This is a genomic window from Streptosporangium sp. NPDC050148 (assembly GCF_055586505.1).
In genome coordinates this window covers 1-55,914 of the sequence record NZ_JBVJIA010000001.1, presented here as the reverse complement: position 1 = coordinate 55,914, position 55,914 = coordinate 1, and the positions used below count along the sequence as shown (strand labels likewise).

The following is a 55,914-nucleotide window of genomic DNA, read 5'->3' as shown; positions in this document are numbered from 1 at the left end:
ACTCCAGCGCGGCCCGGGTGGCACCGTTGCATCCGGGGCCCCAGCAGTAGGTCACCACGGTCGCGCCCGCGGGGACCACGGAGTCGCCGTGCTCGGCGATCAGCGCGGTGGGCAGGTGGACGGCACCCGGGATGTGGCCCTGTTCCCAGCTCTCCGTGCTGCGCGAGTCGACGACGACCAGGTCGGTGACGCCCGCGGCCAGGTCCGCGGCCACGTCGGCCGCGTCGGTCTCGAACGCCAGCCGGGCGGCGAAGTGCGCCAGCGCGGCGCGGTTGTCGGCGGCCGGCACCGCGGTGACGGCCGAGGGGGAGGCGGCGGGGGAAACGGCGGGCGCGGCGGTGACGGCCCCGGCCGGGGCGGAGGGGGAAGCGGTGACGGACATCGGCGACCTTTCATGGTGTCTGGTTCGTGCGGTGTCGCCCAGGCGGCCCGGAAGGACCCGTCCGGCGACGTTTCCGGGTGGTTCCTCTCGACGACGTCCCTCGACGACGTTCTCGGCGATGCTTCTCGGCGGCGCCGGCGATGGCGCCGACGCGCTCGACGACACTCCCGACGGCGATCTCGACAGCGATCTCGACGGGCGTCTGACGGTCCGGCGGCGTGCGACGCGGGTGCTCGGTCGGAGGACCCGGTGTCCCCGATCCGGGGCGTCATCCGCCGGATGAGGCAATGGTGCCGTGAGAGCGGCCTGCCCGAACAGTGGCGTGAATGCCCGTTACCGTTAATATTTCGCCATGCTGCTTCCACCGCCCACCCGGCGGCGCGTGCGCCCCGGTGTCTCCGTCCTCGCCTTCGACGGCATGAGCCCGTTCGAGCTGGGCTGCGTGGTCGAGGTGTTCGGCATCCCCCGCCCGGAACTGCGCGTGCCCTGGTACGACCTGGCGGTCTGCGCCGAGAGCCCCGCCGACCTGCGGGTCGTGGGCGGATTCACCATGCGGGTGGAGCACGGTCTCGACGTACTGGCCGAGGCCGGCACCGTGATCGTCCCCGGGGTGGCGGACGTCCGGGACGAGGTGTCCCCGCGGGTGGTCGCGGCCCTGCGCCGGGCCCACGAGCGGGGCGCGCGCGTCGTGTCGATCTGCTCGGGAGCGTTCGCGCTGGCCGCCGCCGGGCTGCTGGACGACAGGGAGGCGACGACGCACTGGAGGTACGCCGGTCTGCTCCAGCAGAGGTTCCCCCGGGTGAGGGTGGACCCGGACGTGCTCTACGTCGACGGTGAGGACGTGCTGACCAGCGCGGGCAGCGCGGCCGGGCTGGACCTGCTGATCCACCTGGTCCGCAAGGACCACGGGCCGGGCGTGGCCAACGAGGTCGCCCGCAGGCTCGTCATCCCTCCGCACCGGGAGGGCGGGCAGGCCCAGTTCATCCAGGCCGCGGTCGCACCGGTACGCGAGGGCGCCGCCGTGACGGCCGCGATGGCCTGGGCGCTGGACCACCTCGCCGAGCCCATCACGATCGCCGTCCTCGCGGAGGTGGCGCGCGTGTCACAGCGCACGTTCATCAGGCATTTCAAGCGGCAGACCGGGACGAGCCCGCTGCGCTGGGTCATCTCCCAGCGGGTCGCGGCCAGCCTGACGCTGTTGGAGTCCACCTCCGCGCCCGTGGAGGAGATCGCCTCCGCCGTGGGCTTCGACAGCCCGGCGACCTTTCGTCACCATTTCACCCGGGCGATGCGCACCTCCCCCTCGGCCTACCGGAGAGCGTTCCGCACGCCGGCCGAGCCCGCCGCCTCGAACCGGGAAATCACCACTCCCATCCGATGACGACACCAATGAACCTAATTCCGGTTTGCGGGAAATTAATGCACTTAGCGACATCATTAAAACAATGAGCCCATTGTAATTTATGTAGCGATTCATGTTTTCGTACGGCAAAGCGAGGTGCACCGTTCACCTAGTGTCGTCACCGGATTCGAGCAGCACTTCTCGCACTGTTCACCGAACGCCTCAAGAATGGCCGCGTCGCGTTTTCTATGAATACAGGCGGGAGAGAGAAGGCACGTGTCTACTTTCATGCAACGGACCTTTGCGGGCGGCGCGCTCGCCGGGGCCGTCCTTCTTCTGCACTCCCCTGTTCCAGTTTCGGCCGATTCGCAGCTTCTCGCCTCGGCCCAGGCCCGCCATGGCGGAATCAGCTCCACCAAGAGCACTACGGACCCGTGCCTTCTGCAGCTCACCGCCGTTTGTACGAATCTTGTCCCGGTGGCTCCGGTGGTTCGCGTCACCGGCGCGACTCCGGTGGTGCGCGTCACCGGCGCGGCTCCGGTAGTCCGCGTCAGCGATGTCGTGGCCACCGGAACGATCATTCACAAGGCGGCGCGCCCGACCGCGACCGACGGGAACTACATCCTGCTGTGCAGGTGGCTCGGTCTGCCGAGCTTCCTGTGCAAGCTTCCGGACGGGCTCCGCGGGCCCGCCGGTCCGAGGGGACCCGCCGGTCCTGCCGGACCTGAAGGACCCGCAGGCCCCGAGGGTCCCGCAGGACCCGCGGGTGCTGACGGTCTTCCCGGTCCCGAGGGTCCCGCAGGGCCTCCCGGGCCCGCGGGAGCCGACGGCCTCCCGGGCCCGGCAGGAGCCGACGGTCTCCCCGGACCGGAGGGCCCCGCCGGACCTCCCGGACCGGCAGGTGCTGACGGTCTTCCCGGCCCCGAGGGTCCCGCCGGACCTCCCGGACCCGCGGGAGCCGATGGCCTTCCCGGACCGGAGGGACCCGCAGGGCCTCCCGGACCCGAAGGACCCGCGGGACCGGCCGGAGCCGACGGCCTCCCGGGCCCGGCAGGTGCTGACGGTCTCCCCGGACCGGAGGGTCCTGCCGGGCCTCCCGGACCCGCGGGAGCCGACGGCCTCATCGGACCCGCCGGTCTTCCCGGACCGGAGGGACCCGCGGGGCCTCCCGGACCGGCAGGTGCTGACGGTCTTCCCGGACCGGAGGGTCCCGCCGGACCTCCCGGACCGGCAGGAGCAGACGGCCTCCCCGGCCCCGCCGGAGCCGACGGCCTTCCCGGCCCCGAGGGTCCCGCAGGGCCTCCCGGACCCGAAGGACCCACAGGACCGGCAGGCGCGGACGGCTTCCCCGGACCGGAGGGACCCGAGGGACCGGAAGGCCCCGCCGGGCCTGAAGGACCGGCCGGACCTGAAGGACCCGCCGGACCTGAAGGACCCGCCGGACCAGAAGGACCCGCGGGACCGGCTGGAGCCGGGACCGTCAGCGGTCCGGTCGACACCGTCCGCGTGACTCCCATCCAGGTCGTCGCGACTCCGGTGTACGGCACCTCGGTCATCGGCGTCCCGGTCCTGGGCGCCTCCATGGGGATCGGTAGCTCCATGGGGATCGGTGCCATGGGGATCTGCACCCCGGTGAAGATCTGCTGAGGTTCTTCCGGAACTTCATGGAAGCAGGCCGATCGGCGCGTCACGAGCCGAGGGATCGTTCCGGGGTCCTCCATCGCCGGAGAACCCCGGAACGATCGGGCAGGCGAGTGACGGCCGGGTGAAAGCGGAGAGGTGCGGGGCATCGTCGCCCCGCACCTCTCCCTTTGCTCTCCGCCCCGTGTCGTCAGGGCTCGTTCCTCTTCGCGCCCCCGCCCCGCCTCCGCCTCCGCCTCCGAAGATCCGGACGAAGATCGAGCCCGGCGATCCGTCCCGGGGACCGCCCCGGAACGGCACGCCCCCCTTTCCCCTTCGGTCCACCCCTTTTCGCCTTACGCCCTCACCTCACGAAACGTCGTCGCCCCGCACGGCACACCGTCCCGCGAAATCCACCGCTTCACGCATCGGCTTCACGAACCGACGGCGCCGGGTGGGAGAAGCGGAAACCCGCGATGGTCGTACCGATATGTCCCCTGGACAGGACCGCATTTTCCTACAACATTGGTGGGGTATCGGTTCCGGCCTCGAGTCAGGAGTTCACCGTGCCGCTCATCCAACCCGACCCCACCTTCTATCCCTCCGCCCGCGAGGCCATGCTGGCGCCTCGGGAGGGACTGGCCTACGTCGCCCTGTTGGACACGACCGGCGAGGAACGGCCCGACGGGCTCGCCACGATCGACCTCTCCGACGGTTCGATCGTCGATGTGCACGACATGTCCGTCCCCGGTGACGAACTCCATCACTTCGGGTGGAACGTGTGCAGCGCGGCCCTGTGCCCGTACGCGCCGCACCCGCACGTGGAAAGGCGTTACCTGGTCCTTCCGGGGCTCCGGTCCAGCAGGATCTACGTCTTCGACGTCAAGGACGACCCCCGGCGTCCCAAGCTCGTCAAGACGATCGAGCCGGAGACGATCTTCAAGAAGACCGGTTACAGCCGCCCCCACACCGTGCACTGCGGCACCGACGCCATCTACGTCAGCGCGCTCGGCAACGTGGACGGCGACGCGCCCGGCGGGGTTTTCACGCTCGACCACGACACCTTCGAACCGCAGGGCCGCTGGGAGGCCGACCGCGGGCCGCAACGGCTGCACTACGACTTCTGGTGGCACCTGGGAAACGACACCATGATCACCAGCGAGTGGGCCACCCCCAACCAGATCGAGCCCGGTCCGTCGCTGGAGCTGCTCACCGGCCGCGGGTACGGCCACCGGCTGCACGTGTGGGACCTGACCAGGCGCAGGCACCTCCAGGAGATCGACCTGGGCGACCGCCACCAGATGGCGCTGGAGTTGCGGCCCGCGCACGACCCGACCAGGACCTACGGGTTCGTCAACACGGTGGTCGACGTCGAGGACCTGTCCTCCAACATCTTCACCTGGTACCTGGAGGACGGTGTCTGGAAGGCCCGCAAGACGATCACGATCCCGGCCGAACCCGCCGACCCCGAGCTGCTGCCGGAGCCGCTCAAGCAGTTCGGCGCGGTACCGCCGCTGGTCAGCGACATCTCACTGACCCTCGACGACCGCATCCTGCTCGTCTCGGCCTGGGGCACCGGGGAGCTCAGGGCGTACGACGTCTCCGCCCCGTTCGCCCCCCGGCAGACCGGTTCGGTCAGGATCGGCGGGATCGTCGGGCGCGACGCCCACCCGGCCGCCCCGGACCGGGCACTGAACGGGGGCCCGCAGATGGTCGAGGCCAGCAGGGACGGACGGCGGGTCTATTTCACCAACTCGCTCTACCGCTCCTGGGACGACGTCTTCTACCCCGACGGCATCTCCGGCTGGATGGCGAAGGTGGACGTCGCCGACGACGGCGCGCTCACCCTCGACCCGGCCTTCTTCACCGACTTCGCCGCGGACGGCCGTCGCGCGCACCAGATCCGCCTGCAGGGCGGCGACTCCTCCTCCGACTCCTACTGCTTCCCCTGACCCTCACCACGTCCTCCCCCCGCCCCGGGTCCCGCTGTCCCGTCCCTCCCCGTCCCTCCCCGTCCCCGAGTCCCGTCCGCTCCCGGCCGCATCCGAGCCCGTCACCGGTCCCGGCCGTCTTCCCGTCCCTGTGAGGCGCGTCCGATGGATCTGACCCCCCTGCTCGTCGTGGCCGGGCTCGGCGCCTTCCACGGCCTGAACCCGGCCATGGGATGGCTCTTCGCGGTCGCGCTCGGCCTGCAGGAGCGCTCGCGCGCGGGCGTGCTGCGCGCGCTCCCGCCCATCGTGCTCGGTCACGCCGCCTCGGTGCTGGTCACGCTGGGACTGGTGTCGGCCGCGCGGCTCGCCGCCCCGCCGAAGGCGGTCTCGTACGGCGTGGCGGCCCTGGTGTGCGGTTTCGGCGTCTGGCGGCTGCTGAGGCGGCATCATCCCCGCCGGGTGGGCATGAAGGTGACCGGCCCGCAGCTCGCCGGGTGGTCGTTCCTGATGGCCACCGCCCACGGCGCGGGCCTGATGGTGCTCCCGGTCACCCTGGGCGCGGGGACCGGGCACGAGGGACACGGGGTCCACGGGGGCCACGGCGAGCACGGTGCCGCCGCGCTGGTCTCGCAGAGCCTGCTGGCGACAGGGGTGCACACGGTGGCGATGCTGGTCACGACCACCGTCCTGGCCCTGCTCGTCTACGAGCGGCTGGGGGTGGCGGTGCTGCGCAGGGCGTGGTTCAACCTCGATCTCGCCTGGGCCGTCGCCCTCATCGGCGCGGGCGCCTTCGCCGCGTTCGGCTGACGTCCCCGGCCAGGTGAACCCCCCGGACACCGGCGACGTCTCCGGCCACGTGAACCCGGACACCGGCGACGTCTCCGGCCAGGTGAACCACCGGGCCGCCATCGACCTCACCGGACACGCGAACCACCCGGCCGCCGCATACGTCGCCGGACGCGTGAACCACCCGGCCGCCGCATACGTTGCACAGGCATGCGCCGACTGTTACCCGCACTGCTGGCCGTCGCCGCCCTCTCGGCATGCGCCATGTCCAAGCCCAGCCTGATCACCGCGAAGGGGGTGAAGCGGCTGGTCCCCACGAACCCCCCGGTCGCGGAGACCGTACGCGGCCTGACGGCCTTCGGGCACTCGCTGCTCACGACCGCCGCGTCCGGAAGGCCCAACGTCGTCCTGTCGCCCCTGAGCATCGCCCACGCGTTCGGCATGGCGAGGGCCGGGGCCGTCGGAGCCACCGCCGACGAGCTCGACAGGGTCTTCGGCTTCCCCTCCGAGGGGCCGCACATCTCGCTCAACGCACTCACCCGGCAGATCGTCACGACCGACGACCCGCCCCCCGTCCCCGACCCGGACGAGGAACGGGACGCCCAGGACGGCACGCCACGTCCCCCGGTCGTAGGCATCGCCGACGGGCTGTTCGTCCAGGAGGGGCTGAGCGTCAAGCCGGACTTCCTGCGCACGCTCGCCGAGCAGTACGGCACGGGCGCGCACCAGGTGGACTTCACCGGGGACGCCACCGGGGTCATCGACGCCTGGGCCGAGGAACGGACGGCCGGGCGGATCACGAAGGTGTTCGACCGGCTGGACCCGCGGACCAAGCTGGTCATCGCGAATGCGCTCTACCTCAAGGCCGACTGGGCGACGCCGTTCACCGACCCGCCCGAGGAGAACGCCGCCTTCACCCGCGCGGACGGGACGACCGTGCGCGTCACCCTGATGCGCCGCGACGGCGCCGTCCCGTACGTGGCGGGATCGGGCTGGCAGGCCGTGGAGCTGCGTTACGCCGGCGACGAGCTGGCCATGTGGGTCCTCGTGCCGGCCGCGGGCACCACCCCCGCGAGCCTGCTCTCCCCCGCGGTGCTGGCCGAGGTGGCCTCCGGCCTCCGGGAACGGCCCGTACGGCTGGCCATGCCGCGCTGGGACCTCTCCACCACCATGGAGCTCGCGGAGCCGCTCGGGGCGCTGGGGCTGCGCGGGTCCGACTACTCCGGGATCGTCGACGGCGCCACGCTCTCCCAGGCGGTCCATCGCGCCACCGTCACGGTGGACGAGTGGGGGACCGAGGCCGCCGCCGTCACCGGTCTCGCCTTCCCGGTGATGGCACCGGCCCCGCCCGACGTCGAGGTCCGCGCCGACCGTCCGTTCGCGTTCGCGATCGTGCACCGGCCGACGCTGACCCCGCTCTTCCTCGGCCAGGTCGGTGACCCGTCCGCCCGGGAGTGACCCGTCCGGGAGTGAGGCGGCCGTCGAACCGAGGCGGCCGCCCCGGAGTGACGCGGTCCCGCCCGGCTCAGCCGGAGAAGGTCAGCAGGCCCGCGTCCACCACGGCCCGGCCGAAGACGCGGGCCTGCTCGGCCAGGCGGGCCAGTTCCTCGCCGGAGAGCACGGCGTAGGCGGGCAGCGCCAGCTCGTCGGTACGGTCCTCGATCCGCTGCCGGAGCGCCCTGCCCTCGTCGGTGAGCTCCTCGCCGTCCATCAGGCCGCGCTCGCGCAGCCCCTCGGCGGCGGCCTCCCACTCCTCCTCGGGCCACTCGCGGCTGAACTTGAGGAAGATCGTGGGCATCTGGCCCGTCGCGCCGTGCAGGACCAGCGCGTCCAGCGGGCCGACGCCCTCGGTCAGCAGGGCCGCCACGTGGGCGTCCCCGCGGAACTCGCGCAGCAGCGTCTGGGCGTGCCAGAGCTTCAGCAGCGGCTCGGACGGCCATGGCAGCGTCGCGTGCGCGGCGAACAGCGGGCGTCCCTGGGGATGGTCGCAGGCCCGCCGCGCCGCGCGGGCGGCCAGCTCCGCGGTCTCGTCCAGGGTGTCGATCTCGTGGATCCCGGCCCGGCGCAGTGCCGCGTCCGCGGCCTCCAGGCGGGCGTCGAGGATCTTCTCCGGGGTCGTCACCTGCCAGACGGCCGGGATGTGGCGCCGGACGAGCCCGGGGTGGAAGTTGTAGAAGGTCGCGATGACCAGCTCGGCGGAGGCGGTGCCGAAGGCCGCCGACCGGGAGGCGAAGTAACCGGCGCGCCCCTCCACGCCGAGCGCGGCGTAGCGCTCGGTGGCCTCGGGAACGAAGTAGATCATCCCGTGCAGGGGCTCCAGGCGCCGCCAGGCTTGACGGGCGAGCTGGACGTCGGTCATCTCATGCCTCCGGGCGATGGGCGGAACGGGTCGTCGTGCCCGGCCGGGGCCCGGGCCGTCCAGCCCGCGCCGGACGAGGCCGACGACCTCGTCCCGCGCCCGCGGGTACATCCCCGTTGACCGACCGGCCGGTATCAAGGAACCTATTCCTACCCGTCGGTAGCCGTCAACGAGGTCGCACCACGAAGACCCCCCAGCCGAGATGGCGCCTTCCGTACTCGACGTGCGTGCGCCGGCAGCACTCCAGGAAGTCGCGCACCCCCTCGACGTCGGGGTCGCCGGGGTTGTCGCGGAGCCAGTCGCTCAGCGTCCACCACTGGCTCGCCACGTAGCGGTCCCAGCTGTCCCCGTCGGCGAGGACCATCTCCAGCACCTCGACCCCGGCGGCCTCGAACCTGTCGATCGTGCCCGCCAGCGAGGTGAAGTCCTCGGGGCCGAAGCCGAACGCCTCGTAGGCGCCCTCCGGCGGCTCGGAGTCCCAGTACGGCTCGCCGACGAGCAGGATCCCGCCCGCGCGCAGTGCGGGGAGCATCAGCTCGACCGTGCCGGCCAGGCCGTTCCCGATCCAGGTCGCCCCCAGGCAGGAGACGACGTCGAACGCGCCGGGCTCGGCCCGGTAGGCCGCGGCGTCGCCCTTCTCCAGGCGCACCCGGCCGGCCACCCCGAGTTCCCCGGCCCTGGCGCGCCCGGCGGCGAGGAAGACGTCGCTGATGTCGACCCCGACCCCCTCGATCCCGTACGCGAGGGACCACTGGCAGAGCATCTCCGCCTTGCCGCAGCACAGGTCGAGCAGGCGGTGCCCCGGCCGGAGCCGGGCGATCTCCCCCAGCAGCGCCAGCTTGTCGTGGGTGAACGGGTTGAGGATGCGGTGCCCGTCCTCGGCGATCTCGTGAAAGCGCAGTGACATGACCGCCATGCTTTCCCCGCACGCGACCGCGGGACAACCGGTTATCCGCGGGTCACCGCCGGTCCCGCCCGGGGAGGGTCAGGTCCGGGTGCCACCAGGTCGCTCAGGCGGCGGAGGTCCTCCTGGTACTTGCGCCTGAGCGCGCGGCGCAGCAGGGGCGCGCGCAGGCGGTGCAGACCGGAGAGCCCGACCCTGAGCCGCAGGGTCACCCGGCACCGGTCCTCGGCCAGCGGCACGACCGACCTCTCTCCCTCGGCGTCGATCCCCGAGGTCATCCGCCAGGCGAACTCCGTGCCCGGGACCACCCGGGTCACCTGGCCGCCGGTGCGGTAGGCGCGGCCGTGGAAGCTGATGACCTCGTCGGTGGTGGTACCCGGCACGACCGGGCCCGGGGGGTCCGGCGCCATGGTGGTCACGCCCGCGCGCCAGCGGGGGTCCTGGCCGAAGTCGGCGATGATGCGCCATATCTCGGCCGCGGGGTGCGCTATGTCGACCGACACGTGAAACTCGATCACAGCTCGTACACGATCCCCGTCAGGCGCTCCGACCCGGTGCGGCGCCGTCGCCGGACGGCGCCGTCTCGCCGGAGGGCGGCGGACCGGACCCGCCGGGGACGGCCTCGGATCCCGCCCGTCCCCGACGGGCCGCAGTGGTCACCGCCCCGCGCGCCGGGGACGCCGGCGTCCGTCCAGCGACCACCGGTCATCGGCCCGTTCGCTTCCATCACGCGAAAATATCGACAAACCATACCGAATGCGTATTTGTTATGAATATTAATGAAAAGAGGGGATCTGCCTGCGCGGCCGGGCGCCCGGGAACCCCCGGAACGCGGCCGTCACACGCGCCGGATCCGCACGCTCCTCGCGTCCCGCCAGGGCCGATCGCTCAGGGGCGCGCGGCGTCGGCGGGCTCGCCGGTGCCCGTCGTGGCGTCCGGGTTCTCCGAGGCGTCCGTGGTCGCGGGGACACGGATCGTGATGCCGGCCGGTACCACCTTGGCCTTGAGCTCGGTGACGGTGCCCTTGGCGCCGCCGTCCAGCTCGTAGGTCATGGGAGCGCCGAGCTTGGCCGTTATCTTGCGCGCCCGGGTCATCCGGACGAACGGCGAGTCGTCGGACCTGCCGGTCGTCATCCGGCCGAGCACCCGTGCCCACTGGATCGGCCCCTTGGCGGTCGTCACACCGACCTCCAGCCACCCGTCGTCGGGGCGCGCGTCGTCGAACGCCTCGATCCCGCCGGTGATGGTGCCGACGTTGCCGAGCAGCAGGCAGCTCGCCTCGCCCTCGAACCACGGCACCCCGTCGATCCGGACGTCCATCTGCACGAGCTCGCCACGGATGTGGCGCAGGCCCGTCCAGACGTAGGCGGCGCGCCCCAGGCGGTCCTTGAGACCCCGGTCCGCGTCCTTGATCATCGCCGCGTCGAACCCGACCCCGGCCATCACCGCGAAGTGCTCGCCGTTGACCTTCCCCAGGTCGAGCTTGCGGCTCTCACCGTGAAAGGCGATGTGCACGGCCTTGGGGAGGTCCTCCGGAATGCCGAGGTTCTGCGCGAAGAGGTTGGCCGTCCCCGCGGGCAGGATGCCGATCGTCACGCCGGACTCCGCGAGCGCGTCCACACAGCGCTGCACCATGCCGTCGCCGCCCCACACCAAAACCAGGTCGGCACCCTCCTTGAGGGCCTTGCGCGCCTGCTTCGGGGCCTTCTTGCTCTTGGGCACCTCGTACCAGAGCAGCTCGCCGACACCCTCGTCGGCGAGCAGCCTGCGCAACTCGTCCAGCCCTCCGCCGAACGTCTTGCGCTGATGGGCGACCACCGCGACCGTGCCGACCTTCTGCTTCCGGGGGACCATCTGACCTCCTGTAGCACCACGTCGGATACGTTCTCGGCTGCCCTCACCCCCCGGCGGCAAACATCGCCTCAGCCGGCCGGGCCCGCCAGGAGCCGCCTGAGCATGTCCCGCAGGAGCAGGCGGTCGTCTCCGGAGAGCGCGAACAGGGAGATCGCCTGCGCGTGGCCACGCGACCACAGGACGTCCCTCCTGCGCGTGCCCTCCTCGGTGAGCACCAGGAGTTTGACCCGGCGGTCGGAGGGGTCGGGCCGGCGGGTGACCAGGCCGCGACGTTCCAGGCCGTCGACGATGCCGGTCACGTTCGACGCCTCACAGGACAGCCAGTCGGCCAGCTCGCGCATCGGGACCGGGTCCCGCAGACGGGCCAGCGCCAGCGCCTGGGCGGGGGGAAGGTCCAGCTCCGCCGCGGTCGCGTTGAACTGCGCGCGCAGGCGTCCCGCGACCTGGCCGACCAGCTCGGTCAGCTCGGCCACGACGGGATCGGCATCGGCGCTCATGCCCCGATCGTACCTTCCCCTTCAGCAGGTTGATTGTTGACATCCTTAACCTCTTGGCGGTGCGCGCGCCGATGGGTTCACTTCCCCGGAGTCCCCGGGCGCGGATTTCGAGTCGTCCCGGGGTGGGATACCGAAGTCCCTGAACGACCTCCCGGCCCGCGGCCGGTCCGGGCTCCCGCGCACTCTCCCTGGGGGGCACGTCCTCTGCGCGAAGCCCTCGCGGGCGATCCGCCCGGCGATCCGCTCGACGGCCACGACGGCCACGACGGCCACGACGGCCACGACGGCCGGGAAACGACGAGATCCCGTCCGATCGAGGTGATCGGACGGGATCTCGTGAACTGCCTTCGGGCCGCTGCGAGAACGGCTCGACGTGGAGCTATGGGGATTCGAACCCCAGACCTCCTCCATGCCATGGAGGCGCGCTACCAGCTGCGCCATAGCCCCTTGCGACGCAGATGAAATCCTAACCGATCGCCGGCACCTCTCGCGCCAGCATTCCGGAGACCAGGGCGATGGCGGCGGACCCGACGGCGCTCGCGGTGATGACGGCGAAGGAGATCACGTACGCGCTCCGGGACGGGACGGAGGTCCCGGCGATGGTGATCGAGGTGAGCAGGGCCGAGGTCGCGGCGCCCGAGACGCTGCCGCCGATGGAGCGGACCAGGGAGTTGATCCCGCTGGCGATGCCGCTCTCGTGCATCGGCACGTGCTGGACGGCGAGCGCCCCCAGCGCGGCGTAGGCGATGCCCAGGCCCAGGCCCTGCACCGCGTTGGAACCGATCAGGTGGGGCACCGAGTCGTTGAAGAGGGTGAACCAGCCGAATCCGACCGCGCACAGGCTCGCGCCGAGGGCCAGGGAGTAGGCGGGGCCGAGCCGGCCGGACAGGCGGCCGGCCATGAAGGAGGCGAGCAGCATGGTCACGGTGCTGGGCAGCGCGTAGATGCCGACGTCCAGGACGGAGCCGCCGAACCCGTACCCGGCGGAGGAGGGCGTCTGGATGAAGCTGGAGATCAGCGTGAACGAGCCGAACATGGCGAAGCCCAGGAGCAGCGAGGCCAGGTTCGCGGGCAGCGAGCGCGGGCCGACGAGCAGGTGGAGACGGACCATCGGGGCACGGAGGCGCAGCTGGCTGTAGACCCACACGGCGCAGACGGCGACCGCGCCGGCGAACAGCCCCAGGACGGTCCCCGAGCCCCAACCCCAGTCGTTGCCCTTGGAGACGGCCAGCAGCAGGCAGACCAGCCAGACCGACAGCAGGGCCGCGCCGACGAGATCGGGACGGCCGCCGGTGCCTCCCCCGGTGTCGTGGGCGCTCAGCGCGATGAGGACGATCGCGGCCACGGCGAGACCGGCGGTGATCCAGAAGACCGGATGGTGGCTGGGGGTGCGGTCGGCGATCAGGCCGGTGACGATCATGCCGAGGCTGCCGCCGACGCCCATGGTGGCGCTGACCACCCCGATGGCCGTCATGACCCTGGCGGCCGGGAAACTGTCCTTAATCATGCCGATGGCCAGCGGGATCAGCGCGGCGGACGCGCCCTGCAGGGCCCGCCCGGCGATCAGCACGGGCAGGGAGGCCGACAGCGCGCAGATCACCGACCCCAGTACGAGCAGGCCCACGGTGAACAGGATCATCCTCTTCTTGCCGTACATGTCGCCCAGGCGCGAGAGCAGCGGCGTGGCGACCGCCGCGGCCAGCAGCGAGGCGGTGAAGACCCAGGTCACCTCGGCGACCGAGACGCCGAAGGTGGTCATCAGCCTGGGCAGCAGCGGGATGACCACGGTCTGCTGGACCGAGACGACCATCCCGGCAGCCGAGAGCGCCACCAGGGTCAGCCAGAGATGTCTCCCCTGCCGCGCGGTGTCCGGTTCGGCGAGGGTCGTTCCGGTCACTGCGCGCTCCTTCGCTGCCGACGTCCGTCCTGAAATGGTAGAGCGTTGCGGTAAACAGCCGTTTACCCGGGTCGTGTCACGTCCGGGCGCCGTGATACGTCTATGTCGCCATGAGCGTTGAGCGTTTCGAGGAGCACCGAGACCTGCTGACCGGGGTCTCCTACCGGATCCTGGGCAGCCTGACCGACGCCGAGGACGTCGTCCAGGAGGCGTGGCTGCGCTGGTCGGAGGTGGACGCCTCCCTGGTGGAGAACGACCGGGCCTACCTCGTCAGGGTGGTGACGCGCCTGGCGATCGACCGGTTGCGCCGGCTCAAGGCCAGGCGGGAGTCCTACGTGGGGTCGTGGCTGCCGGAGCTGGTGGTGACCTCGGACGTGGCCGAGCACGTGGAGCTGGCCGGCTCGGTGGAGCTGGCGCTGCTCGTGGTGCTGGAGACCCTCTCCCCGCTGGAGCGGGCGGTGTTCGTGCTGCGCGAGGCGTTCGGCCTGTCGTACGCGGAGATCGGCGAGGTGATCGGCCGCGGCGAGGCCGCGACCCGGCAGCTCGCCCGGCGCGGCAGGGAGCACGTCCGGGAGGGCAGGCCCAGGTTCGAGGTGGATCACCGGTTGCGGCGCAGGCTCACCGAGCGGTTCGCCCAGGCGGCGATGGGCGGTGACCTGGGGGCGCTGGCCTCGATGTTCGCCGAGGACGCGTCGCTGGTCAGCGACGGCGGCGGCAAGGCCAAGGCCCCGCTCCGGGTCATCACGGGCGCGGGCAGGGTGCTGCGCTTCCTGACCGCGATCGCCACCGAGGAGGGGGCGCGGAGGTTCCTGGAGAGCGTGGGCGCCGAACCCGGCGACGGTTTCGACATGGGGATCGCCGACGTCAACGGCGCGCCGGCCCTGCTGGCGCGGGTGGGCGGGCGTCCGGCCGCGGTGTTCTCCCTGGACGTCGCGGACGGCCTGATCCAGACCGTCTTCCTGGTGGCCAACCCGGACAAGCTCGCCCGGCTGTGACGTCCCGCCCCGGCGCGCCGGGCCACGCGGCCGGGACCGGGGACGGGAACGGGGGTGACGGCGGGATGCGGTGTCACGAACGCACCCTCCCGGTGCGTCCTGGGGGCATGACACGACAGACACGAGAGATCAGCATCGTGGGCGGGGGCCTGGCCGGGCTCACCGCCGCCATCGCGTGCGCCGAGGCGGGCGCGCGGGTCACCCTCCACGAGGCCCACCGGAAGCTGGGCGGCCGGGCCCGCAGCACCGACGGCCCGTACGTCGCCAACGACGGCACCCACGTCTTCTACTCCGACGGCGCGCCGTGGAACTGGCTGGTGGCCAGGGGCCTGGTCCAGCCGTACACCAGGCTCCCCCTCCGCGCGCTGGCCAGGTCCAGGTTCCGGCACGGCGGCCGGCTCGGCGGGCCCCCGCTGTCGCTGGTGAAGGCCCTGGCCAGGCGGCGCCTGCGGGCCCCGGTCGACGAGGACTTCGCCACCTGGGCCGGCCGGCACTTCGGGCAGGAGGGCATGCGCGCCGCCGCCGGGCTGGTCGGCGTGATCACCTACGACGGGGACCCCGGGCGGCTGTCCGCGGCGTTCGTCTGGGAGCGGGTGCTGCGGGCCGCCGCGCCGAAGCCCCCGGCACCGCGCTACGTCACCGGCGGCTGGGGACGGGTGGTCGACCGGATGGCCATCCACGCGCGCGGCCTGGGCGTGCGGATCGAGACCGGTTCACGGATGGACGCCCTGCCCGAGGACACCCCGGTGATCGTGGCGACCTCGCTGGACGCAGCCAGGGCCCTGCTCGGGGACGGGTCGCTGCGCTGGGAGAGCGGCCGGGCCGTCCTGCTCGACCTCGGCCTGCGCGCGAGCGCCGACGACCTCTTCCTGGTCTCCGACCTGGACGAGGGCGGCTTCCTGGAGCGGTACAGCCTGCCCGACCCCTCGCTCGCCCCGGCGGGCCACTCCCTCTGCCAGCTCCAGATGCCCCTGCGGGAGGGCGAGGGCAAGGACGGGGCGATCGCACGCGCGGAGCGGGTGGCCGACCTGGGGCTGCCCGGGTGGCGGGAGCGGACGACCTGGCGGTGGGAGGCCGTCTGCAACGGCCGCACCGGCGCCCTGGACCTGCCGGGGACGAGCTGGCGGGACCGGCCGGCGATCGACCGGGGGGACGGCGTCTGGCTGGCGGGCGACTCGGTGGCCGCCCCGGGCATGCTCAGCGAGGTCTCCTCGAACAGCGCGCTGGCCGCCGCCGCCTCGGCGCTGCGGGCGGTGGGCCGGGAACCGGCGGGCGACGTGCCTCAGCCCGTCCCGGGCCGGGGGCGGCGCGCGTAGGCGCGGGCCGCGCGGGCACGGTCGCCGCAACGGGTCGAGCACCAGTGGCGGCGGCCGTACCGCAGCAGGTAGCGGTTGCAGGGGGTGGAGGCGCAGGCGATGAGGCGTTCGGCGTCGGGACCGGTGAGCAGGTCCGCGGCGTCGGCGGCGAGGACCGCGAGGGCGTGCTCGACGATCCGGGTGAGGGGGTGACAGGGGGCGCGGTAGAGGCCTCGGGCGGGGTCCCAGTGCAGCAGGGAGGCGGCGGGGGCCCGGGTGAGCGCTTCGTTGACGGCGGTGAGGGCCGCGGCCGGCACGGGCAGCCCGCCGGCACACGCGGCGAACAGCGCCCTGATCTGGTCGCGCAGCGACCGCAGCTGTCCCGCGCACAGCTCCTGCAGCCCGATCTCGGCCGGGGCGAGGTCGCGTTCGGCGAGCCAGCGGCCGACGGCGTCGGGGGTGTCGAGGAGATCGACGCACCGCCCGCCGGGCAGGGCGATGACGGTGTTGGCCACGTCGAGGGCGAGATGCCGCTCGGCTCCCGGAGCGGGAGGCAGGACGGGCGTGGCGGTCACGGTCTCCTTCATACCTCTCATGGTACGGATTGCATTCATCCGTGAGAAGCGGTTACCGTTCCTCACGGATAAGCCCCTTCTCATCCGTGAGGTGTTTTGTCATGACCGCTACCGGCACGACCGACCAGCAGGTTCCCGTCCGCGTCTTCGGCGGGCCGACCGCCCTCATCGAGTACGGCGGCCTGAGATTCCTCACCGACCCGACCTTCGACCCTCCCGGCGACTACCCCGGGGCCGGTCGCCCGCTGCTGACCAAGACCGCGCCTCCCGCGATCACCCCGGCGGACCTGGGCCCCGTCGACGTGGTCCTGCTCTCCCACGACGAGCACCCCGACAACCTCGACGACTCCGGACGGGCCCTGCTGGACGGCGTCCCGGTCACCCTCACCACCCCGAGCGGCGCCGGCCGCCTCGGCGGTGACGCCCGGGGCCTCGCACCGTGGGCCTCCGCCGAGCTGCGCCGCCCCGACGGCGGCACCGTGACCGTGACGGGCGCGCCCGCCCTGCACGGCCCCGAGGGGGCCGAGGCGGTCACCGGCGAGGTCGTCGGGTTCGTCCTGACCGCGGCCGACCTGCCCACGGTCTACGTCAGCGGCGACAACGCCTCGCTGGAACTGGTCGAGCAGATCGCCGAGCGGTTCGGCCCGGTGGACACGGCGGTCCTGTTCGCCGGGGCCCCCCGCATCCCCGGCGTCCTCGACGGCGCGCTGCTCGTCCTCGACAGCGCCCAGGCCGCCGAGGCGGCGAGGATCCTCGGTGCGCGCCGGGTGGTCCCGGTGCACTTCGACAGCTGGACCCACTTCACCGAGGGCCGCGACGCCCTGGTGGACGCCTTCGCCGCCGCGGGCCTGGCCGACCGCCTGCGGCTGGACTGAGCGGACGCCACGGGGCACCGGTCACGCCCCGCCGGACCGTCCGGGGATCCCGGACGGTCCGGCGCGGCCCGGGGGTCCCGTACCGCCGGCCCCCGTGTCACCGGTGCGGCCCGGGACCCGCCCCCGGGCCGCGGACCCTCCCGGTGTCCGGTGTCCTCAGCGGGTGGCGAGGGCGCCCTCGTCCTCCAGGTGACCCGGGCGGCCGGCGTACCAGCCCGCCACGAGCTGCGCGGCGACCACCGCGAACAGCAGCAGGAACGGCATCGTCCAGCCGCCGCTCGACTCGTGCAGGATGCCGACCACCAGGGGCCCGGCCCCCGCGATGAGGTAGCCGGTGCTCTGCCCGAAGGCGGAGAGCGCGGCCGTCGCCTCGGGGGTGCGGGTGCGCATGGCGAGCATGGTCAGCGCGAGCGGGAACGACCCCATGCCGATGCCGACCAGGCTCGCGAAGATCCAGGCCATGGACGACGGCGCGAGCCACAGCCCCGCGAAGCCCGCCGTGTAGAAGAGCACGAAGGCGACCACCACGGGCCGCTGGTCGGTGAACCGGGAGGCGATCGCGGGCACGAAGAGCGACACCGGGATGCCGATCGCGGTGAAGACGCCCAGCACCAGCCCCGCCTGCGCGGTGGTGTAGCCGCCGTCGATCAGGATCTTGGGCAGGAAGCCGAACATGATGTAGGCGACCATGCTCTGCGTGCCGAAGTAGGCGGCGACCGCCCAGGCCAGCCTGCTGCGGAGCAGGGCGCGGGCGCCGGTCCCGCCGTCCGCGCCGTGCCGCTCGGGCTCCCTGCGCGAGAGCGCGAACCACGGAACGGCGGCGACGGCGGCGAGCGCCCCCCACACGCCCAGCGCGACGTGCCAGTTCCCGTCGGCGGCCCGCTCGATGGGGACGGTCGCGGCGGCCGCGAGCATCGTGCCCACCGCGAGGGCGGTGGTGTAGACGGTGGTCATGGTCCCGGCCCTGCCGGGGAAGTGCCGCTTGATCAGGCTGGGGATGAGCACGTTGCCCACGGCTCCGCCCGACAGCGCCAGCGCGCTGGCGTAGAGGAACACCTCGGCCGAGCCGACCATCGACCGGATCAGCAGGCCGGCGCCGAGCACGATGAGGGAGAGCAGCAGCAGGCGGTGCTCGCCGATCCTCCTGGCCAGCGCCGGGGTCACCGCGCCGACCGAGGCGAAGATGAGCACGGGCAGCGTGGTGAGCAGGCCGACCCCGACGGCGGTCATGCCCAGGGCGGAGGTGATCTGGTCGAGGACCGGCCCGACGCTCGTGACGGCGGTGCGCAGGTTGAGCGCCGCGAGGATGATCCCCAGCACGAGCAGCCAGGCGAGGGAGCCGTTCGTGCCGGTGGTGCGGCCCCTGGTCTGATGGGTGAGCACGCTCATGCGGGTTCCAGTCCTCCTCGGTGGTTTCGTCCAATCGTAGGATGATTGGCTGACCACGACTGTAACAGGACTGAAACCTGCGTTTGTTCCTGACCGGCGGAGCCGACGGCAATCGCTGACAACGTGAAAGCCGGGCCACGCTCCCCTTTACAGGGCGTGACCCGGCTCTCTCACGCACGGCACGGACCTCGGCTCCGAGGCCCGGAACCCGGACGGCCCGGGCACCGGATGCCTTGGCACCGGCACCGGGCGAGTCGGGAACGCGTCAGATACGCGGACCGGGGGTGGGCGGCGGCTCCTCGCCGAGACCGCGACCGGCACCCGGGAGCGGCGTGCTGCCGGGGGGCGGGAGCGCGGAGTCCGGCGGGTAGACGTCCCCGCCCACCGTGCGCGGCGGAGCGGGCTCGTCGAAGCCCGCGACGCCACCGCCGGTGGAGCCCAGACCCGAGCCACCCGTCAGGCCGCCCTCGTCGGCGCGCTCGTGCGGGCCGGGCACCTCACCGCGCCAGGCGCCGGTCTCGCCGCCACGCGACTCGATGAAGGTCTTGAAACGCTCCATGTCGCCACGGATGCGCAGCTTGACGAGCTGAAGCCAGTCGCCGACGGTCTCCACGAACCCCTCGGGGTCGTAGTCGAGCTGGAGCGTGACCCGGGTGGTGTCCGGGCCGAGGCGGTGGAAGGTCACCACGCCGGCCTGGTGCGGCCGCTCCAAGGACTTCCACGCCACCCGCTCGTCAGGGTGCTGCTCGGTGATCTCCGCCTCGAACTCCCGGTGGACCCCGGCGATCTCCACGACCCACGCGGTGCGCGTCTCGCTCAGCTGCTTGATCGACTCGACGCCTTCCATGAACTCAGGAAAGCTCTCGAACTGGGTCCACTGGTTGTACGCGGTCCGGATGGGAACGTTGACGTCAACGGACTGTTCAATCGTGCTCATGACCGTGCCTCCCTTGTGGTTTGGTCGGTTCGAGGAGCAAAGCTGCCCAGGTGGGAAAGGCTCTAACTAGCGGCGTCGCAAAAGCCAGTAGATCCCCAGCAAGGGCAGCACGAACGGGATGAACAGGTAGCCGCTTCCGTAGCCCGACCAGACGGTGGCCCGGGGGAACGCCTCGGGGTCGACCATGCCGAGGGTGCCCACGACGAGCACCCCGGCCAGCTCGATCCCGCAGGCGATCAGCGCGAGCGTCCTGTTCCCCACGGCCAGCGCCACGGTGAGCACGAGGTAGACGGCCGCGGCGAACGCCGACAGCGCGTAGGCCAGCGGCGCCTCGTCGAACCGCGTCGCGATCTGCACGGCGGCGCGGGCCCCGGCCGCCAGGGCGAACACCCCGTAGACCGCCACCAGCACGCGCCCGGGACCGGTGCCGATCGCCGGTTCGCTCATACCAGGCCCTGCCAGATCTGGAGCAGCCGGCCGACCATCCCGGGGATCGCGAAACCGGCCACCGCGATCACCGCGGACCCCCAGCGCGAGCGCTCCGCGTACCCCAGGAACAGCGCCACCGGCGGGATGAGCACGGTGCCGGCGAGGTAGCCGATGACGGTGGCCGTCCCCTGCGGGCCCTCGCCCCGCGCCAGCGCGGCGGCCACCACCCCGGCCTGGACGATCAGGCCGAGCTCCAGCAGCGCGAGCGCGCCCGGCAGCACCCTTCCCATCGGCCTGTCGCGCATGGTGTTCACCAGGGCCCACAGCCCGATCACCAGTGACAGCACGATCAGGCCCGTCGCGAGCGGCCCGATCATCGAGACCTCGCGGGACCCGCGGAGCTCGCGGAGCTCGTGGAGCCCGCGGAACTCGCGAAGCTCGGGAAGTCGGAGAACATGAGCAGCAGGGTACTGCCCGGCCCGGGCGCCCCCCGCTCCGCGCCACGTACTCTGGGCCGGTGGACAGGATCATGGTCAGCGCCTGCCTGATGGGGCGCAGGGTGCGGTACGACGGGGCGGCCAAGACCAACGAGGACGCGCTGCTGGCCGCCTGGCGGCGGCAGGGACGGCTGGTGGCGTTCTGCCCCGAGGTCGAGGGCGGGCTGCCCGTACCGCGCCCGGCCGCGGAGATCGAGGGCGGCGCCGGGGGCGAGGCGGTGCTCGCGGGCACGGCCAGGGTGCTGACGGCCGGGGGCGAGGACGTCACGGCGGCCTTCGTGGCCGGTGCGCGGGCGGCACTGGAGGCCGCCCGCTCCTGTGGCGCGCGGGTGGCGATCCTCAAGGAGGGCAGCCCCTCCTGCGGCAGCCTGACCATCCACGACGGCGCCTTCGCCGGGGGGCGGGTGCCGGGCCACGGCGTCACCACCGCCCTGCTGGAGCGGAACGGGATCGCGGTCTTCGGCGAGGGACGTGTCGCCGAGGCCGCCGCGTACCTGCGCGAGCACGGTGAGGGCGGCGACCCCGGCGACGGGGACGATGGCGTCGGAGGGTGACGCCAGAGGGTGACGCCGGACGCAGGCGGTGACGCCGGACGCGGACGGGTGCGGTGGCGTCAGGAGATGTCGACCCTGAAGATGCGGTCGGAGCCCGCGGGCTCGCCCCCGCCGGCGTCGGCGTTGGTCGTGGTCAGCCAGAGCCGGTCGGCCCCCGGCACCGCGACCACGGTGCGCAGCCGGCCGTAGGTGCCCACGTAGTAGGCGACCGGCGTGCCGGTGGCCTCCCCCGCCTCCAGCGGGATCCGCCAGAGCCGCTCACCGCGCAGCGCCGCCATGTAGACCGCGTCGCCGACGACCGCGACGGCGCTGGGCGAGGCGGTGCTCACCGGCCACTGGCGCTTGGGGTTCTCCATTCCGGCCACGGAGCAGCTCCCCTCGCAGGTGGGCCAGCCGTAGTTGAGTCCCGGCTTGATCAGGTTGAGCTCGTCGAACTGGCTGTTGCCGAACTCCGCCTGCCACAGCCGTCCCCGCGAGTCCCAGGCGATGCCCTGCGGGTTGCGGTGACCGTAGCTGTAGACGAGCGTGCCGAACGGGTTGCCGGGGGCGGGCTGCCCCGCGGTGGTCATCCGCAGGATCTTGCCGGCGAGCGAGTCGCGGTTCTGCGCGTTGGCGGTGACCTGCGCGTCACCGGTGGTGGCGTACAGGTACCCGTCGGGGCCGAAGGCCAGCCGGCCGCCGTTGTGGTAGCGGTTCTTGGGGATGTTCCGCACCAGGGCCGTGTAGCCGCCCAGCGAGGTGCCGTCGTAGGTCATCCGGGCGATCCGGTTGCCCTCCGAGGCGGTGTGGAAGAAGTAGACGTACCGGTTGCTCGCCCAGTTCGGGTCCACCGCGACCCCCAGCAGGCCGCCCTCGCCGCCGGTGCCCATCGTCTCGGGCACGGTGCCGACCAGCGTCCTGGCGCCCGAGAGCGAGGTGCGGTAGACGCGGAAGCTGTCGCGTTCGGTGACCAGCGCGTTCTGCCCGTCCGGCAGCCAGGCCACGCCCCACGGGACCGTCCAGCCGGTGGAGATCTGGGTGATGCCCGACGGCACCCCGCCCCCGCACGCCGCGGTGGTGAAGGTGACGGTCCCGCTCTGCGCGGAGACGTTGCCCGCGGCGTCCCTGGCCACCACGTGCAGCGAGTACGGGCTGGCGCAGGCCAGGCCGGTGACCGTGACGGACGTGGCCGGCGGGGAGCCGGTGACGGTCGCGTAGACGGTGCCGCCGCTGCGTACCTCGTAGGAGGTCACGCCGGTGTCGTCGGACGAGGCGGTCCAGCTCAGGGTGGCCGTGGTGGCGGTGACGGCGGACCGGGTCAGGCCGGACGGCGCGGTCGGGGGCGCGGTGTCCGACGAGGCGGTCTCCAGGTCGAGGTGGTCGAGGTTGGGGTTGCCTGCGGCCGTGGTCGCGGTCACCCGGATCGTGTTGGCGCCGGCCCGCAGCGTGACGGTGAGCGTGCTGGTCGCCCAGGTGCTCCAGGCACCGGTCGGGCCGAACGCGCGGGCCGCGGAGACCACCGCTCCGTTGACGGAGACGTCGCCGGGCCGGTTCCCGGCCGACCCGTTGGCGTAGCGCAGCGCCACGGTCGCGGTGCCCGCGCTCGCCGCCTGGACCGTCCACTCCACGTAGGAGCCCGCGGCGTTGTCGCCGTTGACGAAGCCCGAGCCGGAGTAACCGGCGTGGTTGGACTCCACCACTCCCTGGGAGATGCGGGCGCTCTCGGCCTCGTACCGGGTCGCCGCGTCCGCCGGGCTCGCCGTCGCGACGGCCGTCATCAGCGCCAGGGCCGTCGCGACAAGGCCACCGAGCGCCTTCCGCGGCCTGTATCCCTCTGATCTCATGAGTCTCCTTGACGTGAGGTTCCGGGGGCGACCCACACTCCACGGCGACATGCGGCCGGTGGCACCGGGGCATTGTTAACGTTAACAAGTACGGGTCGCGTACCGCTCGATCCTCCGGGCCGTCTCGCCGGGCCCGCCTGCCGCCGGGCCTGCGCCGGGTTCCACCGGATTGCCGCCCAGTGTCGTCCTGACGGGAGTGATCGTCAAGATTGGACTGGAAATGTCAGGAAAAATAGTGAATCTTTCATCACCGTCCAGATCACGTTCACGGGTCGTCCGCCCGTCACCGTGCCGACGAAAGGGGACGATCCCCCGCTCCCGGCCCTGTATTACAGTGACGCGATGGGGAACGCGATCACACTGGACAGGGCCCGCTGGCTGGGCTTCAGGTGGCGGGGACACGGCCTGGAACGCCGGTCTCGCGAGGGGACGCCCGACGACCTGCTGCTGCTGGGATTCCAGGACGGCCGGCAGGCCGACGCCACGCGGGCGCTGATCCAGCGCACGGGAACCGTCGGGTCCGCGAGCGTCGCCGAGGCCGTCTCCCCCGGCGGGCCGCTGGTGAGCATGTGGTCGGTACGCGGGGCACCGCACGCGCACCGCCTGGCCGACCTGGACCTCCTGCGCGACGCCCTCGCCCCCCGGGAGTCGGACGAGGGCGGAGCCGCCTGGGTGCGGGCGGTCGACGAGGTGGCCGCCGCGCTGAGGGCCGTGGTGACCGGCCCGACGCCGAAGCCGGAGGCGAGCCGCGAGGTGAACGACCGCGTACCGGCCTCGCTGGTGATCCGGTGCGAGCGCTGCGACGCCGACCACGTCCCCGACGCGCTGTTCCGCGCCGGCGGATGCCGGGCACGGCTCGTCGTCGGCCCCGGCGACCAGCGCGTGACCATGCTGTACCCGGCCCCGGACGCCCCGCGGGGAGAGCGACAGGACCGGGACGGCGACCCGCGCCTGACGCTGCTGCGGGCCTACCTGCGGGTGAACGGCCCGGCCTCCCGGGCCCTGTTCCGCGACTGGATGGGGAGCGACACCGCCGCCGTCGCCGGCCTGTGGAGGGAACTCGGCGAGGACCTGGTCCGGGTACGGGTCGGCGACCGGCCCTACGACCTGCCCGAGTCGCTCCTGGACGAGGTGAGACGGGCACCCGCCCCCGAGGGGGTCGTCCTCGTCCCGCCGCACGACCCCTACCTGCGCCAGGCCGACCGGAACCTGCTCGTCCCCGACCCCGGCAGGCGCCGGCAGGTGTGGCGGGCCCTTTCCGGGCCGGGGGCGCTGCTCGTCGACGGCGAGGTGGCCGGCACCTGGCGCTACCGCCGCCAGGAGCGCGAGCTGACGGTCACCCTCTTCGACGGCCTGGCACCCGCGCGCCGCGCCGAGGCCGAGGACAGTGCCCGTCTCGTCGCCGAGGCCACCGGCGACGAGGCGCCGAAGGTCGTCTGGGACTGAGGCGCGGCGCGTCCCGGCCCGCGTGCCCCGCATCCGGCGGGCCCGCCTAGTACTCCCACAGGTCGGTGCGGCCCTCGGCGCCGATGCAGAAGACCGCCGAGCCGTGTTCCCCCCGGACCAGATCGACCCGGATCCATCCGGGGGCCGAGGCGACCTTGGCCTCGTAGCCCGCCCTGGGCGCGGCGGTGACGAGACGGCAGACACCGTTCTCGATGGCGAAGGAGACGGAACCGCCCTTGACGTTCATCACGCGCAGGTTCTCGGTCGAGACCGACCGGGTCCTGGTGGCCTCGGGACCGGCGCCGGCGCGCGGCGACGCCGTGGCGGCCCGGGTGGCGCGGGAGGCCGGGGGCGAGGTCGCCGGTGCCGTCGGCGCCCTCGATGCCGTCGGCGCCGTCGGCGCCGTCGGTGCCCTCGACGTCCCGGGACGCGGTTCGGCCCGCCGCGTCCGCTCCGGCGCCGCGTCGCTCCCCGACGGGGAGCGGGCCGGGCGCGGCCGGGCGCTCCGGCTCGCGGACGAGGCCGGGCGCGGTTCCGGGGTCCGGCCGGAGGCCGAGGACGGCGCGGTCACGGGCCACGGGGGTCTCTCCGCGCCGGTGCGGCCGATGGCGGCGTTGAGCGGCTCGACGCCCGCGTCCTCGAAGACCTCGCTGCGCAGCACGTCGCGGACACCGAACCAGGCGACCGACACCGCCAGGACCGTGGCGACGCACCACACCGCGATGAACCCCAGCGTCTGCCGCATGTCGTGAATTATTACGTCATATGTCCCACTCTTCACTACCGTTACACGCATGGCGACGGTTCTGGTGGTCGAAGATGACGAGTACGTACGATCCGCGATCATTCAAGAGCTCAGCAGGCGCCGGCACGCGGTGCGCAGCGCGGGACGTGCCCTGGACGCCCTGCGGGAGATCTCCCAGAACCCGCCGGACGCGGTGATCCTCGACCTCGGGCTGCCCGACCTGGACGGGGCCGAGGCGCTCAAGATGGTCCGCAGCGTCTCCAGCGTCCCGGTCATCGTGGCCACCGCCAGGGACGACGAGGCGGAGATCGTCCGTCTCCTCCAGGCGGGCGCCGACGACTACCTGGTCAAGCCCTTCTCCGGCGACCACCTCAACGCCCGGCTGGACGCCGTGCTGCGCCGCGCGCGCAGCGCCACCCCGCCCCCGGTGCTGCGCGTCGGCGCGCTCGCCGTGGACGTGAACCGGCGCGAGGCCACCCTGGAGGGGAGCCCGCTCACCCTGACCCGGCGCGAGTTCGACCTGCTGGCCTACCTGGCCGCCCGTGCCGACCGGGTGGTCTCCCGCAAGGAACTGCTCACCGAGGTCTGGCAGCAGTCCTACGGGGACGACCAGACGATCGACGTCCACCTGTCCTGGCTGCGCCGCAAGCTCGGCGAGAGCGCCTCCGCCCCCCGCTACCTGCACACCGTACGGGGCGTCGGGGTCATGCTGACCACGCCGACATGAGGCGGACCCTGGCGCTGCTCACCGTCGCGGGGACCTCGATGGTGGCCCTGGCCTTCCTCATCCCGCTCGGGCTGGTGGTCAGGGAGATCGCCCACGACCGGGCCATGGCCCAGGCCGAACGGCAGGCGTCCGCCCTCGTCCCCGTGCTGGCCATCACCGTCGACCCGGCCCGGCTGACCCACGCACTGCTCAGCACCGGCGCGCGGGACCGGATCGGGGTCCACCTGCCGGACGGCGGCTCGGCCGGAACCGTCAGGGCACCCGCCGCCACCGTGGCCTCGGCCTCCCGGCTGACCCGGGCCGTCACCGCGGAGCTGGGCTCCGGCCGCCTGCTGCTGCGTCCCGTCGCCCTGGACGGCGGCCGGACGGTGGTCGTCGAGGTCTTCGTCCCGCCCGGCGACCTCACCCGGGGCGTCACCGCCTCGTGGGCGGTGCTGAGCGGGGTGGCGGCGGCCCTGGTGGCCGGCTCCCTGCTGGTCGGCGACCGCCTGGGGGTACGGGTGGTGCGCTCGGCCCGGCGGCTGGGCCGGGCGGCCGGCGCGCTGGGCGCGGGAGACCTCAGCGTCCGCATCGAACCCGAGGGACCTCCCGAGCTGGTCGCCGCCGGTGAGGCGTTCAACAGCATGGCCGACCGCGTGGTCCAGCTGCTGGCCGCCGAACGGGAGATGGCCGCCGACCTGTCGCACCGGCTGCGCACGCCCCTGGCCGCCCTGCGGCTCAGCCTGGAGCACCTGGGACCGGAGGCCGAGCAGAGCAGGAACGCGCTCGGCCGGCTGGAGGCCGAGGTGGACCAGATCATCGCCACCGCCAGGCAGCCCTCCCGCGCCCCGGAGCTCGTCCACTGCGACGCCGCCGAGGTGCTCCGCGAGCGGCTGACCTTCTGGTCCGCGCTGGCCGAGGACCAGCGGCGGCCCTGGGAGCTGATCGGCGCCTCGGCCCCCGCCCGGGTCCCGGTCGCGGCCACCGAGCTCGGTGCCGTACTGGACGCCCTGCTCGGCAACGTCTTCCGGCACACCCCCGAGGGCACCGGATTCACGGTGACCCTGCACCAGGGCACCGGAACCGTCGGCGTGCTCATCGCCGACGCCGGGCCCGGGATCGGCGACCCCGAGGCCGCCCTGCGGCGCGGGGCCAGCGGCGCGGGGTCCACCGGGCTCGGGCTGGACATCGCCCGCAGGCTCGCCGAGTCCACGGGCGGCTCGCTGCGCATCGACGCCTCCTCCATGGGGGGCGCCAGGGTCCAGCTCTGGTTCCGTACCGACCGGCACGAGCGCCGGTCCGGGCGGGTCCGCCCCCGTCGCGAGCGAGGGTGACCCGCGGCGGGCGGCCGGCGTTGATTTAGATCATGGGTAAGCCCACCTTAAGCACACCTAAAAGGGGCTTTTTCGCCATTCCATATGCGCCATCGTGGGGGAACCGCGAGCGCCTCGCCCGCATCCGCGGTCCCCGGCCCGCCGCGTCGTGCCGGCCACGCGTTCAGACGGAGGACACGTGGCCGGTTCGGAGCGGCGGGCCGGGAGCGTTCTCACGTCTTCCGCGGGCGTCACGGGGCCCGGGCGGCGGCTGCGGCTGCGACGGAGAGGGCCACGAGAGGGATCGTGGGAAAGGGACCGCGAGGAGCGCGTCCCGGAGAACGAGAACCGCCCTCCGTCCACGCGTGGACGGAGGGCGGCCGAGGGTGGAGCTATGGGGATTCGAACCCCAGACCTCCTCCATGCCATGGAGGCGCGCTACCAGCTGCGCCATAGCCCCTGATCACCGCTGCGAGTCCTCTCGTCGCGGCGCTCGGGAAGCATATAAGGACACCACCGTGTTCACCTAATCGACGGCCGGGCGGCCCTCGACGGCCTCGCGACGGCCTCGCGACGGCCTTCGGGCGTACGCCGGGACCGGCCGGCCCTCCCCGGTGTCACCACCGTCACCACCCGCCACGGCGGACCCGGCGAGCCCGGCGGCAGGGGCCGGGCCGCGACGGGCTCACCCCCGGGCGGTGGTCCCGGGATCGTCCTCGGTGGCCTCGGGGCTGTCGTCGCTCCTGACCGGCTCCGGGAGGGTGCCGGCGTTGTGCTCCATCAGGCGCCAGCCCTTGCGGGACTGCTCGAGCACCGACCACGAGCAGTTCCCCAGACCGCCCAGGGCGGGCCAGAGCTCCTCGGGCAGGTTCATCAGCATGGCGATGCCGAGCCGGATCGCCGCCCCGTGCGAGACGACCACGAGCAGGTCGTCGGGGCCGAGCTCGGCCGCCCAGCGGCGTACGGACGTCGACACCCTCGTCGCGACGTCGGCGACCGCCTCGCCGCCCGGCGCCTCCCAGGCGACGAACTCCCGGGGCCACTTCTCGGAGATCTCCTCCCGGGTGAGCCCCTCCCACTCACCGCCTCCCCGCTCGCGCAGCTCCTTGTCGACCCTGACCTCCAGCCCGGTGACCCGGGCCAGCGCCGAGGCGGTGTCGAAGGCCCGCTGGAGGTCGGAGGAGACGATCATGCTGGGGCGCAGCGCCGCGAGCAGCGAGGCCGCGCGGGCGGCCTGCGCGACCCCGGTCTCGTCGAGCGGGATGTCGGTGTGCCCCTGGAACCGGTGCTCGACGTTCCACAGCGTCTGACCGTGCCTGAGGCAGACGACACGCGGGCTCACTCAGCTACCGTCCCGCGGGCGCGCTGGGCGGCGACCTGGGTGACGCTGTCCGGCAGCGAGATGGAGGGGCAGTCCTTCCACAGGCGCTCCAGCGCGTAGAAGGTGCGGTCCTCCTCGTGCTGGACGTGCACGACGATGTCGATGTAGTCCAGCAGGACCCAGCGGCCCTCGCGCTCGCCCTCGCGGCGGACGGGCTTGACGTCGGCCTCGATCCGCAGCCGGTCCTCGATCTCGTCGACGATGGCGCGGACCTGGCGGTCGTTGGTGGCGGAGCAGAGCACGAACGCGTCGGTGATGACGAGCTGGTCGCTCACGTCGTAGGCCAGGATGTCATCGGCCAGTTTGTCCGCCGCCGCCTCGGCGGCGAGCCTGACGAGCTGGACGGATCTGTCGGTTGCTGTCACGGTGTGGGTCAGTCCTCCTGCTAGTCGGCGCTGTCACCTATCAGGGTGCCCGATCGGGTGCTCCTTGAAGAGCCACAGTTCGAACAACGCCCGTCGTATGCCGCCCGATTCCGCGCGGCGGGCGGAATCGGCGGCCCGATCGGGTTCGTCTTCCGCGGCCGGGGCCGCGCTTGCCGGTCCGGGACGACCGGGATGATCCTGAGGTTCGGCGGTCACACCGGGTGAGCTGCGGATACCCGTACCACGCAAACTTCTCGAATCATAGCGAATCTCTCCGAAACGCGCTGTGACTCGCGGCAGGCGACGGCCTCGGGTCGGGGACGAGCCCGGCAGACCCCCCGCTCAGCCCTCCGGGTGCCGGTAGAGGCCGCGCTTGTTGATGTACTGGACGATCCCGTCGGGGACGAGGTACCAGATCGGTTCCCCCGAGGCCACCCGGGTGCGGCACTCCGAGGAGGAGATGGCCAGCGCGGGGATCTCCACCAGGCTCACCTTGCCGTGCGGCAGGCCCGGGTCGTGCAGCACGTGACCGGGCCGGGTGGCGCCCACGAAATGGGCGATGGTGAACAGCTCGTCGACGTTGTGCCAGCTCAGGATCTGGGCGAGGGCGTCGGCGCCGGTGATGAAGAACAGGTCGACGTCGGGTCCCCAGGCCTCGGAGACCTCCCTGAGGGTGTCGATGGTGAAGGTCGGGCCGGGCCGGTCGATGTCGACACGGCTCACCGAGAAGCGCGGGTTGGAGGCGGTCGCGATGACCGTCATCAGATAGCGGTCCTCGGCGGCCGAGACGGTCCTGTCGGCCTTCTGCCACGGTTTCCCGGTCGGCACGAAGACCACCTCGTCGAGATCGAAGTGGTGGGCGACCTCACTGGCCGCGACCAGGTGACCGTGGTGGATGGGGTCGAAGGTGCCGCCCATGACCCCCAGGCGCCGCCGTGTCCCACCGGTAGCCGCGTTCATCATGAAACGGACCATACGCGCAAGCCACACGCGGCTTTTAATCACCCCCCGCGCGGGGCAGGCGAGGCCGACGTAGCATGCCGGGCATGACCACCACCCCGGATCGCAACCGCGTGCAGCTCCCCGGCATCAGCTCACGTGCCTACGAACATCCCGCCGACAGGTCCGCGCTGGTCGCCCTCCGGTCGCTCAGCGGGTTCGACACGGTGCTCAAGCAGATGTCCGGCCTGGTCAGCGAGCGCCGCCTGCGCCTGATCTACCTCGCCTCGGCCGTACGGACCAGTGACACGCAGTTCCGAGCACTGCACGACATGGGCCGCGACGCGGCCTACACGCTCGACCTGCACCGCATTCCCGAGGTCTACGTCCAGCAGAGCCCGCTGGTGCAGGCGAAGGCGATCGGCTTCGACGACCCGTTCATCGTCGTCACGACCGGCCTCCTCGACCTGATGGACTCCGAGGAGCAGCGCTTCGCCATCGGCCACGAGACCGCCCACATCCTGTCGGGTCACGCGGTGTACCGCACCATGCTCGACATCCTCACCCGCCTGGCCACCCGGGTCGCCTGGATCCCGCTCGGCTACATCGGCCTGCGCGCGATCGTGGCCGGCCTGGAGGAGTGGCACCGCAAGTCCGAGCTCTCCGCCGACCGTGGCGGCCTGCTCTGCGGCCAGGACCCGGACGCCGCGATGCGCGCCCTGATGAAGCTCGCCGGAGGCTCGCGCCTGCACGAGATGAACGTCGAGGCCTTCCTGGACCAGGCCCGGGAGTACGACACCGCAGGCGACGTCCGCGACGGCCTGCTCAAGGTCCTCAACCTGCTGGGGACCACCCACCCGTTCGCCGTCTCCCGGGTCGCCGAGCTCGACAAGTGGAGCCGCGGCGGGGAGTACACCAGGATCGTCGGCGGCGAGTACCCTCGCCGCGCCGACGACTCCAACGCGAAGATCTCCGAGGAGATCAAGGCCGCCGCGCGTTCCTACCGGGAATCGTGGTCCCAGTCGCAGGACCCGTTCATCGGTGTCCTGCGCGACGTCGCCGAGGGTGCCGTCAACGCCGGGGAGCGCATCTTCAACCGCTTCTCCCGCCGCGATGGAAATTGACGGAGGGTGCCACCGAAGGGGTCCGGGGATCGTCACCCGGGCCCTTTTTCCTGGGCTCCCCCGCCCGCGCCGCCGCCCTGAGCACGCCCGGCGGGCAGGACCGGGGCCGGACGGAAACGCGGCCCGCCCGGCACAGGGCGCGGACGGCGAAAACGCGGCCCGCCCGGCGAACGCGCCCGGCAGGCCGGTTCACGCGACGGACCACGGCGGGACACCGAAAAAGAATTCCTTTGCCCACTGTGGTGCCGAGCATTACCCCTACCATCGTTTCTCATGAGAATTCGCATGATCATCGCTATGGCCGGGGCGGCCGCGATGCTCCTGACGGGCACGGCGCACGCCTACCCGATCAAGGACTCGACCCTGACGGAGAACTCCCTGTACGGCTCCGGCAGGCTCGCGGACTCCACCTGCACCGAACCGCCGATCAAGGACGGTTCCCGCGCCCAGGCCAAGCGGTACATCCGGGCCGTCGTCGGCTGCCTGGACACCGCGTGGGAGGGGCACCTCACGGCCGCGGGGATCTCGTTCGCCAAGCCGAAGGTCGTGTTCTTCGACAAGCTGCCGAAGAAGTACTGCGGCTACACGCTGGAGACCGAACCGGGATCGTACGCCATGTACTGCCTCCAGTCGCGAACGATCATGATCCGGCTCGGCCGGGACTGGCTCCAGGGCACCGACGACCTCTGGATGCTGCACGCCACGGGCGCGCTGTACGGAAGCCACGTGATGGGCCTGGCGGGCATCGTCACGGCGTACGAGAAGGCGCCGTACAGGAACAAGAGCGAACTGCACGAGCAGAACCGCCGCTACAGCCTGCAGAGCGACTGCCTGGGCGCCGTGTTCGTCCGGAGCGTCCAGGACTCCCTCGGCCGCGGCAGCCGGGACTGGAAGAAGCTGACGGGCGTCCTGAAGGCCAGCGGCGACCACAAGGGTGAGGACCGGACCTTCGGCAAGGGCTCGACCCGGGTGTCCTGGTCGGCCCGCGGTTACGCCGAAGCCGACCCGGGCGCCTGCAACACCTGGAGCGCCCCCTCCTCCAAGGTCTCCTAGACCTCCCGCCCCGGCCTCGGCCGTCTCACAGGGCCCGGACCCGGCTTCCCGGACCCGGGCCCTGCCCCTACACCAGCAGGGCGATCGCCTGTACGGCCGCGGAGCACAGGGCGACGAACCCGCCCAGCACGGCCAGCGCGCGGAGCCCCTCCTTGCGGAGCTCGACCAGCTCGGCCCCGATCCGTTCGATCTCCCGGCCGAGCACGCCGCCGCAGACGACACCGAACACCACCCCGGCCAGGGCGACCGGCGCGGGGACCTCCCACCAGTGCGGCGGCAGCGAGCCGCCGAAGGTCAGCCAGAGCGCCGCCCCGGCCAGGGCCGCCGCAGGCAGTCCCGGCCACACCAGGGCGGTCAGCAGCGAACCGGCGAGGACGAACGGGAAGCCCGCCACCCGCAGCGCGGCCCGGGCCCTGGCCGACCGGCGCCTCCTGACCAGCCGGTGCCCGACCCAGAGCGTCCGGGCCAGCGTGGTGAACAGGGCGGTCACGGCGAAGGTGGCCACCGGCCACAGGACCGTGGCCACGACGCACGGCACCGCGAGGACCGCCAGCAGGAGCAGCGACGCGTTACCCGCGGGCAGCGGCCCCGACCCGCTTCGCGCTCCGGGCTCCCCGGCCGCCTTGTCCGGGCGGTTCCTCACCGGCCCGCGCCGCACGGTCCCGGTGCCTCCGGGGGTCCGGCGCCCGGGACGCGCGCCTTCGGCCGTGGCGGCCCGCTCGGCGCGCGCGCTCTCCGCGGCGGCGCTCCGCCCGGACCGAGAGGTCTCGGAGACCGCCCCTCGCCCGGCGCGCGGAGCGTCGGACACGGAGCCCCGGCCCGTACGCGGGGCCTCGGAGACCGATCCCCGGCCGGCACGCGCGCTCTCCGGTGCCTGGCCCCGCCCGGCGCGGGCGGTCTCACCGGTTCCGGGGGGCGGCCGGTCGCTCCCGGCGGCGTCGCCCCTGGCCCCGGCCCGTGCCCCCTGCTTCCCGGCCGCCGGCCCCGGCCTGCGGGACGCCTCCGGGGCCACCCGGACGAGACGGCCGAGACGGCCGCACAGCTGGGCCGCGGTGGGGCGCTTGGCGGGCTCGCGGTGCAGGGCCGCGCGGATCAGGGGGAGCAGCGCGGCCGGAACACCCTCCAGGTCGGCCTGCCCGTTGAGGATCGCGTACATCTGCGCCTCGACCGTGCCCCGGCCGAAGGTGGGGCGCCCGGTCGCGGCGAAGGCCACGGTGGCCGCCCAGGCGTGCACGTCGGCGGGCTCGCCCACCGGCTCGTCGGCGAACAGCTCGGGGGCCGCGTAGCCGGGGGTGCCGAGGAAGGTGCCGGTCAGCGTCAGCCGGGTGGCGTCCAGCACGTGGGCGATGCCGAAGTCGATGAGCACCGGCTCGTCGTCCTCGCCGACCAGCACGTTGGCGGGTTTGAGGTCGCGGTGGACCACCCCGGCCGCGTGGATGATCGACAGGGCGGTGGCCAGGCCGTGCGCGAGCGTGAGCAGCCCGCCGCCCTCCACGGGACCTGCGCGGCGCACCCGCTCCAGGAGGGTCTCCCCCTCGATGTACTGCATGACCAGGTAGGGACGCTCCCCCTCGAGGTCGGCGTCGACGACGCGGGCGACGTAGGGGCTCTCGACCCTGCGGAGCGCGCGGACCTCCCGCTCCAGCCGTATGCGGGCCTCGAAGTCGGCGTCGACCATGTCGTGGAGGACCTTGAGCGCGACGCTGTCGCCCCGGCGCCCGGAGGCGAGGTAGACCTCGCCCATGCCGCCGCGGCCGAGACGCTCCAGCAACGTGTAAGGACCGACCCGCCCGAGACGACCCACGTGACCTCCTGCGTCGGCCACATGGGTCAGGGACCGCTGCGCCTATCGGGTCGCTCGCTCATGCTCGCTTCCCTGCTCTCCAGCCATAGGAGACCACACCATAGCGGGCGAGAGTGATGTTTTCCCGGCGGCACGCCGGAGTTGCGGAAAGTGTCCCGTCATCGGGACGCGCCCGTCCCCCGTGACGCAGGCCGCCGTACGGCCGGATCCGCGCCCCCCTCCCCCACCCGGCCGGCCGGGACGGATCGTGTGAAGCGCCTCAGGGACCGTCCTGCGGCCGGCGGACCGGGTCCTCCAGCAGGCTGTCGAGACCGGCCGTGGGCTCGGCCGACAGGTCACGCCGCCTGCTCCGGCGCCAGGTGACATGGCCGCGGCTCTCCAGGACCAGCAGCACCCGATCAGCCCCAAAAAGAACAAGAGCTATAAATAGGAATGCAACTCCGATTTCCATGGAGTCCAGTCAAACCATAAGCTATGCCGATTACCCGGAGCGACACACCATAACTACGAGTAATCGCGACGGGTCGTGCGAGCCCTCACGGAGCGCCCGTCACACCATAGGGGCCGCCCTCGCCACCCGCCCGCCGAACCGGCAGGCTCGCCCACCGGCGTCCCTACGTCCCGGCGGCACCCGTGCCGCCGGGACACCACACCCGACCGGCCTGCCGGAAGGCCGGTCGTCGCGCTACCGGGAACAGGCGTCGGTCGAGGCCAGGACCGTGCCCTGCGCGGTGCGCAGCTGGCCCTCACCGGTGTAGACCCACTTGGTGGAGGTCAGCTCCGGCAGGCCCATCGGGCCGCGCGCGTGCAGCTTCTGCGTGGAGATGCCGATCTCCGCGCCGAACCCGAACTCCCCGCCGTCGGTGAACCGGGTGGAGGCGTTGACCGCCACCGCCGCGGAGTCGACCAGGGAGACGAACCTGCGCGCCGCGCCGACCGAGCGGGTCACGATCGCCTCGGTGTGCGCCGAGCCGTACCTCCTGATGTGCGCGACCGCCTCGTCCAGGGAGTCGACCACGGCGGCGGCGATGTCCAGCGAGAGGTACTCCGTCCGGAAGTCCTCCTCCCCGGCCGCCACCACGTCGCCGTAGGCCGCGATCCGGGCGTCCCCGTGCACCGTCACGCCCTCGGCGGCCAGCGCGGCCAGCGCCCGAGGCACGAAGGCGTCGGCGACGGCCGCGTGCACCAGCACCGTCTCGGCGGCGTTGCACACCGAGGGCCGCTGGACCTTGGAGTTGAGCAGGATCTGCACGGCGAGCTCGACGTCGGCGTCCGCGTCGACGTAGACGTGGCAGTTGCCCACCCCGGTCTCGATCACCGGGACCGTGGACTCCTCCACCACCGAGTTGATCAGCGACGCGCCGCCGCGCGGGATCAGCACGTCCACCAGGCCGCGGGCCCGCATGAGCTCCTTGACCGAGTCGCGGGACGTCCCCGGGACCAGCTGGACCGCCCCGGCCGGCACCTCGGTGCCCGCCAGCGCCTCCTGCATGACCCTCACCAGCACCGTGTTGGACTCGTACGCGCTGGACGAGCCGCGCAGCAGGGTGGCGTTGCCGCTTTTCAGGCAGAGCGCCGCCGCGTCCACGGTCACGTTGGGACGGCCCTCGTAGACGATGCCGATGACCCCCAGCGGGACCCGCACCTGGCGCAGCTCCAGCCCGTTGGGCAGGGTGTTGCCCCGGACCACCTCGCCCACCGGGTCGGGCAGGTCGGCCACCTGGCGGACCGCCTCGGCGATCGAGGCGATCCTGGCCTTGTCCAGGCGGAGACGGTCGATCATGTACTCGGACACGCCGTTCTCGCCCGCCCGGCGCACGTCGAGCGCGTTGGCCGCGACGATCTCTGCGGACGCGGCCACCAGCGCGTCGGCGATCACCCGGAGCGCGGCGTCCTTCGGCGCCCTCGGCAGCGGGGCCAGCTCGGCGGCGGCCTCTTTGGCCGCCAGGGCCACCTTCAGGAAGTCCTCGGACATCTTCGCGCTCCAAAAGAACTAGTTGTGGGTTTCCAGTATGACGATGTCGTCGCGGTGGATCAGCTCTCGCTCGTACTCCGGGCCCATGCTGGCCGCCAGCTCCCGGGTGGAGCGGCCGAGCAGGCCGGGGATCTCGGCCGCGTCGAAGTTGACCAGGCCGCGCGCGACCACCCGGCCGCGCGGCCCGCACAGGTCCACCGGGTCACCGGCCGCGAACTCGCCCTCGACACCGGTGACCCCGGCGGGCAGCAGCGACATGCGCCGGCCCACCACGGCCTCGACCGCGCCGGAGTCCAGGTGGAGCCGGCCCCGGCCGGTGGTGGCGTGGGCCAGCCAGAGCAGGCGGGTGCCCGGGTGGCGACCGCCCGGGTGGAAGTAGGTGCCGACGTCGGTCCCGGCCAGCGCCTGGGCCGCGTGCGCGGCCGCGGTCAGCACCACGGGGACCCCCGCGCCGGTGGCGATCGTGGCGGCCTGCACCTTGGTGACCATGCCGCCGGTGCCGACCGCTCCCCCCTTGCCGAGCTCGACCCCGACCAGATCGGCGGGCCCGCGTACGTCGGTGAGCCTGCGGGCACCCGGACGGCGGGGATCACCGTCGTAGAGGGCGTCCACGTCCGACAGCAGCACCAGCGCGTCGGCCCGGGTCAGGTGGGCGACCAGCGCGGCGAGCCGGTCGTTGTCGCCGAAGCGGATCTCGTCGGTGGCCACGGTGTCGTTCTCGTTGACCACCGGGACGATGCCCAGCTCCAGCAGCCGGGCCAGCGTGCGCTCGGCGTTGACGTGGTGCGAGCGGCGCATCATGTCGTCGGCGGTCAGCAGCACCTGGCCGACGCGCAGGCCGTACCGGGCGAAGGAGGAGGTGTAGCGGGCCACCAGCACGCCCTGACCCACCGAGGCGGCGGCCTGCTGGGTCGCCAGGTCGCGCGGGCGCGCCGACAGCCCCAGCGGGCCCAGCCCGGCCGCGATCGCCCCCGAGGAGACCAGCACGATCTGGGTTCCCGCCCCCCGCCGGGCGGCCAGCACGTCGACCAGGGCGTCCACCCGGTCGACGTCGATCATTCCCTGCGGGGTGGTGAGCGAGGACGAACCCACCTTCACGACCAGGCGTGCGGCCGTACGGATCCGTTCGCGCGCAGCGTCCACGACGGGCACCTTTCGACGACGATCACCGTCTGCGACGGTCACCGGAGAGAGCGGCACTGACAGGAGCGGCATCGGGGAGCGGTCACTGCCCGCCGAGCCGGTTGTCCGAACCGCGCGGCCCCTGGCGCACGGCCTCGGCGTTGAGCGTCGGCTGCCAGTCGAAGATGTACCCGTTCTCCATGGAACCGATGATCACCTCGGCCCCGGCCTTGGCACCGGCCTTGGTGAGCTCCTCCTCCACGCCGAGCCGCTCCAGCCGGTCGGCCAGGTACCCCACGGCCTCGTCGTTGGTGAAGTCGGTCTGGCGGATCCACCGCTCCGGCTTGACCCCGGTGACCTGGAAGGTGTCGTCGTCGATCCGGCGGACCGCGAATCCGGTGTCGCCGTGCTGCCTGGGCCTGATCACCAGGCGGGTCGGCTCGGGCACCGGCGCGGCGGCCCTGGCCGCGGCGACCATCTCGCCCATGGCGTAGGTCAGCTCCTTGAGGCCCTCGTGGGTGGCCGCGGAGATCGAGAAGACCCGCAGGCCGCGCTCGACGAGCATCGGCGTGACGATCTCGGCCAGCTCCCGGGCGTCGGGGACGTCGGACTTGTTGAGCACCGCCAGCCGCGGCCGGTCCTCCAGCTTCCCGTACGCGGCCAGCTCGGCCTCGATCACCTCGTAGTCGCTGATCGGGTCGCGGCCCGGCTCCATGGTGGCGCAGTCGATCACGTGCACGAGCGTGTTGCACCGCTCGACGTGGCGCAGGAACTCGTGGCCCAGCCCCTTGCCCTGCGAGGCCCCGGGGATCAGGCCGGGCACGTCGGCGACGGTGAAGATCGTGTCGCCCGCGGTGACCACCCCGAGGTTGGGCACCAGCGTGGTGAACGGGTAGTCGGCGATCTTGGGGCGGGCCGCGGAGAGCGCGGCGATCAGGGAGGACTTGCCCGCGCTGGGGAAGCCGACCAGCGCCACGTCGGCGACGCTCTTCATCTCCAGCATCACGTCGAGCTCGTCGCCGGGCTCGCCCAGCAGCGCGAAGCCGGGGGCCTTGCGCTTGGCCGAGGCCAGCGCGGCGTTGCCGAGCCCGCCGTGGCCGCCCTCGGCGATCACGTAGCGGGTGCCCACCCCGATGAGGTCGATCAGCACCTCGCCGGTGGTGGCGTCCTTGACCACGGTGCCGTCCGGCACCGGGATGATGATGTCGGCGCCGTTGGCGCCATCGCGGTTGGAGCCGCCCCCCTGCTTGCCGTTCTCGGCCTTGCGGTGCGGGCGGTGGTGGTACTCCAGGAGCGTCGCGGTGTTGGCGGCGACCTCCAGGATCACGTTGCCGCCCCGGCCGCCGTTGCCTCCGTCCGGCCCTCCCAGGGGCTTGAACTTCTCCCGATGCACAGAGGCACAGCCGTTCCCCCCGTCACCGGCCTTGATGTGCAGGACCACCTGGTCCACAAAGTCCGGCATGCTGTTTTCTACCCCTATCTACGGCAATTTCCTGAAAACGCGAACAGGGGCGGACCGCTGTATGCGATCCACCCCTGCCGTGAACGTCTTTCGGCGCGAATCTACTCCGCGGCCGGAACGGTGACCGGAACGATGCTCACCGCGCGGCGTCCGCGCTTGACGCCGAACAGCACGTGGCCCGCGGCCAGTGCGAACAGCGTGTCGTCACTGCCACGGCCGACGTTGTCGCCGGGGTGGAAGTGGGTGCCGCGCTGACGGACGATGATCTCGCCGGCGTTGACCAGCTGACCGCCGAAGCGCTTCACACCGAGTCGCTGGGCGTTGGAGTCGCGGCCGTTCCGAGTGGACGACGCGCCCTTCTTGTGTGCCATCTCGCAAAACTCCCGAAACTCAGGCCTGGTCGATGCCGGTGATCTTCACCTGGGTGTACCGCTGGCGGTGACCCTGGCGCTTCTTGTACCCCGACTTGTTCTTGTACTTCAGGATCCGGATCTTCGGACCCTTGGTCTCACCGATGATCTCGGCGGCGACCGTGAACTTGCCCGCCTCGGTGGTCACGTCGCCGTCGTTGACGACGAGGACCGTCGGCAGCGAAACCGTGGAACCGACCTCGCCGGCGACCTTGTCCACCTCAAGGACGTCACCGACGGAGACCTTCTGCTGCCTGCCGCCGCAACGAACGATCGCGTACACCGCGGAACCCTTCTTTGACTGCTTGCTCGCTGGATGCTGCGCCCCGCATCCGGCTGTGGTCGTTGATGACGTACCGGGTAGGCGCGCGAACAGGGCGCGCCATGAGCGCACCGGTTCACCAGAGTACCGGATTCACGGTGTCCTGGTCGAACCGGGCGGAACGTCGGGGGTGCCGGCCTCAGGTCCCGTCCCGCGGGATCCCCGCCCGCGACGACCGGCCCGGCGACGCCCTCCGGGGTGGTGCGGAAGCCCGTGACATGTCACGAACCCCTCACCGCCCCGCGGGAACCACCTGGCCGGACCTCGTCGCGGCGAGATCTCCGGACGGGACCTACTCGGCCGGCCTGGCCTTGCGGGAGCGTCTCCGCCCCCGGCCAGAAGCCTGCGCTGCCTGACCGTCCTCGTTCTGGACGCCGTCAAGCGCATCGGTCACCGTATCACGGCCCGACTGGTCACCGGCCGCCACCGCGTGGTTACCGTCCTTGCCGAGCTTCTCGGACACGGCCTTCTCGACCGCCATCTTGCCCTGGGTGCCGCGCGGCTCGGGCTTGGCCTCGACCGGCTCGGTCGAGACGTGCAGGCCGCGGCCGTTGCAGCACTCGCAGACGGTGGAGAACGCCTCCAGCAGGCCCTGGCCGACCCGCTTGCGCGTCATCTGCACCAGGCCCAGCGAGGTGACCTCGGCGACCTGGTGCTTGGTACGGTCGCGGGCCAGGCACTCCAGCAGCCGCCGCAGCACCAGGTCCCGGTTGTTCTCCAGCACCATGTCGATGAAGTCGATCACGATGATGCCGCCGATGTCGCGGAGCCGGAGCTGGCGGACGATCTCCTCGGCCGCCTCCAGGTTGTTGCGGGTGACCGTCTCCTCCAGGTTGCCGCCCTGGCCGGTGAACTTGCCGGTGTTGACGTCGACCACCGTCATGGCCTCGGTCCGGTCGATCACCAGCGAGCCGCCGCTGGGCAGCCAGACCTTGCGCTCCATCGCCTTGGCGATCTGCTCGTCGATCCGGTAGGCCGCGAAGACGTCGCCGCTCTCCTCCCACCGGCTGAGCCGGTCGGCCAGGTGCGGGGCGACGTAGCGGACGTACTCGTCGACGGTCTCCCAGACGTCCTCACCGGCCACGACCAGCGAGGCGAAGTCCTCGTTGAACACGTCGCGGACCACCCGGACGGTCAGGTCCGGCTCGGAGGAGAGCAGCTCCGGCGCGCTGGCCGACTTGGCCTTGCGCTGGATGTTCTCCCACTGCGCCGAGAGCCTGGCCACGTCGCGGGCGAGCTCCTCCTCGGAGGCGCCCTCGGCGGCCGTGCGGACGATGACGCCCGCGTTCTCCGGCATGACCTTCTTCAGGATGCTCTTGAGGCGGGTGCGCTCCTTGTCGGGGAGCTTGCGGCTGATCCCGGTCATCGAGCCGTCGGGCACGTAGACCAGGTAGCGTCCCGGCAGGCTGATCTGGCTGGTCAGCCGGGCGCCCTTGTGCCCCATGGGGTCCTTGGTGACCTGCACCAGCACCGACTGGCCCGACTTCAGCGCCACCTCGATCCGCTTGGGCTGGCCCTCCAGCCCCGCGGTGTCGAAGTTCACCTCTCCGGCGTACAGGACCGCGTTGCGGCCCTTGCCGATGTCGACGAACGCCGCCTCCATGCTCGGCAGCACGTTCTGCACCTTGCCGAGGTAGACGTTGCCCACGTACGACTGGCTCGCCTCGCGGTTGACGTAGTGCTCGACGAGGACGTTGTCCTCCAGCACCGCGATCTGGGTGCGGCCACCGGTACGGCGGACCACCATCATCCGCTCGACCGACTCCCGGCGGGCCAGGAACTCCGACTCGGTGATGATCGGCGGACGCCTGCGGCCCAGCTCGCGCCCCTCGCGGCGGCGCTGCTTCTTGGCCTCCAGGCGGGTGGAGCCGCGCACGCTCTGCACCTCGTCCACCGAGGTGCTGCGCCCGGCGCGGGGGGCGCGGATGCGCACCACCGTGTTGGGCGGGTCGTCCGGCACCTCGGCGACCTCGTCGGTGCCCCTGCGGCGCCTGCGACGGCGCCGGCGCGAGCTGCCGCTCTCGTTCTCGTCGTCGGCGTCGGCCTCGGAGCGGTCCTCGTCGGCCTGCTCGGCCTCGGTCTCCTCGCCCTCGTCCAGATCGCGCGTCTTGCCGCGGCCCCGGCCGCCCCTGCGGCGCCTGCGGCGGCGGCCGCCGGCGTCGTCGTCGCCCTCGTCCAGATCGTCGTCCTCGGGCTCCTCGGCGCTCTCGGCCACGGCCTCGGCGGGCTCGGGCTCGACCGGCGGCGCGGGCGGCTGGACGGGTGCGGGACGCGCGGGGGCCTGCGCGGCGAGCTGCGGGTCAGGGGCCTGGAACAGCGGCTGGAACACCGCGGCGGGCGCCTGGAAGGTCACCGAGGGCACCTCGGAACGTTCCTGGGAGGTCAGCCCGAAGGGGTTCGCGAACAGGCCGGGCCTGGGCTCCTCGATGACGTCCTCACCGTCGGGCTCGTCGTCGAACGGCTCCTCGACGGGCAGCTCCAGCAGCAGCGCCGCCTCGTCCTCCTCGGCCTCGGCGGGGGTCACGTCCTCGTCCCGCGCCGTCACCGGCTCCGGGGTCGGCTCGGCGACCGGCTCGGCGACCGGCTCGGCGGTCGTGGGGGCCGGCTCGGAGAAGGCGGGCTCGGCCGCGGCCTCCTGCACGACGGCCTTCTTGCGCGAGCGGGTACGACGGGCCGGCGCGGCGGGCGGCTGCTCGTCCTGCGCCTGCTCGACGGACGGCTCGGGAGCGGCCACGACCGGCGTCAGGGACTCGGCGGGGCCCGTGGGCCCGGCGATCACCGGATCGACGTCCTGAACGGGCTCGGCGACCGGCTCGGCCGTCTTCTTGGCGCGGCTGCGGCGCGTGGTGGTGGTCGTGCCGTCGGCCGCGGCGGCCCTGCGCCTGGTGGCGCGCTTGGGCGCCTCCGGGGCCACGGGCTCCGCGAGCTCCGCGGGCTCCGCGGGCTCCGTGCCCTCGGCGGACCCGGCGGGGTCGCCGTCCACCGGCCGGGCGGTCACCGGCCCGGACGCCTCGGCCCCCGACGAAGGCGGCTCGGCGGCGGGCGCGAAGGCCCCGGCCACCGGTGGTGCGGTGGTCCGTGCCGCGGGGGTCGGCTCCGGCTCCTCCGGCGGAGGTCCCGCGGGCCGGCTCGCGGCCCTGCGGCGGACCGGCCGCGGCTGATCTGTCGTGGTGTTCCCGCCGGGGCCGCTGGCCCCGGTCTCGGGCTCGTTCTCGAGCATGCGGACGCTCTCCCGTTCAGCTCCCGGGCACGTCTCCGCGCCGCGCGGGAGCTCTCGTCTCTCACTGTCCGCCAGGCCAGGGGCCCGGCGCCAAGTCCTATGTGTCGCCGCCGACGTGCCTGCCCACCGGGTCCGCTTCGCCGCCGCGCGTGGTGTCGCGGTCCAGGCCGAGCGGGTCGGCGGGCTCACCGGTGTGCACGTCGAGCGGGCCCTGCGCCAGCCTGGTCACCTCGGGGGGCACCGGCGGCGCGAAGTCAGCCACAAGACGCAGTCCAGTGAGAACGTCGTCGGGTCGTACGGCAGGAGTTGCGTGCCGTACAACCATGCGAAGTATGACACATGGCTGACCGGACGCCTGACCTGCTGTTGTCTCATTTCCCTCAAATACCGCAAGGCTCAGCACGGCCTCGCGGGCGTCGAAGCGTCGTATCCCCTTCTTGGTAAGGCGTTCGACCTCGACCTGATCGGCGGAGAGGAATTTCCCGACCGCCACCTCCGCGAGAGCGGGATCGGCTCCCGGCAGCCGCAGTTCCCACGCCGAGCACTCCATCCGGTCGGCCAGGCTCGTGTTCCCCGCCTCGACGACGTCGAGCACGTCGAGACCGTCGGGCAACGAGGTGTCCAGGGCGATCCTGAGCCGCTCGGGGTCGCACTCGCGCGTGACGCTGATCTCCAGGTACTCGGCCTCGCTGGCGACACCGGTGGGGGCGGCCCCTCCCACGTAGGAGATCTTCGGATGGGGTGAGAAACCCGCGCTGAACGCCACCGGGACGTCGGCCCGCCGGACGGCTCGTTCGAGCGCCCTGGAGATGTCGCGGTGGCTGGTGAAACGCAGGCGGCCACGCTTGGCGTAGCGCACGCGAAGGCGCTGCACCACGGGCGCGGGCGGCGGCCCGTCGGGAGCTGGTTTCAGGGCGGTGTCGTCCTTCCCGGGTCGTGGTCGTCGTTCTCGGGCGGGCGGTGCTCACGCACCGCCCACCTCAGACAACCGTGAGTGGCAGCAGCTTCTTCCCGGTGGGCCCGATCTGGATCTCGGTGCCCATCGTGGGGCAGACGCCGCAGTCGTAACAGGGCGTCCACCGGCAGTCCTCGACCTCGACGTCGTTGACCGCGTCCTGCCAGTCCTGCCAGAGCCATTCGCGGTCGAGACCGGCGTCGAGGTGGTCCCAGGGAAGCACCTCGTTCTCGCCGCGCTCGCGCGTGGTGTACCAGCCGACGTCCACCCCGGCCTTCTCGGCGGCGTCCATCCAGCGCTGGTAGGAGAAGTGCTCGCTCCAGCCGTCGAACCGGCCGCCGTCCTCCCACACCGCGCGGATGACCTCGCCGACACGTCGGTCACCGCGGGAGAGCAGGCCCTCCACGATCGAGGGCTTGCCGTCGTGGTAGCGGATGCCGATGGCACGGCCGTACTCGCGGTCGCCGCGCAATGCCTCCCTCAGCGCCCGCAGCCTGCGGTCGACCGTCTCGTGGTCGGCCTGGCCGGCCCACTGGAACGGCGTGTGCGGCTTGGGCACGAACCCGCCGATGGAGACCGTGCAGCGCACGTCGCGCGACCCGGTGGCCTCGCGGCCCGCCTTGATGACCTTCTTGGCCAGGTCGGCGATGCCCAGGACGTCGGCGTCCTCCTCGGTCGGCAGGCCGCACATGAAGTAGAGCTTCACCTGCCGCCAGCCCTGGGTGTAGGCCGTGGTGACGGTCCGGATGAGGTCCTCCTCGGTGACCATCTTGTTGATCACCTTGCGCATCCGCTCCGAGCCGCCCTCCGGGGCGAACGTCAGGCCGGAACGGCGCCCGCCGCGGGAGAACTCGTTCGCCAGGTCGATGTTGAAGGCGTCGACCCGGGTGGAGGGCAGCGAGAGCGAGGTGTTGGTGCCCTCGTAGCGGTCCGCCAGCCCCTTGGCCACCTCGCCGATCTCGGAGTGGTCCGCCGACGACAGCGACAGCAGGCCGACCTCGTTGAAGCCGGACGCCTTCACGCCCGCCTCGACCATGTCGCCGATCGTGGTGATCGACCGCTCCCGCACCGGGCGGGTGATCATGCCGGCCTGGCAGAACCGGCAACCGCGGGTGCAGCCGCGGAAGATCTCCACGCTGAACCGCTCGTGCACGGTCTCGGCCAGCGGGACCAGCGGCTTCTTCGGGTACGGCCACTCGTCCAGGTCCATGACCGTGTGCTTGTGGATCCGCCACGGCACGCCGGGCCTGTTGGGCGCCACGCGCTGGATACGGCCGTCGGGGTGGTAGTCGACGTCGTAGAACTTCGGCACGTAGACCCCGCCGGACTCGGCCAGCCGCATCAGCAGCCCGTCCCGGCCGCCGGGCGAGCCCTCGGTCTTCCACTCCCGGATGACCTCGGTGATCGCGATGGCGATCTGCTCCCCGTCGCCCAGCACGGCGGCGTCGAGGAACTCGGCGATCGGCTCGGGGTTGAACGCCGCGTGGCCACCGGCCAGCACGATCGGGTCCTCGTCGCCCCGGTCGGCCGCCCTCAGCGGGATGCCGGCCAGGTCCAGCGCGGTCAGCATGTTGGTGTAGCCGAGCTCGGTGGAGAACGACAGCCCGAGCACGTCGAACGCCCGTACCGGCCGGTGCGCGTCGACCGTGAACTGGGGCACGCCCTCGGAGCGCATCAGCGCCTCCAGGTCCGGCCAGACCGCGTAGGTCCGCTCGGCCAGTGTCTCCGGCAGCTCGTTGAGGATCTCGTAGAGGATCTGGACGCCCTGGTTGGGCAGCCCGACCTCGTAGGCGTCCGGATACATCAGCGCCCAGCGGACCGTGGTCTCGTCCCAGTCCTTGACGGTCGAGTTGAGCTCACCTCCGACGTACTGGATCGGCTTCTGCACCCTGGGCAGGAGCGCTTCCAGGCGGGGAAACAGCGACTCGACAGACATGCGGTCAAGAATATCCGCCTCCGAGGGGTGCACCAGGCGTCCGGCACCGTTCAGGGCCTCCCCGCACCCCCGGTGACCGTACGGACCGGGCTTCGTCGCCCGCCCGCACGGGCGACCGGGACGGCCGATCCGGACGGTGACCGGCGAACCGCAGGGACGGCCGGGACCGCCGGGACCGCCGGGACCGCCGGGACTACGACGAATGCCCGCGCCGGTGGATCGCCTGGAGCAGCCCGAAGGCGATCATGTTCGCGAAGGTGGCGGTACCGCCGTAGGAGACGAACGGCAGGGGCAGGCCGGTGATCGGCATGATCCCGATCGTCATCCCGATGTTGACGAACGTCTGGAAGGCCAGCCAGCAGACGATCGCCCCGCCCACCAGCATGCCGAACCTGTCGTCGCACTCGCGGGCGATCCGCGCCCCGCGCAGCAGGATCACCCCCAGCAGCGCCACCACGGTGACCGAGCCGAGGAAGCCGAACTCCTCCCCCGCCACCGTGAAGATGAAGTCGGTGTGCTGCTCGGGCACGAAACGGCCGGTGGTCTGGCCGCCCCCGAACAGCCCCTTGCCGAGCACCTCCCCCGACCCGATCGCGATCAGCGACTGGGTGCTGTTGTAGCCGACCCCGCGCGGGTCCACCGACGGGTTGAGGAACGCGGTGAACCTGGCGATCTGGTAGGGCTCCAGCACGTCGAGGAACCACGCCGCGGCCCCGGCCCCGGCCACCGCCAGGCCCAGCCCTGCGATCCAGCGCTTGCGCACCCCGGCCACCACGATCGTGCCGGCCGTGATCACCCCGATGACCATCGTGGTGCCCAGGTCGGGCTGGAGCATCACCAGGGCCATGGTGCAGGTGGCCACCACCAGCGAGACCACCACGTACGGCCCCTGAGGCCGCTCGGTGCCCTTGGCCCGCCTGGTCAGCAGCATCGCCAGCATCAGTGCCAGGCCGAGCTTGGCGAACTCCGACGGCTGGAACGCGAACCCGCCGCCGAGCATGATCCACGAGTGGGCGCCGTTCACGGTGCTGCCGAGCGGCGTGAGCACCAGGCACAGCCCGACCAGCGTCACCCCGTACACCAGCGGCGCGAAGGCCCGCAGCGCCCGGTGGTCCACCATCGCGGTCCCGGCGGCCAGCACTGCCCCGATGACGAGGTTGAGGACGTGCTTCTTGACCAGGCCGGTGGATCCGGCCGCCCAGGTCCTGGTCGACGACCAGACCAGCATCGTGCCGATCACCGCCAGCGCGGTGACGGCCACCAGCATCAGCCCGTCCGTCCGCCTCAGCGCGGAGGCCGCCGCCACCGTCCGCCCGGCCAGGGACGTCCGCGCCGGCGCCCCCCTGGTCATCGGCGCGACGCCCGCGCGGCTCACCCCGTCCTCCCCGCGGACGTCTTCCCGGTGGACGTCCCTTCGACGAACGCCTCCCGGACGAACGTCCCCCCGGCGGACGTCACCTTGGCGGACGTCCCCCTAGCGGGTGTCACCTTGGCGGACGTCCCCCTGGCGGGTGTCACCGCGCCACCGTCCCGTCCCGCGCGATCACCGGAAGCCTGCTCGCCGGACGCCCGCCCGGCAGGATGGGAGGGCCGGCCGTCTTCCCGTCCGGCGAGAACCCGTAGATGCCCTCGTAGATCTTCCGCACCGCCGGGGCCGCGGTCTGGCCGCCCATGCCTCCCTGGGACACCATGACGACGATCACGAACCGGGGCTTGTCCGTCGGGGCGAACGAGGCGAACCACGACGTGTCGGCCTTGCCGTAGACCTCGGCGGTGCCGGTCTTGCCGCCGACCTTGACCTTGTCCATGGGGAACCCGGAGAAGGCCCCGGCCGCGGTGCCGTCGGAGGCGACCTCGCTCAGCGCACCCTTGATGTAGGCCCGCTCCTTCGGCGAGAGCGGCAACCTGCCCGTCACCGGCACCTTGATCTCCTTGACCTTGGTGCCGTCGGGACGCACCAGCGCCCAGCCCACCCGCGGGCTGCGCAGCCTGCCGTCGCCGACCAGCGCCGTGTAGGCCGCCGCCAGCTGCAGCGGCGTCACCAGCACGTCCCCCTGCCCGATGGAGAAGTTCGCCGCGTCCCCGGGACGCAGCTGGAACCCCTCCAGGCAGTTCTCGTACGCCAGCCGCTTGAGGAAGGCCGCCCTGCTGGGGCTCTTCCCGGCCACCTCCGGGTAACCGGTCTTGGCCCGCTTGCAGTTGGTCTCCTTGGTCGCCGCCCAGATGGTCTTCTTCCAGGCCCTGTCGGGGATGCGTCCCGGCGACTCGCCCGGCAGGTCGATGCCGGTGGGACGGCCGAACCCGTAGGCGCGGGCCATGGCGGCCATGGGCTCCTTGGGCCTGCCCTTGGGGTTGAGCCCGCCGTCGCGCAGCCACTGCTCGTAGGCCGCCCGGTAGAAGATCGTGTCGCAGGACTTCACCAGCGCCATGTGCAGGGTGAGCGACCCCAGGGCGATGCCCCGGAAGTTGTTGAACGGCCGGTCGCCCACCATGAACGATCCCGGGCAGTCGTAGCGGCCGTGCAGCGGGTAGCCGTCCTTGAGCATCGCGGCCACCGACGACACCTTGAACGTCGAACCGGGCGCGAACTCGCCCTTGATGGCCCGTGACACCAGCGGTTTGCCCGCCTTGCCCGACAGCAGCCGCTGGTACTCGCCCTCGGAGATGCCCCCCGTCCAGACCGCCGGATCGTACGTCGGCGCGCTGGCCAGCGCGAGCACCCGGCTCGTCCTGGCGTCCAGCACCACCGCCGCCGCGCCGTCGGCCTTGGGGGCGCCCTTCATCGCCTCGCGCAGCGCCTTCTCCGCCACCGACTGCACCCTGGCGTCGATACTGGTGATCAGCGTGTCCCCCGGCACCGGCGGCACGTTCCGCTCCACGCCCATCACCTTGCCGAGCCGGTCGACCTGCACCCGCCGCGTCCCCGGCGTCCCCCGCAGCGGCACGTCGTAGATCGACTCCAGCCCGTCCCTGCCCACCAGGTCCACCCCGGAGAACGCCTGCCTGCGCCCGCCCTTGCGCTCCATCTCCTCCTGCGTGATCGGCTGCAGGTAGCCCAGTGCCTGCGCTCCCGCGCCCTTGCGCGGGTACTGCCGCACGGCCTGCACCTCGGCGGTCACCCCGGGGAACATCTCCTGCCGCTCCAGGATCTGCAGGGCCTCGCGGGTGGTGACGTCGGCGTCGATCGGGATCGGCTGGAAGGGCGAACCGGGCCAGCACGGCCGGGCCACGCCGGGGCCGCACGCCCTGATCCGCTCGCGCAGCTCGTCGGGACGGCGGCCGAGCACCGCGGCCAGCCTCTGCAGCACCGCCCTGCCGTTGCCCTCCATCCGGTTCAATCGGGTCCGGTCGACCGAGACCACCAGCGTGGTCCGGTTGCGTACCAGCGGACGGCCCGACGCGTCGAGGATCTGCCCCCGTACCGCCGGGACCACCACGTCACGCGTGCGCGTCTCGGTCGCGGCGGTCACGTACTCCGCCCCCCGCACCACCTGTACCTGCCAGAGCCGCACCGCGAGCACCGCCAGCATCGACGCCACCAGCACCTGCACCACGACCAGCCGTCCCCGCATCAACCCCATGTCCGCCCCTTCCCACCCGCCTCACCCAGGACCCCGATCCCCGGCGCCTCTCACGCCCGGCTTCGCATCACGTACGCGCGCAGATGGACCGGCTGCGGCTCCGGCCCGCGGACCAGCCTGCGCACCGCCCAGACCACCGGCGGCGCGGCGAGCATGGTGTAGACGATCGCCCGCGGCAGCACCGTCGCCAGCAGGGACAGGTCGCTTCTGGGATCCCCCAGCAGGGCACCCGTGACCATGGCGATCGCCGGCCCCGCGGCCGCGCAGGCCAGCGCCACGAGCGGTTCCGCGCCCGGACGGCCCCGCGCCGCGCGTCCCGCCACGGACCCGACGATGCAGAACACCAGCGCGTTGTGCCCGAACAGGTGCGCCACCGGCGGCAGGACGTCGCTCACCAGGCCGGTGGCGAACCCCGCGACGGCGCCGGGGACGGCACCGCGGGCCAGCGCGTACCCCACCACGGCGAGCAGCACCAGGTCCGGCGCTGCGTGCCCGGGCAGCGGGAGCCGGTTGACCACGCTGACCTGGGCCACCATGATCCCCACGACCAGCACCGCGAACGCCACCGTGCGGCCCATCCGATCACACCCCCTCTCGCCGCACCCGGCGGGTGTCCGCCTTACGCGGCCCGGAGGGCGGGGGCGGCGGGACCACCGCGTCGCGCACGGGGCGCTCCGGCGCCTGTACCACCACGCCGACCACCTCGAGTGCGGTCAGATCGGCGTACGGCCGCGCGTACGCGATGCGGGTCAGCTCACCCGGCGTGGCCTCGACCCGCTCGATCACCCCGATCGGCACCCCCGCCACGTACGGCACGCCCCGGTGGGAGCCGAAGCTCACGATCCGGTGCCCGGGGGTGATCGGCGCGGTCGAGTCCAGCAACCGGAACCGGACCAGCCTCCCGCTCTCCCCGACCCCGTGCACCACCCCGATCTCGTTGCTGCCCTCCAGCCGGGCCCCCGCCGCCGAGGCGGCGTCGCTCAGCAGGACCACGGTGGAGGTGGCCGAGCCCGTCCGGACGACCCTGCCGACCAGGCCGTCGGCGTTCAGCACGGTCATCTCCGTACGCACCCCGTCGGCGCGTCCCACGTCGAGTTCGACCGCCTCCTCGAACCCCGGCGCCCCCCGCCGGGCGATCACCTGGGCGGGCAGGATCCGGTATCCACCGGTCCCGGCGACGGCGAGCAACCGGCGCAGCTCCTCCGAACGTCTCCGGTCGAGGCTCTGGGCCATCAGGTCGCGCTTGAGCCGCTGGTTCTCGGCCTGCAGCCGCTCGATCCGGTCCTGCGCCGAGAACGCGCCGGTCACCGTCTCGAAGAATCCGCCGACGGGCCGCACGATCCCGGCCCCCGCGCTCTCCAGGGACCCGAACACCGTCGTCCCGGCCCCGCGGAGCGGATCGAACGGCGACCGTTCCGCCGAACGGTGGTCGACGGTCACGAGCACCAGCGCGGCCGCCAGCAGCAGCCCCAGGTTGATGCGTGCCCGGCGCGTGTCCTTCATCAGTGCCGCGGCTCGGGGACCAGCACCTGCTGCAGGGCGTCGAAGTCCTCCACGCACTTGCCCGACCCCAGCGCCACGGAGTCGAGGGCGTTGTCGACGAGGTGGATCGGCATGCCGGTCTCGGCCTTCAGCCGCTCGTCCATGCCCTTCAGCAGCGCTCCGCCCCCGGTCAGGGCGATCCCGCGGTCCATGAGGTCTCCGGAGAGCTCCGGCGGGCACTTGTCGAGCGTGGTCTTCACCGCGTCGACGATCGCGTTCAGCGACTCCTCGATGGCCTTGCGGATCTCGGCGGCCGACACCACGATCGTCTTCGGCAGGCCGCTGACCAGGTCACGGCCCCGGATCTCGGCATGGCTCTCCTCGGGCATCGGGCAGGCGGAGCCGATGGCCATCTTGATCTCCTCGGCGGTCCGCTCGCCCAGCATGAGCGAGTGCTCCTTCTTCGCGAAGGCGATGATCGCGTGGTCGAGCTCGTCGCCGCCCACCCGGATCGACTGGCTGGTCACCACGCCGCCCATCGAGATGATCGCCACCTCGGTGGTACCACCGCCGATGTCGACCACCATGTTGCCGGTGGGCTCGTGCACCGGCAGGCCCGCGCCGATCGCGGCGGCCATCGGCTCCTCGACGATGTAGACCCGGCGCGCTCCGGCCTGGTACCCGGCCTCCTTGACCGCCCGCTGCTCGACCCCGGTGATCCCGCTCGGCACCGCGATGATGATGCGCGGCTTGGCGAAGTGACGGCGCTTGTGCACCCGCTGGATGAAGTAGCGCAGCATGCGCTCGGTGACGTCGAAGTCGGCGATGACGCCGTCCTTGAGCGGGCGGATGGCGACGATGTTGCCCGGTGTGCGGCCGATCATCCGCTTGGCCTCGATGCCAACGGCCACGATCTTCCCGGTCGTGGTGTTGATCGCCACGACGGACGGCTCGTTGAGCACGATCCCGCGGCCGCGCACGTAGACGAGGGTGTTCGCGGTGCCGAGGTCGACCGCCATGTCACGGCCTAGGAAAGCAAGATTGCTGCCCATGAGGAAGGCTGGCCTCCTTCCGTCAGGTGGTCGGCGAAAACTACGGAACGCACTCGAATCGTAACGTGATGTACCCACCCTTGAGCGCAATGAGCCGGCCTGCCCCGGCAAAATTCTTAAGCTCGCGGAACGCGGCGGGCCCCGCCGTCCGGAAGGACGGCGGGGCCCGGCGGGCACGACGAGGGCGGACGCTCAGAAGCGGTCCGGGAAGAAGATCTTGATCTCCCTGGCGGCGGACTCCGGGGAGTCGGAGCCGTGCACGACGTTCTCGCCGATCTCCAGGGCGTGGTCGCCACGGATGGTGCCGGGGGCGGACTTGACCGGGTCGGTCAGGCCCGCGAGGGAGCGGAACGCCTCGATGGCGCGCGGCCCCTCGAGGACCAGCGCCACCAGCGGGCCGGAGGTGATGAACTCCACCAGCTCGCCGAAGAACGGCCGCTCGGAGTGCTCGGCGTAGTGCGCCTTGGCGGTCTCGACGTCCAGGGTGCGCAGCTCCATCGCCACGACCTTCAGGCCCTTGCGCTCGATGCGGGCGATCACGTCGCCGATGAGGCCGCGTGCCACACCGTCGGGCTTGATCAGGACTAGGGTGCGCTCGGACACTGACGTTCTCCTTTGAACATGCGTGGATCGCCGACTGCGATGAATGCGCGAAGTTTACCGTCCCGGGCGCGTTTCCCCGCGGTCGGCCGGATCACCCCCGGACCGGGCCGTTCCCGGGTCCGTCCTCCGGTGAGGGCGCCGGTGGCGGCACCACGACCGGCGGCGTGGCGACCTCCCCGGGGTCGGTCTCCCGCCCGGGATCGCACTCCGACTCCCGTCCGGGGTCGCGCCCGGGGTCGTGGGCGGGCTCGCGGTCCGGCTCGCGCCAGGGCCTGGCCCTGCCGCTCTCCCCGGCCCCGCCTCCGGCCGCGGCCGTCGATCCGCGTTCCGGTTCCGTACGGAACGGCTCCGGCCGCGACGGCACCGGGGAGTCCGCGGCACCGGAGCGCGGCCACACCACCGAGGGTGCCGCCCGCTCCGTCCTGACGGGCGGCCCGGACGCCGTGGCACCCGGCCGTCCGCCGCCCATCGGATCGGCCTCCCCAGCCGGAGAGGGCACCAGGCCGGAGGCGGGTCCCGCCGGGCGTGCCGCGACCGCGGCGTCCCGGCCCGGATCCGCCGGGGTCCCCGGCCGCACCCGTGCCAGGACCGCGCCGAGCACGATCACCGCGAGCACCAGGCCACCCCCGATCAGCGCCCACAGATGCAGCGCGTCCACGAACCCGTCGACCAGCGCCTGCGGGGTGGTGGCCTGCTTCAGGACCGGCTCCAGCCGGGTCACCTGGACCCCGCTGCCCAGCAGGAAGCCCGCGAGCACGGCCGGGAAGAACAGCGAGAGCGCCGTCAGCGCCGCCCCCTCGTCACAGGAGCGCAGCGCGGCGGTGAGCGCCGTCGAGGCGCCGACCGCGAGCAGCACGAAGGGGAGGATCAGCGTGAACCCGGCCGAGGCCGGCAGGAAGAGCCGTACCGCGCACAGGCCCGCGACCAGCACCCCCAGCCCGCCCGCGGTGAGCACGGGCACGGCCGCGGCGCCGGCCCGGTTCACCAGCACCGCCGAGAGCAGGCCCGCCACCGTCGCGATCGCGAAGGCGGGCCAGAGACCGGACAGCCCCGGCCCGCCCAGCCCGCCGAGCTCGACGTAGGTGGTCTGGGCGGCGGTCGGCAGGAGGACGACGCCGACCGCGATCATCGCGTAGGCCGGCGCGCGCTGCACCGTGCCCTTCGACGTCCCCCGGGAGGCCAGGACCAGCAGCACCAGGACCGAGGCCAGGGCCGCCAGCACCACCAGGCCGGCCGGCCAGTCGAACGTGCTGCCCAGCGCCAGGGCCGCGACGCCCGCGGCGGGCACCACCGCCCAGAGCGTGCGCCCCCCTCCGGACAGGACCGGCTCGGGCGTGGCCCCCTCGCCCTCCCTCAGCCAGAGCACGAGGTAGAGCGCGGCCAGCGCGAGCGCGACCCCGGTGAGCATCGGGTACGGCTGGAGCGTGACGCGCCAGGAGTCGACCTGGTCGAGGGGCCAGAGCGCGAGCGCCTGGGCGGCCAGCAGACCGGCCGCCAGCGCGGCCCCCCACACGGCCCTCAGAAGCGACGAGCGCCCCCAGACGGCCATCAGCGTGGCAGGGACCAGCAGGCCCGCGCCGACGCCGTGCAGGACCCTCAGGGCCCCCACCGGCACCGTCGACCCGGCGTACCCGCCGGCGGCGTCGGCGAAGGCCAGCAGCGCCAGCCCCGCGACCACCATCGGGGCCGCCCTCATCCGGCGGAGGACCACCGCCGCGACCGGCACGGTCAGGACCATCGCGGGCAACGCCAGCCCGTGCGCCCGGATCATCTCTATCTGCGAGACGTCCGGGGGCAGCAGGGCCGCGACCACCGAGATGGTGTTGGGAATGGCGACGATCGCCAGTGGCAGCGTCATCGCGACGAGCAGCCCGAGCACGACGTCGAGCATCGGGGAGACACGGAGCGCGCGCACCAGGCCCGTGGGCCCGGCTGCCACCGCCCGCGTCGGCTGGATGGGAGGGACGGCCATGTTGGCCGACTTTAGCGAGAAGTCACGCCCTCGACACGGCGAGCGACGAATATCGCCGTGATCCACAACGCGGCGAAGATCGTTCCGAGCAGGAACATGGTCGGGACCATCAGGCCCGAGGCGATGGCGAGCACCTGGACCACACTGCCCAGCACGTACGCGAAAGGCCGCTTGAGCAGGCCGATGACCACGACGCACAGCACCGCCAGGCCCAGGCCGACGGTGGCCGCGACCGCCGGCGCGACGCCCTGGACGTTGATGGCCACCGGCGTGAACAGCCCGACGACTATCGCCTCCATGCCGAGCACGCTGGCGCACAGGCGCCTCATCCCCGGAGTGACCGTGATCATCTCTCGCTCCCGCCTGGCCGCACCGGCCGGACCGCGCCCGGCGGTTCCGGGTCTCTTCCGTTCCCGATCACCGTGACTCCTCCGCCTTGAGCAGGAGGCGCGCGTCTCCGGCGGTGACCACGGACCCGGTGATCAGCACCCCGGCCCCGCTGAACTCCCCCAGCGCGTCGGCGATGCCGATCGCCCGGTCGATCGCGTTGTCCAGCCGCTCGATCTGGTACACCCGGTCGAGACCGAAGATCTCCTCGGCCAGGGCGGCGAGCTCGTCCACGTCCATGGACCGGGGTGAGGAGTTGCGGGTCACCACGATCTCGTCCATCAGCGGCTCCAGCAGCTCCAGCATGCCCTGGACGTCCTTGTCCTCGAACATCGCCAGCACGCCGATGAGCTTCTCGAAGTCGAACGACTCCTGCACCGCGTCCAGGCTGGCCTGCATGCCCGCGGGGTTGTGCGACGCGTCGACGATCACCGTGGGTCCCCTGCGCACCACCTCCAGCCTGCCCGGGGAGCGGACCCCCAGGAACGCCTGCCGTACCAGCTCGGCGTCGAGAGGCTCGTCCCCGCCGGTCAGCGCCTCGGCCGCGGCCAGCGCGCAGACCGCGTTGCCCGCCTGGTGGGCGCCGTACAGGGGGAGCAGGATGTCGTCGTAGGTCCCCTTGAGGCCCTTGAGCCGGAGCAGCTGCCCGCCGATGGCGAGTTCGCGGTTCAGCACCCCGAACTCCAGTCCCTCGCGCGCCACGGTGGCCCCGACCTCGGCGGCCTGCCGCATCAGCACCCCGGCCGCGGGCAGCTGCTGCTGGGCGAGCACCGCGACCGCGCCGGGCTTGATGATGCCGGCCTTCTCCCCCGCGATGGTCTCGACATCGGGTCCCAGGTAGTCCATGTGGTCGAGCGAGATGGGGGTGATGACCGCGACGGCGCCGTCGGCGACGTTGGTGGCGTCGGTGATGCCGCCCATCCCGGTCTCGATGACCGCGACGTCCACCGGGGCGTCCGCGAAGGCGGCGAACGCCATCGCGGTGAGGGTCTCGAAGAAGGAGAGCCGCCTGCCCTGGGCGTCGACCATCTCCAGGTACGGCACGATGTCCTCGTAGACCTCGACGAAGCGCTCCTCGCTCAGCGGGGCACCGTCCACGCAGATGCGCTCGCGCATGGAGACGAGGTGAGGACTGGTGAAACGGCCGACGCGCAGGTTGCGCTCGCGCAGGAGCGCCTCGATCATGCGGGTCGTGGTCGACTTGCCGTTCGTGCCGGCCACGTGCACCACGGGGTAGGAGTGCTGGGGGGAGCCGAGCAGGTCCACGAGCGCGGCGATCCGGTCGAGGCCGGGCTCGAAGTTCCATTCGACGCCACGCTGCATGATCGCTTGTTCAACGGCTCGGTAGTCCACGTCCCCAGCCTACTGACCTTTCCCTCACGTCCCGGACCGGCCCGCGGGCGCAGGAACGTGCGCATCGACCCGGTGCACGCCGGGCGTTCGGCGGCCTCGTGGAGATCTCACCGGGTCTTGTCGGCGGGTCCCGTCAGGCGCACCCCGGAAACACGAAAGCCCCCACCAACGGTGGGGGCTTTCGAAAGATTGTCCGGCGGTGACCTACTCTCCCACACCGTCCCCGGTGCAGTACCATCGGCGCTGAAGAGCTTAACTTCCGGGT

Annotated in this window: 51 protein-coding genes, 2 tRNA genes and 1 rRNA gene (1 of these 54 only partly in view); 15 read left to right on the top strand and 39 right to left on the bottom strand. The window is 72.5% G+C overall.

Translation table 11 applies throughout. The annotated features are described in order from the left end of the window. Positions 1-382, bottom strand: partial view of a rhodanese-like domain-containing protein gene (locus ACZ6RT_RS00270; RefSeq protein WP_470151515.1) — the 5' portion only. It extends 152 nt beyond the left edge of the window; only the first 382 of its 534 coding nucleotides appear in the window; the start codon lies at positions 380-382; its stop codon lies off the left edge, out of view. Positions 383-734: 352 nt separating this feature from the next. Between ACZ6RT_RS00270 and ACZ6RT_RS00265 the strand changes: the two genes are divergently transcribed. The 5 genes from ACZ6RT_RS00265 to ACZ6RT_RS00245 all read left to right on the top strand — a co-directional run bounded on the left by ACZ6RT_RS00265 (position 735) and on the right by ACZ6RT_RS00245 (position 7,519). Continuing rightward, positions 735-1,763 (top strand): helix-turn-helix domain-containing protein, encoded by a 1,029-nt coding sequence (locus ACZ6RT_RS00265; RefSeq protein ID WP_470151514.1) that lies wholly within the window; start codon positions 735-737, stop codon positions 1,761-1,763. A gap of 1,467 nt (positions 1,764-3,230) precedes the next feature. Beyond that, positions 3,231-3,371: a hypothetical protein gene (locus ACZ6RT_RS00260; RefSeq protein WP_344895932.1), complete on the top strand. Its 141-nt coding sequence runs from the start codon at positions 3,231-3,233 to the stop codon at positions 3,369-3,371. A gap of 539 nt (positions 3,372-3,910) precedes the next feature. Next, positions 3,911-5,296: a selenium-binding protein SBP56-related protein gene (locus ACZ6RT_RS00255; protein ID WP_470151512.1), complete on the top strand. Its 1,386-nt coding sequence runs from the start codon at positions 3,911-3,913 to the stop codon at positions 5,294-5,296. A 144-nt stretch (positions 5,297-5,440) separates the two neighbouring features. Continuing rightward, complete coding sequence (locus ACZ6RT_RS00250) at positions 5,441-6,082, top strand: hypothetical protein (protein ID WP_399187097.1); 642 nt, start codon at positions 5,441-5,443, stop codon at positions 6,080-6,082. Between the two features lie 189 nt (positions 6,083-6,271). Beyond that, positions 6,272-7,519, top strand: coding sequence for a serpin family protein (locus ACZ6RT_RS00245; RefSeq protein WP_470151510.1), 1,248 nt, complete (start codon positions 6,272-6,274; stop codon positions 7,517-7,519). A 67-nt stretch (positions 7,520-7,586) separates the two neighbouring features. Here the strand turns inward: ACZ6RT_RS00245 and ACZ6RT_RS00240 are convergent, their stop codons facing one another. The 7 genes from ACZ6RT_RS00240 to ACZ6RT_RS00210 form a co-directional block, all read right to left on the bottom strand. Beyond that, positions 7,587-8,420 carry an SCO6745 family protein gene (locus ACZ6RT_RS00240; protein WP_470151508.1) on the bottom strand — a complete coding sequence of 278 codons (834 nt, stop codon included), beginning with the start codon at positions 8,418-8,420 and terminating at the stop codon, positions 7,587-7,589. A gap of 166 nt (positions 8,421-8,586) precedes the next feature. Next, positions 8,587-9,327 (bottom strand): SAM-dependent methyltransferase, encoded by a 741-nt coding sequence (locus tag ACZ6RT_RS00235; protein ID WP_470151506.1) that lies wholly within the window; start codon positions 9,325-9,327, stop codon positions 8,587-8,589. A gap of 41 nt (positions 9,328-9,368) precedes the next feature. Next, entirely contained in the window at positions 9,369-9,842 is a 474-nt protein-coding gene (locus ACZ6RT_RS00230; RefSeq protein ID WP_470151504.1) for an SRPBCC family protein, read from the bottom strand. A 370-nt stretch (positions 9,843-10,212) separates the two neighbouring features. Then, complete coding sequence (locus ACZ6RT_RS00225; protein ID WP_470151502.1) at positions 10,213-11,178, bottom strand: diacylglycerol/lipid kinase family protein; 966 nt, start codon at positions 11,176-11,178, stop codon at positions 10,213-10,215. A gap of 68 nt (positions 11,179-11,246) precedes the next feature. Continuing rightward, a complete protein-coding gene (locus ACZ6RT_RS00220; RefSeq protein ID WP_470151500.1) occupies positions 11,247-11,675 on the bottom strand; it encodes a MarR family winged helix-turn-helix transcriptional regulator in 429 nt (142 codons plus the stop codon). Positions 11,676-12,049: 374 nt separating this feature from the next. After that, positions 12,050-12,122 (bottom strand) — tRNA-Ala (locus tag ACZ6RT_RS00215). 19 nt (positions 12,123-12,141) lie between these two features. Then, a complete protein-coding gene (locus ACZ6RT_RS00210) occupies positions 12,142-13,572 on the bottom strand; it encodes an MFS transporter (protein WP_470151498.1) in 1,431 nt (476 codons plus the stop codon). Positions 13,573-13,682: 110 nt separating this feature from the next. On the opposite strand from ACZ6RT_RS00210, the gene sigJ reads away from it, so the two are divergent. Then, positions 13,683-14,567 (top strand): RNA polymerase sigma factor SigJ, encoded by an 885-nt coding sequence (sigJ, locus tag ACZ6RT_RS00205; RefSeq protein WP_470151496.1) that lies wholly within the window; start codon positions 13,683-13,685, stop codon positions 14,565-14,567. A gap of 107 nt (positions 14,568-14,674) precedes the next feature. Continuing rightward, positions 14,675-15,883 carry an NAD(P)-binding protein gene (locus ACZ6RT_RS00200; protein ID WP_470151494.1) on the top strand — a complete coding sequence of 403 codons (1,209 nt, stop codon included), beginning with the start codon at positions 14,675-14,677 and terminating at the stop codon, positions 15,881-15,883. Here the strand turns inward: ACZ6RT_RS00200 and ACZ6RT_RS00195 are convergent. After that, positions 15,850-16,449 carry a CGNR zinc finger domain-containing protein gene (locus ACZ6RT_RS00195; protein WP_470151492.1) on the bottom strand — a complete coding sequence of 200 codons (600 nt, stop codon included), beginning with the start codon at positions 16,447-16,449 and terminating at the stop codon, positions 15,850-15,852. The two genes, ACZ6RT_RS00200 and ACZ6RT_RS00195, sit on opposite strands and share 34 nt — an antisense overlap. A gap of 89 nt (positions 16,450-16,538) precedes the next feature. Here ACZ6RT_RS00195 and ACZ6RT_RS00190 point away from each other — a divergent pair, with 89 nt between their 5' ends. Further along, positions 16,539-17,312, top strand: a complete 774-nt coding sequence (locus ACZ6RT_RS00190) for an MBL fold metallo-hydrolase (RefSeq protein ID WP_470151491.1) — start codon at positions 16,539-16,541, stop codon at positions 17,310-17,312. A 156-nt stretch (positions 17,313-17,468) separates the two neighbouring features. On the opposite strand, the gene ACZ6RT_RS00185 is transcribed toward ACZ6RT_RS00190, so the two are convergent. The 4 genes from ACZ6RT_RS00185 to ACZ6RT_RS00170 all read right to left on the bottom strand — a co-directional run bounded on the left by ACZ6RT_RS00185 (position 17,469) and on the right by ACZ6RT_RS00170 (position 20,444). Further along, positions 17,469-18,701, bottom strand: a complete 1,233-nt coding sequence (locus ACZ6RT_RS00185) for a CynX/NimT family MFS transporter (RefSeq protein WP_470151490.1) — start codon at positions 18,699-18,701, stop codon at positions 17,469-17,471. A gap of 265 nt (positions 18,702-18,966) precedes the next feature. Next, on the bottom strand, positions 18,967-19,638 hold the full coding sequence (locus tag ACZ6RT_RS00180) for an SRPBCC family protein (RefSeq protein WP_470151489.1): 672 nt from the start codon (positions 19,636-19,638) through the stop codon (positions 18,967-18,969). 66 nt (positions 19,639-19,704) lie between these two features. Beyond that, entirely contained in the window at positions 19,705-20,085 is a 381-nt protein-coding gene (locus tag ACZ6RT_RS00175) for a hypothetical protein (RefSeq protein ID WP_399187111.1), read from the bottom strand. Beyond that, the gene (locus ACZ6RT_RS00170) at positions 20,082-20,444 is read right to left on the bottom strand and encodes a hypothetical protein (protein WP_470151487.1); all 363 of its coding nucleotides are present in this window, start codon (positions 20,442-20,444) and stop codon (positions 20,082-20,084) included. Before ACZ6RT_RS00170 ends, ACZ6RT_RS00175 begins: the two co-directional genes overlap by 4 nt. 140 nt (positions 20,445-20,584) lie before the next feature. Here ACZ6RT_RS00170 and ACZ6RT_RS00165 point away from each other — a divergent pair, with 140 nt between their 5' ends. Continuing rightward, positions 20,585-21,118 carry a 2-thiouracil desulfurase family protein gene (locus tag ACZ6RT_RS00165; RefSeq protein ID WP_470151486.1) on the top strand — a complete coding sequence of 178 codons (534 nt, stop codon included), beginning with the start codon at positions 20,585-20,587 and terminating at the stop codon, positions 21,116-21,118. Positions 21,119-21,177: 59 nt separating this feature from the next. Here the strand turns inward: ACZ6RT_RS00165 and ACZ6RT_RS00160 are convergent, their stop codons facing one another. Continuing rightward, entirely contained in the window at positions 21,178-22,941 is a 1,764-nt protein-coding gene (locus ACZ6RT_RS00160) for a PQQ-dependent sugar dehydrogenase (protein ID WP_470151484.1), read from the bottom strand. 342 nt (positions 22,942-23,283) lie between these two features. Here ACZ6RT_RS00160 and ACZ6RT_RS00155 point away from each other — a divergent pair, with 342 nt between their 5' ends. After that, entirely contained in the window at positions 23,284-24,387 is a 1,104-nt protein-coding gene (locus ACZ6RT_RS00155) for a DNA glycosylase AlkZ-like family protein (protein ID WP_470151482.1), read from the top strand. 46 nt (positions 24,388-24,433) lie between these two features. On the opposite strand, the gene ACZ6RT_RS00150 is transcribed toward ACZ6RT_RS00155, so the two are convergent. Continuing rightward, positions 24,434-24,634, bottom strand: coding sequence for a hypothetical protein (locus ACZ6RT_RS00150; protein WP_399187117.1), 201 nt, complete (start codon positions 24,632-24,634; stop codon positions 24,434-24,436). Between ACZ6RT_RS00150 and ACZ6RT_RS00145 the strand changes: the two genes are divergently transcribed. From ACZ6RT_RS00145 to ACZ6RT_RS00135, 3 genes are read left to right on the top strand one after another with little or no spacing between them, the layout of a single operon-like run. Beyond that, positions 24,624-25,139: a hypothetical protein gene (locus tag ACZ6RT_RS00145; RefSeq protein ID WP_470151480.1), complete on the top strand. Its 516-nt coding sequence runs from the start codon at positions 24,624-24,626 to the stop codon at positions 25,137-25,139. The two genes, ACZ6RT_RS00150 and ACZ6RT_RS00145, sit on opposite strands and share 11 nt — an antisense overlap. 42 nt (positions 25,140-25,181) lie before the next feature. After that, positions 25,182-25,859, top strand: a complete 678-nt coding sequence (locus tag ACZ6RT_RS00140; RefSeq protein ID WP_399187119.1) for a response regulator transcription factor — start codon at positions 25,182-25,184, stop codon at positions 25,857-25,859. Beyond that, positions 25,856-27,172: a sensor histidine kinase gene (locus tag ACZ6RT_RS00135; RefSeq protein WP_470151478.1), complete on the top strand. Its 1,317-nt coding sequence runs from the start codon at positions 25,856-25,858 to the stop codon at positions 27,170-27,172. The genes ACZ6RT_RS00140 and ACZ6RT_RS00135 overlap by 4 nt, the downstream gene beginning before the upstream one ends. 366 nt (positions 27,173-27,538) lie before the next feature. Here the strand turns inward: ACZ6RT_RS00135 and ACZ6RT_RS00130 are convergent. The 4 genes from ACZ6RT_RS00130 to nadD all read right to left on the bottom strand — a co-directional run bounded on the left by ACZ6RT_RS00130 (position 27,539) and on the right by nadD (position 29,860). Then, a tRNA-Ala gene (locus ACZ6RT_RS00130) sits at positions 27,539-27,611 on the bottom strand. Positions 27,612-27,836: 225 nt separating this feature from the next. Continuing rightward, entirely contained in the window at positions 27,837-28,493 is a 657-nt protein-coding gene (locus tag ACZ6RT_RS00125) for a histidine phosphatase family protein (protein ID WP_470151477.1), read from the bottom strand. Beyond that, a complete protein-coding gene (gene rsfS / locus ACZ6RT_RS00120) occupies positions 28,490-28,897 on the bottom strand; it encodes a ribosome silencing factor (RefSeq protein WP_344895858.1) in 408 nt (135 codons plus the stop codon). Before rsfS ends, ACZ6RT_RS00125 begins: the two co-directional genes overlap by 4 nt. A 342-nt stretch (positions 28,898-29,239) precedes the next feature. Next, entirely contained in the window at positions 29,240-29,860 is a 621-nt protein-coding gene (gene nadD / locus ACZ6RT_RS00115) for a nicotinate-nucleotide adenylyltransferase (protein WP_470151474.1), read from the bottom strand. 74 nt (positions 29,861-29,934) lie between these two features. Between nadD and ACZ6RT_RS00110 the strand changes: the two genes are divergently transcribed. Together ACZ6RT_RS00110 and ACZ6RT_RS00105 are read left to right on the top strand one after the other, a co-directional pair. Next, a complete protein-coding gene (locus ACZ6RT_RS00110) occupies positions 29,935-30,960 on the top strand; it encodes a M48 family metallopeptidase (RefSeq protein WP_399187142.1) in 1,026 nt (341 codons plus the stop codon). A gap of 273 nt (positions 30,961-31,233) precedes the next feature. After that, on the top strand, positions 31,234-32,013 hold the full coding sequence (locus ACZ6RT_RS00105; protein WP_470151472.1) for a neutral zinc metallopeptidase: 780 nt from the start codon (positions 31,234-31,236) through the stop codon (positions 32,011-32,013). 67 nt (positions 32,014-32,080) lie between these two features. On the opposite strand, the gene ACZ6RT_RS00100 is transcribed toward ACZ6RT_RS00105, so the two are convergent. The 20 genes from ACZ6RT_RS00100 to rrf form a co-directional block, all read right to left on the bottom strand. Beyond that, a complete protein-coding gene (locus tag ACZ6RT_RS00100; RefSeq protein WP_470151470.1) occupies positions 32,081-33,817 on the bottom strand; it encodes a serine/threonine-protein kinase in 1,737 nt (578 codons plus the stop codon). Positions 33,818-34,076: 259 nt separating this feature from the next. Beyond that, a complete protein-coding gene (locus tag ACZ6RT_RS00095; protein ID WP_399187145.1) occupies positions 34,077-34,211 on the bottom strand; it encodes a hypothetical protein in 135 nt (44 codons plus the stop codon). A gap of 291 nt (positions 34,212-34,502) precedes the next feature. After that, positions 34,503-35,792 (bottom strand): glutamate-5-semialdehyde dehydrogenase, encoded by a 1,290-nt coding sequence (locus tag ACZ6RT_RS00090; RefSeq protein WP_470151468.1) that lies wholly within the window; start codon positions 35,790-35,792, stop codon positions 34,503-34,505. Positions 35,793-35,810: 18 nt separating this feature from the next. Beyond that, positions 35,811-36,935 carry a glutamate 5-kinase gene (gene proB / locus ACZ6RT_RS00085; protein WP_344895813.1) on the bottom strand — a complete coding sequence of 375 codons (1,125 nt, stop codon included), beginning with the start codon at positions 36,933-36,935 and terminating at the stop codon, positions 35,811-35,813. An 82-nt stretch (positions 36,936-37,017) separates the two neighbouring features. After that, the gene (obgE, locus tag ACZ6RT_RS00080) at positions 37,018-38,376 is read right to left on the bottom strand and encodes a GTPase ObgE (protein ID WP_399187148.1); all 1,359 of its coding nucleotides are present in this window, start codon (positions 38,374-38,376) and stop codon (positions 37,018-37,020) included. Positions 38,377-38,477: 101 nt separating this feature from the next. Next, the gene (gene rpmA / locus ACZ6RT_RS00075; RefSeq protein ID WP_344895807.1) at positions 38,478-38,747 is read right to left on the bottom strand and encodes a 50S ribosomal protein L27; all 270 of its coding nucleotides are present in this window, start codon (positions 38,745-38,747) and stop codon (positions 38,478-38,480) included. Between the two features lie 19 nt (positions 38,748-38,766). Next, positions 38,767-39,069, bottom strand: coding sequence for a 50S ribosomal protein L21 (rplU, locus tag ACZ6RT_RS00070; RefSeq protein ID WP_399187149.1), 303 nt, complete (start codon positions 39,067-39,069; stop codon positions 38,767-38,769). A gap of 331 nt (positions 39,070-39,400) precedes the next feature. Then, positions 39,401-42,328, bottom strand: a complete 2,928-nt coding sequence (locus ACZ6RT_RS00065) for an Rne/Rng family ribonuclease (RefSeq protein ID WP_470151464.1) — start codon at positions 42,326-42,328, stop codon at positions 39,401-39,403. A 97-nt stretch (positions 42,329-42,425) separates the two neighbouring features. Further along, on the bottom strand, positions 42,426-43,205 hold the full coding sequence (locus tag ACZ6RT_RS00060) for a TIGR03936 family radical SAM-associated protein (RefSeq protein WP_399187151.1): 780 nt from the start codon (positions 43,203-43,205) through the stop codon (positions 42,426-42,428). A 103-nt stretch (positions 43,206-43,308) separates the two neighbouring features. Beyond that, positions 43,309-45,219, bottom strand: coding sequence for a TIGR03960 family B12-binding radical SAM protein (locus ACZ6RT_RS00055; protein ID WP_399187152.1), 1,911 nt, complete (start codon positions 45,217-45,219; stop codon positions 43,309-43,311). A 193-nt stretch (positions 45,220-45,412) separates the two neighbouring features. Continuing rightward, positions 45,413-46,570 carry a rod shape-determining protein RodA gene (gene rodA / locus ACZ6RT_RS00050; protein WP_399187174.1) on the bottom strand — a complete coding sequence of 386 codons (1,158 nt, stop codon included), beginning with the start codon at positions 46,568-46,570 and terminating at the stop codon, positions 45,413-45,415. A gap of 163 nt (positions 46,571-46,733) precedes the next feature. Then, positions 46,734-48,800: a penicillin-binding protein 2 gene (gene mrdA, locus ACZ6RT_RS00045; RefSeq protein ID WP_399187153.1), complete on the bottom strand. Its 2,067-nt coding sequence runs from the start codon at positions 48,798-48,800 to the stop codon at positions 46,734-46,736. A gap of 50 nt (positions 48,801-48,850) precedes the next feature. Next, positions 48,851-49,378, bottom strand: coding sequence for a rod shape-determining protein MreD (gene mreD / locus ACZ6RT_RS00040; protein WP_399187154.1), 528 nt, complete (start codon positions 49,376-49,378; stop codon positions 48,851-48,853). Positions 49,379-49,382: 4 nt separating this feature from the next. Next, entirely contained in the window at positions 49,383-50,303 is a 921-nt protein-coding gene (gene mreC / locus ACZ6RT_RS00035; RefSeq protein WP_399187155.1) for a rod shape-determining protein MreC, read from the bottom strand. Beyond that, the gene (locus ACZ6RT_RS00030) at positions 50,303-51,334 is read right to left on the bottom strand and encodes a rod shape-determining protein (RefSeq protein WP_399187156.1); all 1,032 of its coding nucleotides are present in this window, start codon (positions 51,332-51,334) and stop codon (positions 50,303-50,305) included. Before ACZ6RT_RS00030 ends, mreC begins: the two co-directional genes overlap by 1 nt. Positions 51,335-51,526: 192 nt before the next feature. Further along, positions 51,527-51,937: a nucleoside-diphosphate kinase gene (gene ndk, locus ACZ6RT_RS00025; RefSeq protein ID WP_399187157.1), complete on the bottom strand. Its 411-nt coding sequence runs from the start codon at positions 51,935-51,937 to the stop codon at positions 51,527-51,529. 91 nt (positions 51,938-52,028) lie between these two features. Beyond that, positions 52,029-53,909 carry a hypothetical protein gene (locus tag ACZ6RT_RS00020; RefSeq protein ID WP_470151459.1) on the bottom strand — a complete coding sequence of 627 codons (1,881 nt, stop codon included), beginning with the start codon at positions 53,907-53,909 and terminating at the stop codon, positions 52,029-52,031. 11 nt (positions 53,910-53,920) lie between these two features. Further along, on the bottom strand, positions 53,921-54,259 hold the full coding sequence (locus ACZ6RT_RS00015) for a DUF4233 domain-containing protein (RefSeq protein WP_344895774.1): 339 nt from the start codon (positions 54,257-54,259) through the stop codon (positions 53,921-53,923). Positions 54,260-54,326: 67 nt separating this feature from the next. Continuing rightward, positions 54,327-55,619, bottom strand: a complete 1,293-nt coding sequence (locus ACZ6RT_RS00010) for a bifunctional folylpolyglutamate synthase/dihydrofolate synthase (protein ID WP_470151861.1) — start codon at positions 55,617-55,619, stop codon at positions 54,327-54,329. Positions 55,620-55,840: 221 nt separating this feature from the next. Continuing rightward, positions 55,841-55,914, bottom strand: a 5S ribosomal RNA gene (gene rrf, locus ACZ6RT_RS00005); the annotation flags it as partial.

What these genes read in the sequence shown, in the direction of transcription:
- ACZ6RT_RS00265 (WP_470151514.1), top strand. Translation starts at nt 735, where the DNA reads ATGCTGCTTCCACCGCCCACCCGGCGGCGCGTGCGCCCCGGTGTCTCC.
- ACZ6RT_RS00250 (WP_399187097.1), top strand. Translation starts at nt 5,441, where the DNA reads ATGGATCTGACCCCCCTGCTCGTCGTGGCCGGGCTCGGCGCCTTCCAC.
- ACZ6RT_RS00245 (WP_470151510.1), top strand. Translation starts at nt 6,272, where the DNA reads ATGCGCCGACTGTTACCCGCACTGCTGGCCGTCGCCGCCCTCTCGGCA.
- ACZ6RT_RS00240 (WP_470151508.1), bottom strand. Translation starts at nt 8,420, where the DNA reads ATGACCGACGTCCAGCTCGCCCGTCAAGCCTGGCGGCGCCTGGAGCCC.
- ACZ6RT_RS00235 (WP_470151506.1), bottom strand. Translation starts at nt 9,327, where the DNA reads ATGTCACTGCGCTTTCACGAGATCGCCGAGGACGGGCACCGCATCCTC.
- ACZ6RT_RS00225 (WP_470151502.1), bottom strand. Translation starts at nt 11,178, where the DNA reads ATGGTCCCCCGGAAGCAGAAGGTCGGCACGGTCGCGGTGGTCGCCCAT.
- ACZ6RT_RS00220 (WP_470151500.1), bottom strand. Translation starts at nt 11,675, where the DNA reads ATGAGCGCCGATGCCGATCCCGTCGTGGCCGAGCTGACCGAGCTGGTC.
- sigJ (WP_470151496.1), top strand. Translation starts at nt 13,683, where the DNA reads ATGAGCGTTGAGCGTTTCGAGGAGCACCGAGACCTGCTGACCGGGGTC.
- ACZ6RT_RS00200 (WP_470151494.1), top strand. Translation starts at nt 14,675, where the DNA reads ATGACACGACAGACACGAGAGATCAGCATCGTGGGCGGGGGCCTGGCC.
- ACZ6RT_RS00195 (WP_470151492.1), bottom strand. Translation starts at nt 16,449, where the DNA reads ATGAAGGAGACCGTGACCGCCACGCCCGTCCTGCCTCCCGCTCCGGGA.
- ACZ6RT_RS00190 (WP_470151491.1), top strand. Translation starts at nt 16,539, where the DNA reads ATGACCGCTACCGGCACGACCGACCAGCAGGTTCCCGTCCGCGTCTTC.
- ACZ6RT_RS00185 (WP_470151490.1), bottom strand. Translation starts at nt 18,701, where the DNA reads ATGAGCGTGCTCACCCATCAGACCAGGGGCCGCACCACCGGCACGAAC.
- ACZ6RT_RS00180 (WP_470151489.1), bottom strand. Translation starts at nt 19,638, where the DNA reads ATGAGCACGATTGAACAGTCCGTTGACGTCAACGTTCCCATCCGGACC.
- ACZ6RT_RS00175 (WP_399187111.1), bottom strand. Translation starts at nt 20,085, where the DNA reads ATGAGCGAACCGGCGATCGGCACCGGTCCCGGGCGCGTGCTGGTGGCG.
- ACZ6RT_RS00170 (WP_470151487.1), bottom strand. Translation starts at nt 20,444, where the DNA reads ATGATCGGGCCGCTCGCGACGGGCCTGATCGTGCTGTCACTGGTGATC.
- ACZ6RT_RS00160 (WP_470151484.1), bottom strand. Translation starts at nt 22,941, where the DNA reads ATGAGATCAGAGGGATACAGGCCGCGGAAGGCGCTCGGTGGCCTTGTC.
- ACZ6RT_RS00155 (WP_470151482.1), top strand. Translation starts at nt 23,284, where the DNA reads ATGGGGAACGCGATCACACTGGACAGGGCCCGCTGGCTGGGCTTCAGG.
- ACZ6RT_RS00150 (WP_399187117.1), bottom strand. Translation starts at nt 24,634, where the DNA reads ATGAACGTCAAGGGCGGTTCCGTCTCCTTCGCCATCGAGAACGGTGTC.
- ACZ6RT_RS00140 (WP_399187119.1), top strand. Translation starts at nt 25,182, where the DNA reads ATGGCGACGGTTCTGGTGGTCGAAGATGACGAGTACGTACGATCCGCG.
- ACZ6RT_RS00135 (WP_470151478.1), top strand. Translation starts at nt 25,856, where the DNA reads ATGAGGCGGACCCTGGCGCTGCTCACCGTCGCGGGGACCTCGATGGTG.
- nadD (WP_470151474.1), bottom strand. Translation starts at nt 29,860, where the DNA reads ATGATGAACGCGGCTACCGGTGGGACACGGCGGCGCCTGGGGGTCATG.
- ACZ6RT_RS00110 (WP_399187142.1), top strand. Translation starts at nt 29,935, where the DNA reads ATGCCGGGCATGACCACCACCCCGGATCGCAACCGCGTGCAGCTCCCC.
- ACZ6RT_RS00105 (WP_470151472.1), top strand. Translation starts at nt 31,234, where the DNA reads ATGAGAATTCGCATGATCATCGCTATGGCCGGGGCGGCCGCGATGCTC.
- ACZ6RT_RS00090 (WP_470151468.1), bottom strand. Translation starts at nt 35,792, where the DNA reads ATGTCCGAGGACTTCCTGAAGGTGGCCCTGGCGGCCAAAGAGGCCGCC.
- obgE (WP_399187148.1), bottom strand. Translation starts at nt 38,376, where the DNA reads ATGCCGGACTTTGTGGACCAGGTGGTCCTGCACATCAAGGCCGGTGAC.
- rpmA (WP_344895807.1), bottom strand. Translation starts at nt 38,747, where the DNA reads ATGGCACACAAGAAGGGCGCGTCGTCCACTCGGAACGGCCGCGACTCC.
- ACZ6RT_RS00065 (WP_470151464.1), bottom strand. Translation starts at nt 42,328, where the DNA reads ATGCTCGAGAACGAGCCCGAGACCGGGGCCAGCGGCCCCGGCGGGAAC.
- ACZ6RT_RS00055 (WP_399187152.1), bottom strand. Translation starts at nt 45,219, where the DNA reads ATGTCTGTCGAGTCGCTGTTTCCCCGCCTGGAAGCGCTCCTGCCCAGG.
- rodA (WP_399187174.1), bottom strand. Translation starts at nt 46,570, where the DNA reads ATGACCAGGGGGGCGCCGGCGCGGACGTCCCTGGCCGGGCGGACGGTG.
- mrdA (WP_399187153.1), bottom strand. Translation starts at nt 48,800, where the DNA reads ATGGGGTTGATGCGGGGACGGCTGGTCGTGGTGCAGGTGCTGGTGGCG.
- mreD (WP_399187154.1), bottom strand. Translation starts at nt 49,378, where the DNA reads ATGGGCCGCACGGTGGCGTTCGCGGTGCTGGTCGTGGGGATCATGGTG.
- mreC (WP_399187155.1), bottom strand. Translation starts at nt 50,303, where the DNA reads ATGAAGGACACGCGCCGGGCACGCATCAACCTGGGGCTGCTGCTGGCG.
- ACZ6RT_RS00030 (WP_399187156.1), bottom strand. Translation starts at nt 51,334, where the DNA reads ATGGGCAGCAATCTTGCTTTCCTAGGCCGTGACATGGCGGTCGACCTC.
- ACZ6RT_RS00020 (WP_470151459.1), bottom strand. Translation starts at nt 53,909, where the DNA reads ATGGCCGTCCCTCCCATCCAGCCGACGCGGGCGGTGGCAGCCGGGCCC.
- ACZ6RT_RS00015 (WP_344895774.1), bottom strand. Translation starts at nt 54,259, where the DNA reads ATGATCACGGTCACTCCGGGGATGAGGCGCCTGTGCGCCAGCGTGCTC.
- ACZ6RT_RS00010 (WP_470151861.1), bottom strand. Translation starts at nt 55,619, where the DNA reads ATGCAGCGTGGCGTCGAATGGAACTTCGAGCCCGGCCTCGACCGGATC.